Genomic DNA, 57,671 nt, shown 5'->3' with positions numbered 1-57,671 from the left:
TCACTGAAAAACTATTATGGTTCGGTGGTGCGATTCAAGTGGCAGGGGAAGTACGTGGTCGCAAAGCTTCGCGCCATGCGACATCGGACTGGATGGAACTTGAGAAACAACGTGGTATTTCAGTGACTTCATCGGTCATGCAGTTCCCTTACCGCGAACACATGGTGAACTTGCTGGATACACCAGGCCATGATGACTTCTCAGAAGATACTTATAGAACGCTCACAGCGGTAGACTCTGCGGTCATGGTGATTGATGCAGTCAACGGCGTGGAAGCGCAAACCATCAAGCTGCTGAATGTTTGTCGCATGCGCGATACGCCAATCATTACTTTCATTAACAAGCTAGACCGCGAAAGCCGCGAGCCAATTGAGTTGTTAGATGAAATTGAAACCACGCTAGGCATGGAATGTGCGCCTATGACCTGGCCAATTGGCATGGGGAAAGGCTTTAGAGGCGTTTACAACTTATATACTGACACCATTTCATTCTTTGATCCACGTGCAGATAAAGGTACATCTGAAATTATTCAAGGGCTTGATAACCCACGTTTAGATGAAGTGCTAGGCCACGTCGCTGGTGAATTACGTATCGACGTCGAGCTAGTGCGCGGCGCATCGCATACCTTTAATGCAGACCGCTACTTAAGCGGCAAGCAAACACCTGTGTATTTTGGTTCGGCGATTAACAACTTTGGCGTGCAATCATTGCTGGACGCGGTGGTTGACCTTTCCCCGGCTCCACTTGCACGCAATACTGCAACTCGCCCAGTACCGCCAGATGAGAACAAATTCTCAGGCTTTGTATTCAAAATTCAAGCGAATATGGACCCCAAACACCGGGATCGCATCGCCTTTTTGCGCGTCTGCTCAGGTCGTTTTGAACGTGGCATGAAAATCAAGCAAGTGAGCACCAATAAACAAATTGCCGTCAATAATGCCATCACCTTTATGGCGCAAGATCGCACTACGATGGACGAAGCTTATTCGGGCGATATTATTGGCATACCAAATCACGGTACGATTAAAGTGGGCGATACTTTTAGTGAAGGCGAAAACTTAAAATACACGGGTATTCCATCATTTGCACCGGAATTTTTCCGCCGTGCCCGCATTAAAAACCCGATGAAAATGAAGCAACTGCAAATCGGCCTAAAACAACTGGCAGAGGAAGGCGCAGCGCAGTTATTCCGCCCGCTTTTAAGTAACGATTTAATTTTAGGCGCAGTCGGTATGCTGCAGTTTGAAGTCGTTTCGCACCGTTTGGAACATGAATACAGTGTAGATATGGTGTTTGAACCATACGATTGCTACACTGCACGCTGGTTACGCGGCAAAGATGCAGACTTAAAAGCCATTGCCGATAAATACGGCTTTAACGTGGCGTTAGATGGCGCAGACGAATACGTGTACCTAGCGCCTAACCGTGTGAACCTGCAAATGGCACAAGAGCGTTACCCTGATATTGAGTTTTTAGAAACACGTGAGCTTAATTAACTCTAAAATTAATCTAAGCGAGTTCAACTAACTCAAAGTTCCAACCCCTAAACCGTCATTCCCGCGAAAGCGGGAATCCATTTTTAAGTCAATTTGGATTCCCGCTTTCGCGGGAATGACGAAGTTGATGAGTTTCTTGGTATAAAAATTATTCTTGAAAAATACTCAAACAGAATCTAACTCTCGCAACCCCTGCCCATGCGAAAGCGGCAAGCCTTACAAAGCATGTTGCGAACCATTCCACAAAGGCTCACCCGCACCCACCGCAGAAGCACTGATGCGTTCGCGCTATACGGCTTTTGTATTGCAGTTAGAAGATTACCTACTTAGTACTTGGCACCCTGAAACTCGCCCTACCTCACTTGGTTTGGCCGAAGACCCTCCAACTAAGTGGCTTGGCTTACAAATAAAGCATGCTGAAAATACTAGCGAAATAACGGCAATTGTAGAGTTTGTTGCGCGCTATAAAATAGCAAGCAAAGCAACAAGACTGCATGAAACAAGCCAGTTTGAGCGAATTGATGGGCGTTGGTATTATTTAAACGGTGAATTTAACGCCTAATACCTATTCAAGTAAACATTCCAAGTGCATGTCATTCCGTGCTTTCGCGTGTGAATAATGTGCTTTAGCACATATATTCCACGGTGAAGACCTTTACGGTCTGACACGGAATCCAGTGACTTAAAGCCGCTAGATACCGACTTCCGTCGGTATGACGATTGTGAGTGCAGAGTGGAGTCGTGGGATTGTTTAGTAGAATAGCTATAACAACTAAAGTTATTACAGATACCGTCATTCTGAGCATCGCGAAGAATCCAGCTTTTGAAGTAAGCGACTAAACTTCTGGATTCTTCGCGACGCTCAGAATGACAGATTGATAATTTTAAGCATTAAAGTCACTTTCACTCAAAACTGCCTGCACATCAACATACAAACAATCAGCCTACAAAACATCTAGCGGACTACTCACCCCACGCCCACCTTTATTCAGCACATGGGTGTAAATCATCGTCGTGGCAACATCCGAATGACCCAATAACTCTTGCACAGTACGAATATCATAGCCGCCTTCAAGCAAGTGCGTAGCAAAGCTATGTCGCAAAGTATGTGGCGTTGCAGGTTTAGTAATGGCTGAGTCCACCACCGCTTGACGCATTGCGCGCTGCACAGATTGATCTTGCAAATGATGGCGGCGCATCACAGGCTCAACCTCATTTTTTGAGCGAGGATCTTGCGATAAATTACCGCTTGGAAACACATACTGCCAAATCCAATCTCGCGCAGCATAAGGATACTTAAGCCCTAACGCCTGCGGCATATAAACCGCGCCTAAACCATCATTTAAATCATTTTGATGCAACTGCTTAACGCGCTCTAAATGTGTTTTTAGTGGAGTAACTAAAGTGAGCGGCAACATGGTCACGCGGTCTTTAAAGCCTTTAGCATCACGAATTAAAATCTCTTTACGCTCAAAATCAATATCTTTCACCCGCAAACGCAACACTTCTAAAATTCGCATGCCTGTGCCATACAACAAACTCGCCACCAACCAATGCGTACCGCTCAACCGACCAAGCACCGCTTGCACCTCCGTCTTGGTTAACACTACAGGCAAACGCTTAGGCGTTTTTGCCTGCTCAACATTATCTAGCCAAGGCAGCGCAACACCCAACACCTCTTTATACAAAAACAACAAAGCACTTTTAGCCTGATTTTGTGTACTAGCTGAAACATTACGCTCCACCGCTAAATACGTTAGAAACACCTCAACCTCTACCGCACCCATCTCACTTGGGTGGCGCTTGTCAAAATGCAAAATAAAGCGTTTAATCCAATCTAAATAGGCTTGCTCAGTACGAATGCTGTAATGTTTAAGTCGAATCTTCCCACGTACTTGCTCTAAAAGCTTAGGTGGCTCAACACTTTTAACAACATTGATTACTGAATTGGTTTCTGAGTTTTGCATATTTTACGCCGTATAAAAATATTAATTTTAGGCAATACTAAAAATAGTTAATACTATGATTTTATTATATACTTTATTTAAAAAAATTAAATGGCTTTCATATTTGACGCTTTTAAAAGCATTAAATAGGATGCCTACTTTACGTTAGAGTTCGCAACGTGTCCGTAACCAAATATCAGTGATTTTTGTGACTTTTGAGGAAGTTTTACACCGTTGATTTTCTTCTCTCGTTTCAGATGTGTCCGTAATATAAATTAAGGGACACTCCGTCAGCCAAACCGCTTGAGTCGCTGACGCGCCTCTGCGGTTTGTCTTACGGTAGCCCATAACCATGAGTTTTCTAGCAATGATGTCGCTTACGAAACGCCTTGAGCGCACGACTGGGCGTAGAAATAGCCGCCATGAGGTGCAGTGAGCTTTAAGTAATATCTGTGAGTGGTTCGCTACGCGAAGGGGTGCATGTCCATTTAAGAAGGCCATACCCCCGTGACGGGACGACCGTCACGCCTAGGTTTCAGCGAGGGGCGAACCCATAGTTTTTAAGACCAAACCAAAGCGCGCGCAAAGGACTCTAACCCGACGATGAAGCGGGCTTGCTTAATCAGGGTACTCAACAGCATTGAAAATCGACCCTAGACGCACTAGAATACGTTTAGGCAAGCCCCTTATCTCAACGTTAGGCAGATTTATGTCTCTTGCTGATGCAATAGTTGGTGCGGTTGCGGATTTAATAAATATCGCTGTAAATGTAATCGCAAAAAAACTTGGTTACTCTGAGGTAAAAGTCCAGAAAATTGAAGTATTCTTAGGTTGGGTTATATTGTTAATTCCGCTGTCGCTTTTACTTTTTATCACCTTTAAATACAGTTAGCTCATATGGTCAGTTTTACTAAAAGTGACAGTTTGCACATTCAGCTCAGCCTAATCCATCATTCAAGCGGGACTGGCTAAAGCGTGTCCCTTAATTCAAAAGTTAGACCAAAAAGATTTTTGCATATGAAAAGATTAGTATTCTTGTTTTTATTAGCGCTGTTCCACCAAAGCTCGTTTGGCGCTATCTATAAATGCGAACAAAATGGAAAAGTCGAGTATCAAGCTACTCAATGCGCAAAAGGAAACGACATTTCAAACAAAATAAAACAGCCATCTACAGCCGCCTCTCCCATCACAGAAGCCACGTCATCTGGCACTAAAAAATGTAAGGGCAAAGAAATGAGTATCAACTTTTCAGATATGCCGTTACAAACCACACTAAATGTAATTGCAGATTTCTCAGGTAATAAATTAGTGGCTGACCCATCGATCAGCGGTTCTGATGCTTTCAATTATCAATGCACTCCATGGGACGCTGTACTAAAAGATATAGCTAGTAAATATAATTTAAACGTCAAGGTCGAAAATGGAACTATATTTGCCCGTAATCGCTAGGCTAAACAGCCCAACCCATCTTCAAGCGGGACGCTGGACTTGCCTTAAAAAAGGTAGACAAATCGACCTAACTTTTAGATGATGTGACATGGCTAGAACGATCAAACGAGTATACGTATGAAAAAACCATATTTCCTCCCTATTTTTTCAGCGCTGGTGTTGCTGCACGTTACCCTTATTTTGCTAATGAGCACTAAATGGGCGGTTCATGCTGTGTGGTTTACTAATTTAGTTAGCGCCACACTTTTTCTGCCTTTACTGGTTTTTAAATCAGTCGGTCTGCCCGTGTTTGGGCACAGCGAAGGTTTTGGCTGGGCAACATTTACTATGCTAGGGTGGTTATTATTATGCGTATTTTGGATGATGGTTTATTGGGGTATTGCTACTTTTGCTAATCGTCTTCTCTTTAAGCCCGAGCCACCACTCAAGCAGAACACTTAACGACGACCGTTAACTCAAGCGTTAGGGCATCTACAAATGATAGTGACAGCCACTCAAATAAAATTTAACAGCATACTTTCCTTATTTTATTTTCTGCCTATGGTCAAAAAATTAATCAAGCAGTTAAATGAAGCTGATGGTTTAATATTTTATAAGTTGCGAGGGGTTTATACATTAACAGGCTGGAAGGATCATGAGGCAATGAGGCAGTTTCGAAATAACGGAGCTCATCTTGATGCTATGAAAAACATTAAGAAAATTGGCCTAGCGAAGAGCGTCACATGGGAAACAAAAGAAGAGCCTAGCTGGGATGAAGCAAAGAAAAGACTGATTGAAGTTAAATTTTAATGCCTCATCCACCCATCAAGCGTAACGCACTAAAGCCTGCTGATTTTGCATTTACTCCGTCTGAAAACCAACTCTGTTATAAAGAGCTGGCTAATATGACCGTGCTAAGAACCATGTTTGTAGTCGTAGGCCTTGCGGCAATTGCATGGTCGTATGTTTTTGTTGATATTATCTATAGTATGGGTCAGATTGTGGGGGCAGCAAAGATCGGCGGGCTTATTGCCTCGATTTTGTCAATCATCGCATTCTGGATGTTCGGCGGATATTGCTTGAAGCAGGGGTTACTACTTCCCAGACAAACAGTGGTTTTTGACAAGGGGAATAGACAGATTGTCTATATTTCGCACACGCCGCTACTTGGCATAAAAGAGAGAAAATACGAGTTCAGTGCGATTACTAATATAAAAATATTGGAGAATTTGTCTGAAGATGAGGCTACTACATACAGCTTGGTAATGTCCGTATTACCAGCCAAATCGATTGTGATGGGTGTTTTTCACGATCATGCTCAAGCGGAAAACAGCCTGCAGGACGTGCGTCAGGCAGTCGGATATTTGGCCTAAACCATTAAAAAAATGACTTCTACTGAATCTAAAAAAATTACACCTTTAGCCAAATGGATTATTGTTGGCATGAGTGTATTTATGTGTGCTTATGGCATTTTCATTATTGTGACTCAGCATTATTATGGCTATACAAGTAAGTATGGCGGCGCAGAGGTTAGCACTGGCGGTTTGGAAGCTATGATGAATGGGGTTGCTATTATTGCATTTGGGCAAACGCCGATGTCACTGTTGGCAAAATCTGCCAAAGCTGCAGGGCTGTGGGCTGGCTGCTGCATGGTTTTAGGTATCATATTATTTTTAGCACCCGCTTATTTGCACTAATGGTTAACCTACCTATCAAGTCGATACATTAAACAAAACCTAGCCTGAATACTTAAGTAATAGGCAGTTTAATAGCTACACTTAATCCACCAGTGTTGATATTACTTGCGGTGATTGTGCCGCCATGCGCCTCTATAATCTGTTTGGCAATCGCAAGCCCAACACCATGTCCATCAGTTTGGTTTGTGTTACTGCCTCTAAAGAACGCTTGGAATATAATGTCCAGCTCGTCTTCTGCAACGCCTGCGCCTTGATCATTCACTTGAATTTTGATGAGGGCGTTTTCTACACTGGTTTTAATTGAAACGTGTGATTGGCTTGGGCTGTATTTAAGTGCGTTACGGACAACATTATCAATGGCGCGGTGCAATAGATCTTGCTGTCCGAGCATGCTGAGTGAGTTATCAGGTGTTTCAACTTGCGGCACATAGTCGATGGTGATTTTTCTTGCTTCACCTTCAAAACGTGCATCTTCTAAAACGGTAGTAAGCAACTCGTTTAAATTGACGCGTTCTTTTTCTAGCTTAATCACGCCTGATTCTAAGCGGGAAAGCGCTAACAACTCACCCACTAAATCATCCATTCTTGCAGATTCACGCTCTATACGCATGAGTGAGGATTCCAGTTTATCTGGTTGTTGGCGCGCCAAACCTACGGCTATTTGCAAACGCGCCAAAGGTGAGCGTAACTCATGCGACACTTGGTGCAGCAAACGCGTTTGGCTTTGCAGTAACGCGCCGAGTCGAACTGCCATCACGTCGAAGGCATTACCCAAGTCAATCAGTTCATCTCGGCGCTTACCCATAGATTCGCCAATTCTCACATCAAGATTGCCATTCGCTGCGCTGGCAAATGCTTGCCGCAATTGTTTAATAGGTTTTGAAAAATACCAAGCCAAAATTGCTGCAAAAATAAAACTGGCCAGTGCGCCAACCAATATGGGCATCAGCGGAAACCAACGTTTATGTTTGGGTTTAAATGGTTTATAAAGCACCGGCGGCGCCATAGCTTTATTCTGAGATTGCATTTGAACTTCATGCTCACGTTGCAGTTCTTCTCGCTCATGCACAATAGAAACGGCTATACCAACGCCAATGACTGAAGTTAACTGTGCTAAAAAGAAGAAAATAAAAAACTTCCAATACAAACGACCCATCTGATGTCCTTAATTTGTGTGCGTTTGTAGCATTAGCTTTTAAGCAATTGATAGCCAGAGCGAAATACGGTTTGTATGCAATGTCGCCCATCAGGTAATAGCCCTAGTTTGTGGCGTATGCTACTTAAATGCACGTCTATGCTGCGGTCGAATCTAGCTAGCGGGCGTCCTAGTGCTTGTTGCGACAAGTCTTGCTTAGAAACGATTTGTCCTGCATTTTTAGCTAAAATTTCTAATAAGCTGTATTCAGTACTAGTGAGCATCACGGGTTGACTATCCCATTCAACAAGGCGCTGAGCAGGCCAGATGCAGAGCGCACCGACTGTGATTTTAGTACTTGCATTGATTGTTTCAAGCGGTTGCACTCGCCTCAAAATAGCACGAATACGCGCGACCAACTCACGTGGGCTGCTTGGTTTGGGTACATAATCATCCGCACCAAGCTCTAAACCTACAATACGATCGGTATTATCGCCTTTAGCTGTAAGCATAATCACAGGTACATTGCTATGCTGGCGGATGGCTTTTAGCGTTTCTATGCCGTTTAACCGTGGCATCATCACATCTAGCACCACAATATCGAATGGCTGCTCTAAGAGCATTTGCGCACCTGCCAACCCATCATGTGCGACTTGCACGTTAAAGTTCTCTTGCTCAATATACTCTTTGAGCATTTCAACCAGTTCAACATCGTCATCTATCAGCAATACTGTTTGCATGTGTCGCTTCTACCTAATCAATCTAATCAATTCAATTTTATCTATTTAAAATCAATTTATTCTTAATCATTATTGATGGTCATCATAACCAGCCATTGCGCTTGCCACAATCCTAGATTGTAGACTTTACTCAGATTTACATGCAATTAACGCCCTTTAACATTGCCAGAATGCAGAATGGCATCGTCTTAAACACGTATGAAAAGTGACCATCACGGCTTGTACAACTTAAGCAGCTTTTAATTAAAGTTAATCATACAAAGGATTTATCATGAGCACCCCATTCAGATTTAAACAAACGTTTTCATTTAAACAAATCCTGCTTGCGTCATTTTTAGCAGTGTCGTTACCTGCTGCAAGCCTTGCTCACGCAGAACATGATGGTGATAAAGGGCCGCGTTGTGAGCGTGGAGACAAGTCACGTCATGACGTGCATGAAGGCAAACCACCCTATTTACGCGGCTTGGATTTAAGCAGTGTACAAAAAGACCAATTATTTAACTTAAACTATGCACAGATTCCAGTGATACGTGATCAGCATAAACAACATCAACAATTGATGGAAGAGTTGCGTGCAACGGCACAAGCTGAAAAATTTGATGATGCAAAAGTACAGCAACTTTCAGACAAAGCAGCTAAATTGGAGAAAGAAAAAGTACTTGCATGGGCGCGCCATGATGCACAAGTATTTGCACTATTAACGCCAGAACAACGTAAGAAAGCGCGTGAATTTAAAATGGAAGAGCATGGTTTTGGCCACAATGATGAGCGTAGGGATAATGACGACAAACGCCCTACTCGCTTTAAACAACAAAGCCGTCCGTTAGAAAATCGTAGTATGTAATTGCAATATTGAGTGTTTGCTCATAAAAAACCGCCTACTGAGATTCTCAATAGGCGGTTTTTTATTTTACCAACTTAATAGCATTAAACGTTCTCAAAAGCCTCACATAGTTGGCTTAACAACTGACCGAATAATGGAATCACATCCTCTTTATCATGCGGACTTTCATCATCGGTGCCAGCAATAACAAAGGCTACAGTTAATTTATCTAAGTTCTCTCTAAACTCAAACCAATGGTCAACCTCAGCATCACCTATCAATTTAAACTTTTGCAAACCTGACTCTATGATTTCAATCAACTCTGCGTCTGGCAAGCCTGCGAACAGCGTTTTAGCGATAGTGATTTGCGCAGTTTGAAAGTTTGGTGAAATATCTTCTCGCGCTAATGGGGTCGTAAAAAACGCATAAGCCAGCAACGCATAAGCTTGATAGACACTCAACATATCAAAGTTATCAGTGCGCTCAGCCAGCGGAGAACGCTCTGCTGCTTGAATCGCCTTAAAGGTAACGTAACAGCTTAAATAATCGGCAGAAGCCAGCGCATCGTAGTCGTTCAAATCTATATTGGGCTTAGCCTCATCGTCACGTAATGTTTCAGTCAGGCACAAAGCGTGCATGAGTTTGATGCGTTTTGAGTATTGCATTTCCATTGCGGATCCTATTTTTGATGTAATTAACTCGTTTTAAAATTTATTCACTGCGGATAGACCATGGATTAAGCAGTGAGTAGAAATATATTATCTATTGGGCCGTAGGTCGGGTTTTAACCCGACTTCTCGGACTAAAGTCCGACCTACAGTCCATGGGGTATCCACCATTAAATCCTTCGCAACCCTCTAATCTAATGCAGGCATTGCCTCTAAAAGCTCATGCAATTCCAGCCAACGTTCTTCAGCCACTTCAATTTGATTTGCTAGCTCGGCTTGTTTCTTTAACAATTGTTGTAATTCAGTTTTATCTACAGCGCTATAAAGTTCGCTATCGTTCAAGCGGTCATCGCATGTTTTTTTCTCAGTTTGCCATTTGGCAATATTCAGCTCTAGTTGTTCAACCTCTTTCACTAACGGTCTGCGTTCAGCGATTCTCGCTTGACGCTCGGCTTTATTGGCAGCGCGGTCATTCTTGCTAGGCTTATCTGTCAAAGTTTGACTTTCCGTGACTGCTTGCGTTGCTTGTTTGTCTTTTAAGCGCTGCTCATTTAGCCACTGACTATAGCCCTCTAAATCACTATCAAACGGCTCGGCTTTACCATCTGCTACTAAGATAAATTCATCGCAAGTGGCGCGCAGTAAGGCTCTATCATGCGAAACCAAGATGACGCCACCTTGGTAATCTTGTAACGCCAGCGTTAAAGCATGGCGCATTTCAAGGTCTAAATGGTTGGTTGGCTCATCTAGCAACAGCAAATTAGGTCGCGTCCAAATCAGCAAAGCCAGCGCCAAACGTGATTTCTCCCCGCCTGAAAAATTTGTACATGGCGAACGCGCCATATCACCTTTAAAATCAAAGCCGCCAAGATAATTCATATGTTCTTGCTCACGCGTGAGCGGGTCTAGCTTCATCATGTGTTGCAGTGGCGATTCATCCGGGCGCAATTGCTCTAACTGATGTTGCGCAAAGTAGCCTATATTTAAATCCTTGCCTTCAACACGCTTGCCGCTTAAAGGCTGTAATTCATTGGCGAGCAATTTAATCAGCGTAGTTTTACCAGCACCATTGCGCCCTAATAAGCCCAAGCGCTCGCCTGGTCTAATGGCTAAAACAATATTCTTAATAAGGGCAACATTGTTATAGCCGACCGACATTTCATCCAGCACCAATAATGGGTCTGGTGCGGCAACTGGCGCTCTAAACTCAAAGTTAAATTGTGAGTCTACATGCGCAGCGGAAATCATTTCCATACGCTCTAGCGCTTTAATGCGGCTTTGCGCCTGACGGGCTTTAGTGGCTTGCGCCCGAAAGCGGTCAATATAACTGTGCAAATGTGACACTTTACGTTGCTGCTTTTCAAACATCGCCTGTTGCAGCGCCAGTTTTTCTGCGCGTTGACGCTCAAAGTCTGAATAACCACCGCGATACAAAGTCAGCGTTTGCTGCTCAATGTGCGCAATGTGATTCACAATCGCGTCCAAGAAATCTCTATCGTGCGAAATCAATAACAACGTACCACGATAGCTTTGCAGCCAGCCTTCTAACCAAATCACTGCATCTAAGTCTAAGTGATTGGTCGGTTCATCTAATAACAATAAGTCAGAACGACACATCAGCGCCCGCGCTAAGTTTAAACGCACACGCCAGCCGCCAGAGAAGGTAGAAACCGCTTGCTGTAAATTTGCTTGGCTAAAACCTAAACCGCCTAGCAACTCGGCCGCGCGTGCCTTTGCGCTGTAACCATCAATATCCATCAAGCGATGATGCAGTTCGGCAATCAGCTCACCTTTATGATTAGCTTCCGCATCCGCTAGCGCTGCTTCAATATTGCGCAATTCAGCATCGCCATCCAATACAAACTCAATGGCTGGTATCGCTAAAGCTGGTGTTTCTTGTGCCACATGCGCGACCACCCAACTAGCGGGCATTTCAAAATCGCCAGATTCGAGTTGCATTTCACCGCGCAACAAAGCAAAAAGTGACGACTTTCCAGCGCCGTTTGCACCTGTTAAGCCAACTTTATGACCCGGGTGAAGCTGCAAAGAAGCGGCTTGAATGAGGACTTTTAAGCCGCGAACTAGCGTAAGTTGTTTGAATTGAATCAAGTGAGGACCAATATTAATTCGATGTTAAGTGAAGTATTGGTCAACTAGACTTGACCAAAAACGCTATTCTAAATTATTACTACGAGAGTCTTAAGAAATCTTTAAGAAAATATCTTAAATCTTTACGCTATTTTACTTATATTTGCCTATATGAGTTGGTATCTAATCATCTGTGGATGTCGATATTGAAGTAAAATGATGTCAATTAAAACGATTTCAAATTTGCAAGATTTAAATGAATTACCACCCCTTCTAAAAATAATAAAAAGATAAAGTAAACTCACTAAAAATGGTCAAAAAATCTCTACTCAGGCTCTATCGCATTGCGCTTTTGCTTGCTACTATCATCATTGTCATTTTTTTGATTGCAGCGCTCGTTATTCAATTTTATGTATTCCCAAGTATTAATCAATACAAAGACAAAATCGCCAATTACGCAACGCAGGCGGCGCATCAGAAAGTCGTGATCGGCAATATTGAAGCAGGCTGGCAAGGCATTAACCCGCATTTATCATTATCGAATATTGACCTTTATGATGCCGAGAATCGCCCGGCCTTAGCCCTTAAAGATACGGAAATATCGTTCTCATGGTTAAGTATTCCATTGCTAGAGCTGCATTTAGCCAACTTCACTATTCGCTCACCTGAGTTAACTATACGCCGCAACTTAAATGGTGACATTTTTGTTGCCGGCATTAGCATGCAAGGGCAATCAAAACCTGATTTACCAAATTGGCTATTAAGGCAATCTCAGTTTGATGTACTAAATGCCAAAATCATTTGGCTAGATGAAATGCGTGGCGCACCTGCTCTGAGTTTAGAAAAACTTAATCTACAAGTGGTCAGTCCGCCGTGGAAAAGCTTTATCAAGAACCATCGCGTTACACTAAGCACCCTCGTTTCTGCAGGCACTAGTGAGCCTATTATGATTAATGCCAATGTGTATGGTAACGACATTAGTCGCTTATCTGAATGGCACGGCAGTGTAGAAACAAAGTTAAAAAATGCCAACGTGATTGCCTTTAAACCGTGGTTTGATTATTCAACGATAACGCATCCTATTAATTTGCAGTCTGGTGTTGGTAGCACAGACACTACCATTGAGTTTGCTAAAAATCAGGTGCAATCTGTGACTAGCAATGTCGCTTTAAACAATGTTCAGTTACTACTCAAGGCCAACACTGAGCCACTGATATTAAACAAGTTAGTGGGCGAACTTGACTGGAAAAGTTCGGCGACAGAGCAATCATTTAACGTAAGCCACTTAACGCTCAATACTAGCAATGGTTTGACCTTGAAAGATGCTGCTGGTGGTTATGCTAAAACGCAGCAAGGTAATGAAAAGTTTAATCTCAAACTTACACATATAGACTTGGCATTTATCAAAGCCTACCTAGTGCAACTACCTTTGCCTGCAGACATAGCGCAAAAAATTAATAGCTTATCGCCCACTGGCAAGCTCGATAATTTGCTGCTTAGCTGGGAAGGCAAACAATCCCTTACTAAAAAATACCAATTCAACGCGAAGTTTAACGATCTAGGCATGCTTGCTTATGAACAAATCCCTGGTTTTAACAATCTGACAGGGGAAATTAAGGCTAATCAAAACTCTGGAAAAGTGTCACTTAACACACAAAATGCCAAGTTAGATTTTAAAGACGTTTTACGCTGGCCTATTCCTGTAGACAAGCTAACGGGAGACATTAGCTGGAGTATTAGCGATAAAGAAACCACCATCAAAGCGAGTCAGCTCAATGTCAGCAGCCAACACTTGGTAGGCACACTCAACGCCGAATATTTAATGGATGGCAATAAGGGTGGCTATCTTGATTTGACTGGTAGATTTGGTAAAGGTGACGCTAAATTTGCTTCATTTTACTACCCAACTATTCTCGGCAAAGATACCTTACATTGGTTAGATACTTCTATTTTGTCTGGGCGTGCCGATGACATCAACCTGACGGTAAAAGGTCGATTGGCTGACTTCCCATTTGTAGACAGCAAGAATAATTTGAATGCTAAATTAGGCTTATTTAGAGTGACCGCCAAAGTCAGCAATAGTACGCTGGAATATGGCACTGATTGGCCTGTGATAGAGGGCTTAGGCCTTAATTTGCTGTTTGAAGGTAAGCGCATGGAGCTGAATGCAAATGCTGGCCATATATTTGGTAATCAAATCGTTAAAAGCAAAACCGTGATTGCACAATTAGATGCTGACTCGCCAATACTCAGCATTGAAAGTGAGCTTAAAGGACCAACGGCTGAAGCCATTAAATTTGTCAATAAAAGCCCAGTTTCAACAGTGACACTAGGGTTTACTGACGATTTAAAAACCAGCGGTCAAGGCAAGCTCAATTTAGGCTTAAAAATTCCTTTGCAAGACTTAGACTCAGCACAATACAAAGGTTTGTACCAAATTACCAATGGCAGCATGGATAGCGAAAGCATCCCTGCCCTTACTAACATTAATGGTGCGTTGGCATTTACAGAAAGCAGTCTATCAGCCAAAAATATCAATGCGAATGCCTTCGGCTCGCCAGTGGTGGTAAATATTGACTCTGGTAAAGATAAAGTCGTGCATGTCACAGCCAAAGGCAGATTGAATGATGAAGCCATCAAACAAGCGCTGCTGGATCAGGATCCTGTTAATCGCTCTTGGGTAAAAGGTGCGAATTATATTTCTGGCAGTACCGATTGGGTAAGTGATATCACGATTCAAAAACCAGTGGTCACTATCAGCGTACGTTCAGATTTAGTCGGTATCACATCGCGCTTACCTGCACCCTTTAACAAGACTGCAAACGAGCGTTGGAATATGCGCCTTGATAAAAAGCAGGATGCCACCACAGATACCATTACGATGAATCTAGCTAATAAACTGGCTGCAAAAATTGTCCGTACGGGTAGCAGTGACAACCTACAGATTGATCGTGGCAGCATTAGGCTCAATGCTAATGCTACAACTAGCGCTATCAATAACAATGAGTTCACAAGCAACGTAGATCTAGGTAATGTTAAAGGACTGCAAGTTTACGGTAACCTCGATTATCTTGATGCTGATGCATGGCGTAAGGTCATGCAAGATTTCTCTGGTTCATCAAAACAAAGCCCAGCATTACCAATACAAAAACTAGCCATTAAAATAAATACATTAGATATATTCGATAGGCGTATAAACCAATTGAGAGTATCCAACAACTCAGATAAAGATGGCCTGCATGCCAATATACAAAGTAAAGAGATATCTGGTGACTTACAATGGATTAGCCAAAACAACGGAAAGCTTATTGCTCGCCTGAGTAATTTAACCATACCAGAACCTGCGCCCAATCGCATCAAAACAAAAGAAGTCGCTGCAAAAGAGTTCTTTAAACTGGAACAAGACTACCCTTCGCTAGATATCACCGCGGACAACTTTGAGTTTAATAAGAAAAATTTTGGTGCTTTAGAGTTATTTGCTTATCCGCAAAAAGATAATTGGAATATTCAAAAACTCAAACTCAGTACACCAGATGGCCAAATCAGTGCCGAAGGTCAGTGGAATAACTGGGTGAGAAGTCCTAACACTTTTCTTTCTATCTCATGGGATATTAAGAACTTAGGTAAAACGCTTAGAAATATGGGTTACCCAGATACCATTAAAGGCGGCGATGGGACGCTCACAGGACAGCTACATTGGCCTGGCAGCCCACATGAGTTCAATCCAGCGGGTATGAACGGTAACTTTCAACTCAGCCTCAATAAAGGGCAGATTTTAAAAGTACAACCTGGTGTTGGTCGATTGCTAGGCCTGCTCAGCCTACAAAGCTTGCCCCGCCGTTTAACCTTGGACTTTAGAGACTTATTTAGTAATGGCTTTGCTTTTGATAAAATAGAAGCCACAGTTAAAGTCAGCAAAGGCGTAATGCATAGTGACAATTTCGTCATGTCTGGTCCAGCGGCAGATGTCAACATTAAAGGTGAAACTAACTTGCAAAAAGAGACTCAACACTTAACAGTAAAAGTTTTACCGCATGTGAGTGATAGCCTCTCTCTTGCAGCGCTAGCAGGAGGTCCTTTAGCTGGCGCCGTTGCTTTTTTAGCGCAAAAAATATTAAAAGATCCACTGAATAAAATTGCTTCTAGTGAGTATGAGATTATTGGTACGTGGGATAACCCACAAGAATTGAAGTCAGGTGAAACGAAAGAAGCTAAACCAGACTCGGGCACCAATTCACCTCTCAATCAATCTAACTAATTAGAAATCATATCAACTTAACAATCGCATTAATAACAAAACTTTTGGATTAATTATGGCTATTACCTCGCGCTTAAGAACCACCAAGGCAAAACCAAGCAGCTTGAATGCTGACAGCAACATCATCAAGATTGCCGCCATTCAAATGGCATCAGGCCCGCAAGTTTCGGCTAACCTAAATGAAGCAGAGCGTTTGATTGAAGTTGCGGCTAATCAGGGTGCAAAGCTGGTTGCGTTGCCAGAATATTTCGCCATTATGGGACTGAAAGAAACTGACAAAGTCGCAGTGCGAGAAGAAGAAGGCAAAGGTCCAATTCAAGCATTTTTAAGCAAAATGGCTAAAAAGCATAAAATTTGGTTAGTTGGCGGTTCAGTCCCACTCTCCAGCAATTTTCCTAATAAAGTTCGCAATAGCTGCTTGGTATATGACGATAAAGGTAAGCAGGTTGCACGCTACGATAAAATTCATTTGTTTGGCTTAGACTTAGGTAACGAGCATTATCACGAAGAAAAAACCATAGAATCTGGTAATGAGATTCAAGTCGTTGATACACCATTTGGTAAAATTGGCCTATCAATATGCTATGACTTGCGCTTTCCTGAACTTTACCGTGCCATGGGTGAAGTCAGTATGATTATTGTGCCAGCGGCGTTTACTGATACTACTGGCAGAGCGCATTGGGAAACCTTGATTCGTGCGCGCGCTATCGAAAACCTCTGTTATGTAGTAGCGCCAGCGCAAGGTGGTTATCATTTATCAGGGCGCGAAACACATGGTAACAGTATGATTGTTGACCCATGGGGCGTTATTTTAGACAGACTACCTCGTGGCTCTGGCGTTGTAATTGCTACGATGAACCCACAATACCAGGCCAGCTTGAGAAAAAGTTTACCTGCACTTAAACACCGTACTATTAAGTAAATCTTGTAAGTAAATAGAACGTAACCTATACAATCGGAATCACCATTGATGACCACTAAAGTCGACACATCAGCAAATTCACCTAAAATATTAGGCACGCATTTTGACCTAGCTACCGAGTCTTTACTTGCACCAGCTAGCTTAGATATTGCGAAGCTGCAAAATGTTTTAGGCGATATGATGTCGCACAAAATTGACTACGCTGACCTGTATTTTCAATACAGCCGCGCTGAGAGTTGGGGACTAGAAGAAGGCCAAGTTAAATCCGGCAACTTTTCTATCGACCAAGGTGTAGGCGTGCGCGCAGTCAGTGGTGAAAAAACCGCTTTTGCTTACTCTGACGACATTACTTTAAGCGCGCTTCAAGAAGCCGCCAAAGTGACCAAGGCAATTGCTAGCCTTGGTGGTGAGCAAACGGCCAACTCGGTAATAAAACGTCAAGCATCGCAACTCTACCTTCCACAAGATCCGATTGCATCGCTTTCAGCCGACGCTAAAGTAAAATTACTCGAGCGCTTAGAGACTATCGCAAGAAGTTTAGATTCTCGTATTTCACAAGTGACAGCCTCCATTGCTGGCGAATATGAAGTGGTCATGGTCGCACGCCACGATGGCGTGATGGCAGCTGATGTACGCCCTCTTGTGCGCCTTTCCATCAATGTAATTGCTGAGAGCAATGGTCGCCGTGAGCAAGGCTCTAGCGGTGGTGGCGGTCGCTTTGACTATAGTTATTTTACTGATGCCATTCTACAAGAATATGCGCAAAAAGCCGTGCATCAAGCCATTGTAAACTTGGATGCACGCCCTGCCCCAGCCGGCAGCATGACGGTAGTGTTAGGCGCAGGTTGGCCTGGCATTTTGCTACACGAAGCCATCGGTCACGGTTTAGAAGGCGACTTCAACCGCAAAGGCAGCTCGGCTTTTTCAAACATGATAGGTCAGCAAGTCGCGGCTAAAGGCATTACTATTGTGGATGATGGTACGATTGAAAATAGACGTGGCTCACTGAGCATGGATGATGAAGGTAACCAAACCAATAGAACGGTACTGATTGAAGATGGCATTTTGCGCGGTTATATACAAGATACACTCAATGCACGCCTCATGAATATGCCTGTGACAGGCAATGCACGCCGTGAGAGTTACGCACATATCCCCATGCCCCGCATGACTAACACCTATATGTTAAACGGTACATTACCACCAGAAGAAATCATCAAATCAGTCAAAAAAGGCTTGTACGCTGCAAACTTTGGCGGTGGTCAGGTAGACATCACCAGCGGTAAATTTGTATTCAGCGCAGCTGAAGCCTATATGATTGAAGACGGTAAAATCACTTACCCTGTAAAAGGGGCCACTTTGATTGGCAATGGCCCAGAAGTGTTAAAACGTGTCTCTATGATAGGTAACGATATGTCTTTAGACAGTGGCGTCGGCACTTGTGGCAAAGAAGGTCAAAGCGTGCCTGTTGGTGTAGGTCAACCTACCCTTAAAATTGATGCACTGACAGTAGGTGGAACGGCATAAACGCTAGGATTGAAGTAATGAATATCATCAAAACATTTGATTTTAATCAGTGGGACATCACGGTAAATTCCTCTGTGAGCGATGAAGTGATTGATGCCTTAGAGCATGGGCATGTGGTTGCGCTACCGCAACTCGAATTCAAGTTATTACCCGAAGAGCAGAAATTCCTCTCCACAGATTGGGCAGATAAAAAATCTAAGAATATCTCATTAAGGCCTCGCGCAGGAGTTTGTAGTGGGCTAAAAGGCGCAATAGGCAGCGAGGCCGACTTAGCGGCAATACAAGCGATGATACAGCGCTATGCAGATCAGTCACTACAGCTTATCTCGGCAATATTACCGAGTTATGTGCCAAACCTCACCGTTGCCAATACAAGCTTTAGACCACTTGAAGTGGAAACTCGTGCGAGTTCATACCGTAAAGATGATACTCGCTTACATTCAGATGCGTTTCCATCTAACCCTACACAAGGCACACGACTGCTCAGGGTGTTTAATAATGTCAATCCTAATGGCAAACCACGTGTTTGGCGGGTAGGCGAACCGTTTGATAAAATGGCAGAAGCCTATTTACCTAAAACCAAAGCATTGCTGCCTATGCAAGCTTGGTTAATGAAGCAGCTTCATATTACCAAAAGAACGCGTACCGAATACGACCATCGTATGCTGCAGTTGCACGACCAACTCAAAGCTGACATGCATTACCAACAGCATGCACCTCAGCAATCCGTCAACTTCATGCCAGGAACCACTTGGATTGTCTATTCTGACCAAGTGCTGCACGCTGCCATGGCTGGTCAATACATGATGGAACAAACATTCTCCCTACCCGTTAACGCACTTAAATGGCCAGAAACAGCACCGTTAAAAGTGTTAGAGAAAATGTTAAATAAACCTTTGGTTAGTTAAAATGTTTGTACAAAAAGTAAATGGTTCAATTTCAAACAAAAATGCTAAAAACAGTCATTCTGAGCTTAGCGAAGAATCCATCGACATAACAGGTTCCATGGATTCTTCGCTAAGCTCAGAATGACGAATTGAGTGTTTTTAGTATATAAGGTTACTTCGTGCAAAAGTCTCTAATTCAATATAAATCAACAAAAATACACCATTATTTAAGTGATTAACTGTAAGAAAAAACAGCTCACTATTGCCTGTGCCGTTATAATCTAGCCTTTCAAAACTTCATTAAATTTATTCATGTCGCAGACTTCACTGCTAGTTCCAAAATCAGGTCAATCTAACCGTGTTGAGCTTTCAACCAATGGCGAAGATGGACTAGCTTTAGCTGAGTTAGCGCTTAAAATTAAAAGTGCCACGCCCACAAAACCATTAGTGATTATTACTGCAAATGCGTTTGATGCGCAGCGGCTGCTTGAAGAAATTCCGTACTTTGCACCCTCCCTCACGGTTAATTTATTGCCTGATTGGGAAACGCTCCCCTACGATCAATTTTCACCACATCCTGATTTAATTTCTGATCGACTCACAACGCTTTACCAGATTAGCCAAAATTCATGTGACGTGATTATTGTGCCGTTATCAACCGCCTTAATTCGCCTGAGCCCCAAGGCTTACTTAAGTGCGAATACCTTTATGCTTAAAAAAGGTCAGATACTTGATACCGAAGCATTACGACGCCAATGTGCTGAAGCGGGCTACCATCATGTGAGCCAAGTGATTTCGCATGGTGAGTTTAGTGTACGTGGCGGTTTAGTCGATTTATTTCCTATGGGTTCAGCGCTACCTTATCGTATTGATTTATTTGATAACGAAATTGAAACCATACGCACGTTTGATGTAGACACACAGCGCAGCCTTTATCCAGTGCCAGAAATTCGACTATTACCTGCACGTGAGTTTCCACTAGATGAAGCGGGTGTCGCGCTATTTCGTGGCCAGTTTAGAGAAGCCTTTGAAGGCGACCCACAACGCGCCAAGATTTATAAAGATGTCAGCAAAGGCATAGCTTCTGGCGGTATTGAATGGTATTTACCGCTATTTTTTGAACAAACAGCGACCCTCCTCGACTACCTGCCAACGGATTGCGTGCTTTGTTTGCATGGCGATTTAGACCATAGCGCGCAACAGTTTTGGCGCGAGGCGCAATCTCGTTACCGCACATTGGCACATGACGCAGAACGTCCGTTATTAACACCTGAAACGTTGCTGATTAAAACAGAAGACTTCTTCAGCGCCACACACCAATTTACACGTATTTTATTAAACACTAATAGCAAATCAACTGGCTTGCCTGCACTGGATATTGAACGCCGTGCTGAGGCGCCTTTGCATAAGCTACAAAGTTACATCAGTGATTTTTCTGGTCGTATTTTAATTGCTGCAGAAAGCCTAGGCCGCAGAGAAACCATTTCGCAGTTATTTGCTGAACATGGTTTACAACCAGCCTTAATTGAAACATGGGCGGAGTTCGTCGATTCTAAAGAAAAAGTAATGCTAGGCGTTTCACCGCTGCATCATGGTTTTTGCTTAGAAAATAAAACAGTCAACGAATCAATCGCAGTGATTACTGAAGCTGAACTGTATGCCGCCACAGTTCGCCAACAACGTCGTAGAGAAAAAGAAAAAGCCCGTAGCACTGAAGGCATGCTCAAAGATTTATCTGAGCTACGCATGGACGACCCGGTGGTGCATGAGCAGCATGGCGTTGGCCGTTACAAAGGCTTGGTAAATATTGATTTTGGTGAAGGTGAAACTGAGCTTTTGCTATTGGAATATTTTGGTGACGATAAACTGTATGTACCAGTTTCACAGCTTTTCTTAATTTCACGTTATTCTGGTGGACCACCTGAATCTGCACCCTTGCATCGTTTAGGTAGCGGCAATTGGGAAAAAGCCAAGAAAAAAGCACTTAAACAAATTCGTGATACTGCTGCTGAATTACTCAATTTATACGCTCAGCGTGCATCACGTCGTGGTCATGCATTCACCTTAAGCTTGCACGATTATGAAACCTTCTGTGAAGGTTTTCCATTTGAAGAAACGCCAGACCAATTAGAAGCCATAGAAAACGTTATCAAAGACATGCAATCTGGTCGCCCGATGGATAGACTGGTCTGTGGCGATGTAGGCTTTGGTAAAACTGAAGTTGCGCTACGTGCGGCTTTTGTAGCGGTGATGGGCGGCCGTCAAGTCGCCGTGCTAGTACCAACCACGCTATTAGCCGAGCAACATTTCAATAACTTTAAAGATCGCTTTGCTGAATGGCCGATTAAAATTGCTGAAATCTCGCGCTTTAGAACTGCCAAAGAACAAAAAGAAGCTTTGGCTGGCTTAGAAGCTGGGCAAATTGACATTATTATCGGTACGCATCGCTTGATTCAAAAAGATGTGAAGTTTAAGAATTTAGGTCTAGTGGTGTTAGATGAAGAGCACCGTTTCGGAGTGCGCCAAAAAGAGCAGTTAAAAGCCTTACGTGCTGAAGTCGATATACTCACGCTAACAGCCACACCGATTCCACGTACCTTAAGCATGGCAATGGAAGGCTTGCGCGAGTTTTCAATTATCACCACGCCACCGCAAAAACGTTTGAGCATTAAAACATTCCATACCGATTATTCTGAAGGCATCATTCGCGAAGCCGTCATGCGTGAATTTAAGCGTGGTGGTCAGGTTTATTTCTTACATAATGAAGTGGATACCATCCACTCCATGCGCGAAAAGCTTGAACGCATTGTGCCCGATGCTCGCATCGCTGTCGCACATGGCCAGCTACGTGAGCGCGAGCTAGAACATGTCATGCGTGACTTTTATAATCAACGTTACAACCTATTGCTTTGTACGACCATTATTGAAACTGGTATTGATGTGCCAACGGCCAATACTATTATTCTAAATAAAGCCGATATGTTTGGCTTAGCGCAAATGCACCAGCTACGTGGCCGCGTAGGTCGCTCGCATCACCAAGCTTATGCTTACTTGCTCACAGATCCAGATCGTAAAATCACCGTGCAAGCGCAAAAACGCTTAGATGCGATTCAACTGATGGAAGATCTAGGTGCTGGATTCCACCTTGCCATGCACGACTTAGAAATTCGCGGCGCAGGGGAATTATTAGGTGACAGCCAAAGTGGTGAAATGCAGGAAATTGGCTTTCATTTGTATTCTGATATGCTCAACTATGCAGTGAAGCAACTCAAAGCGGGCAAAGAGCCTGATTTAAATGCACCGCTAGGTGTCACGACTGAAATCAATTTACATACGCCCGCGCTGCTACCCACCAAATATTGCCCAGATGTGCATGAGCGCTTGGTCATTTATAAACGCCTAGCTAACTGCATAAATGACGATGATTTAGACAATATGCAAGAAGAGCTGATCGACCGCTTTGGCTTACTGCCAGAGCAAGGCGAAGCACTCATCGCCTGCCATAGATTACGAATAGCAGCTAAAGCGATTGGCATCATTAAAATTGACGCCAGTTCTGAAGCTATTCAGCTACAATTTAACCCCAAAGCAGATATTGACCCAACCAAGTTGATTGCCTTATTACAGCGTGACCGCCGCTGTCGCATGAATGGCCCTGATAAGTTAAGAGTGACGATAGGGTTAGAAGACCTGAACCTAAGAACTGATTTTGTGAAAACGTTACTCAAAGAATTTATATAAGAAAGTAGTTAATACCATGCTAGAAAAACTAATCGCGTTTATTGCCACATGGATTATGAGTGTCATCTCTACGATGGGCTACGGCGGCATCGTACTGCTCATGGCGATTGAATCTGCCTGTATTCCACTACCGTCAGAAATCATCATGCCATTTGCTGGTTTTTTGGTTTACAAAGGTGAAATGGTATTGTGGCTAGTAGCATTAGCTGGCGCAATTGGCTGTGTAGTAGGTTCAATTCCAGCCTACTACGTAGGTATGTTTGGTGGTCGCCCACTCGCGGAGAGATACGGAAAGTATATTTTACTGTCTAAACAAGATTTGGATTTGGCCGATCGTTTATTTGCGAAGCACGGTGAAATTATTATTCTCATTGCCCGCATGTTGCCTGCGATACGCACATTCATTGCCTTCCCCGCTGGTGTAGTGCGTATGAATATGTCTAAATTCATTATTTACACTTTTGTAGGCTCGTTCATTTGGTGCTGGCTATTAGCCTACGCAGGCATGAAATTTGGTCAAAACTGGGAAAGTCTAAAAGTATACTTTCATGAGTTTCATTATGTGATTGCTGCCGCTGGCTTATTGTTCGTGGTTTGGTATGTGCGACGTCATTTTAAGCAAAACTGATAGAATCAAACCTTACGTCCATACATACTTCATCGCCCTTTTATCCCCTGCTACCGCGCCTGTTCTGCTCAGTTTCATGGGAGTTTTCGGCAAGCGACTGTTTGAACCCAATTGATTTTATTAGGTGAGTTTCCGATTGCCACCCATGAAATTGAGCAGAATAGGAAACAAGCGGGAGGGGGTGCTTTTCGCAACCGACTTAGTGCTTTAGCACTTAGCGAGGTTGGGGATGCCACCTGCCGGTATTCTTTGGTTACTTACTTTTGAGCAAGCAAAAGTAAGTAACTCGCCTAGAGGCGAAATAAACTGTGTACTAATCAGATAGGTGTGTTCTTGATCCTGAGCTAGCAGCTAGCAGATGGCATCATTTACCACGTGGGGTTTAAACCCCACCCTACAAACTTATAACTCCACCAATTTACCCACATTCAAAAACAGCACCGCCTTTTTAATAGGCAAATTTTCATGACTAAACAAGCCTGCATAACGCTCTAATTGCGGACGATGCTGCTCAGCCAGCAGACTTAAGTCATCTGCTGTATTTTTCACCTCATTCAAAGTCGTCAATTTATAATCCACAATCCATCGTACGCCGTTCTCAACAAAAGTACGATCTAACACATGGTTCTTAACACCATCCTCTTGTGTCTGTAACAAACTTAACTCACTGACAGCATACGTATGGTTTTGCAAAACCCATTGTCCGGCTTCACTTGCTAAGGTGGTTTGCAAAGCTGCTAACACTTGCACTGCACCCTGATCAGCTAATTGCTTAGCATGCCCTTGTTGCGCCAGCCACTTTTGCATAGCTGGCTGGCATTGTTGTAAGCGTTGGGTTGTCCAAGTTTGCAAATCTGTTTTTGCGAACAGTTCCATGTATAGATGCGCGAGTGTGCCACAGTGTTTTTGGAAATCAATTTCACGAGAACGCTCACTTGAGAAATCACCTAAAACGTCAGGTTGTTCATTCATTTGTAGGTCGGGCTTTAGCCCGTCATGTCGGGCTAAGCCAGTACTTGGCTTCCCCACAGAATATAGTCGTTCAAAATCAAACTCCTTATTCTGAGTGAAACCCCGACCTACAATATCATCACCAGTAAGAGTTGAGTTGGAAATCTGTATAAAATGTTCACTAGGCAAGCGTTGTAATTGCGGTTTGAATTGATTTATATCTAGCGTTGCAGATGCATTAACATTTTGCGTAATAGGTATCGCTTGGGCAAAATCTGCCTCTACCGCAGGCCATAATGCTTGTAGCAAGGAATTTGCTGTAGGTTTAACTTCACCTTCTTTATTGGCTTGTAAGCTAGCAATCAAATGTAGCTGCCTATGCGCACGCGTTGCAGCTACATACAGCAAGCGTACCAGCTCATTATCTGCGCGCGTTTTTTCTAGATTTTTAAGAAAATCATATACGTCAGCGCCTGTATTATTTTTAGTATTACTTTTAGCAACAGCTTTACTTTTTAATGGCGCAACAATTAAGTGTAAATGGTTATCCACCATCACTTCTTGCCATAGCACCAACTCATTATCGCCGTTTCTAGGTTGACGATTTAACGCTGGCAATATCACAGCATCAAACTCCAAACCTTTTGATTTATGAATCGTTAAAAACTGCACACTGCCATCAGCTTCAATATCTGGCTTTGCGTAAAGCTTTTGCATTCCTAATTCTAGTGAGGCAATATCTAAATGCCCGCTACGACCGGTTTTTTCGACCAAATCAAAGAACACCTGCACATCACGGTTATCACCCGCATCGACCAAGCATTTGCCGCCGCCTAATTGCAGCCAGGTACTTTCTAACCAACGACGTAACGGCATGCGACCTTGCCCATTAAATGCAGCGGTTAACACGGCATTAACGTGCGCTAAGCGTAATTGACCATCTTCACTCAAGCGGCTTAATCTCGCCTTATCCTGCATTAATTGCCAGATAGTCGCACGATGGTTATCCCCTGCCAGCGCATGCAAATCCGCTAACGTTAATCCACACCAAGGCGCGCGTAACACATTGAGCCAGTGCGTTCTATCGGCACGATGATGCAGTGCGCAGACTAAGGACAATGCATCTTGCACGGTTTGCCGTTCATTCAGGTGTTCAATCTCAACTGCTTGAAATTTCAGTGCTGGGTGATTACGTCTAATTTCAGAAACAAGCTCTTTTAAATGGCTGCGACTTCTGACTAAAACGGCAATATTATGATTAGCGCTATTCTCAGAACGAAGTTTGACGATTAAATCCGCCACATAGCTCGCTTCAATCTGCTTAAGGTCAGCTTTTGGGCTATCCTCTTGACCTGCCTCCTCTAAAATCAACGGATGTAAAGTCACGCCCTCGCCCACTATAGTGGGTCGCGTAGCTGTAAACTTTCTGTAGCTAATGGCACCTTGGTTGATATTATCGTTCGCAGGAAAAATCTGCTTAAATGCATTATTAATCCAATCAACTACGGCAGGGTGCGAGCGATTATTACGGCTTAGTTGCAATCGTGTCAGCGGCAAATGACCGATACCAAACTCGCTAGCTTGCAGAAACAAGCTCACATCTGCCTTACGAAAACGGTAGATGGACTGCATAGGGTCGCCTACGCAAAATAGCGTGCGCCCATCACCAGATTCTGAATCTTGGCTCTGCCAGCCCTCGATAAGTTTTTCGATTAAACGCGTTTGTACTGGGCTGGTATCTTGAAACTCATCGATTAACAAATGTGAGATTTTATAGTCAAGTTTAAGCGCTAAATCAGTCGCGCCCTGCTCGTTTTCTAGCGCCAGTTGTGCACTTTGCGCAATGGCAACGAAATCCACTTCGCCAGCCGCCTGAAAGGCTATCCATAAATGCCGCTCAGCCAATATCAGTAATCTTGTGAGCGCTTTAATAATCTCTTGATTCTCAGCAATATTGACTAAAGCAGGCAAATCGAGCACGCTTGCAATAACTAGGCTACTTTCTAAACTATTCACTATTTCAGAGTAAGCCTCTTTGTAAGTCTTACCTTCAGGCGTCGCTGGAAAACCCATGTTTTTATTCAGGCTCTTGCGAAACGTTCGCTCAGACTTGGTGACAAGAAAATTCGCCAGTGCTTGCCATTCTGGTAAGCATTCAGCCTCTGCGGTGAGTGGTTGCTGCCAATCTCGCAAAGGTGCAATTTCAGCATCTGGCTCTAAATTACTCGCAGCGTATCTGGCAATCGGCATGAATAACCTTTGCACTCTAGATGTTAAGGTATTGAGCACCGCTTGTAAGTTCTCAGCAATTAAATGTTGCAGCGCAACTGTTGTATTCTGAGAAACTTCTTCAATGTCTTTGCTATGCAAATCAACCGCATGTGGCAGCCATTGATCGCGTCTTGCCAACATTTTTGCCAGCAACTCAGCGAGCTTTTCACTATTGTTATCTAAGTAGCTTAAAGCAATGGTGACCGTATCATCTGGCTTAGTTTCATGCACGATATGGGCTATCGCACGTCGTGACGCTTCTATGTAGTGGCTATCAATATCGTCACTCACGGCAGGTTGACCGCCAAACTTACTGAGCAACGGCATTTGCCGCGTTAAGCTGCTGCACAAAGCGTCTATGGTTAAAATGCGCAGCCTGCTTGGCTGGTTAATAATATCCCATGACTTTGCATTGGATTGTAATAACGCAGCATTGGCTAATTCACGTGTTTTTAATTTGTGGGCTGCGGCTTCAACCGTTTGATTTTGCGCATTTTCTAGGCTGAGCAAAATACGGTTACGCATTTCAGCCGCCGCTTTATTGGTAAAGGTCAGCGCGATGATTTCTTCTGGCTCGTTAACGGTAGCCAGTAATTTCAAATAACGCTGCGTGAGCAACTCAGTTTTGCCTGCACCAGCAGGTGCTTCGACAATAAAAGAAGCGAGTTCTAATGCACGAACACGGTTTAAAGTGTCCATTTCATTTAAATCTAAAGCGCTTAAATCTGGAGCTTTTACAGCTAGCATCATGCATCACCGCCATTTCTTAACGCTACTTGCATGTGCTCAAATTGCAATAAACGTTCAGGTAAGCGCAACAGCGGCTTCACATCGCAATAAACCAAATCTGCTTCATTGCTCATGGTCACCTCTGCAATCCCTGCTTTGATTTCTTGTGCGATATTAGTCAAACTTGTGTACCAATGCTCTAACAAAGCATCCCAATCACCAAAGCCATAAAATGCTGAATTCTCTCGCACTTTACCTAAGGCAGTCACTTTGGGCAGCACATCTTGTTCAGCAGACAAGCCTATAAACTTGGTTTCATCACTACGTACTTTGGCAAAACTTACTGCAACAACCTGCTCATACTTGAGCGCCAGCACGACATAAATAGGCAACTGCGGTTCAGCGATGCGGTCTTCAGCCCAGCTTGAATTGCTAACTGCTGCACTAGTTTTGTAGTCAATGACCACTAATCCGCCTTCTGCGAGCTTATCAATACGGTCTATGCTTAAATTAAGCTTTAAACCTTCTACATCTAACTCAAACTTTTTCTCACATGCATCGACTACAAAATCTGCGCGTTCTAACTCTAATGCCAGCCACGCTTGCATGAGCTGGTGAAGTCTATTTCTTTCAATTTGTAAGACTTGTGGTGGAATGTGGTAACTAATCTCATCACTCAAAGCTTGTATGCTTTTTTCAATTGCCGTATCGATTTTTTCGCTTAATAAGGGCTGAGATAAGGCTTTTAGATTGCTTAGTGTTTCGCAATCCAGCCAAAAAAGTTGTAGTACTTTATGCAGTAAACTACCGCGTGACATTGTATCTAAGCCATCCACTGGTGTTTCCAGCTTTGCTGCACCAAGCCGATATTGATAAAAAGCCCATGCTGGACATTTGGCTTGGGCGGCAAATAAATTTACGCCGCCTCGCACACTTTCATCTGGCAAAACTGCGGGGGCGATAAAATCACCAAGCAGCTCTAAGCTTGCAGGCTGCGCTAAGCGCTCTGCAAGGGTTTGAATGGGTATCATATTTTGTAGGTCGGGCTTTAGCCCGACATGACGGGCTAAAGCCCGACCTACAATGTCTGCTGATTCTGCTTGAATTTCCAACAATGGCGATGGGCGCAACTCTCGCTCATCTTCTTTTGTTGCATATGAAAAAATCACCTCTGGTGCGCATGTCATCAAACGTTGATGTACCAATGACGCAAATTGGCTTTGTACTGCAGCGCTGGCATTCGGTGTGCCGCGATTTCTTTGCAAATCGGCAGGTAGCAGCGGATTGAGTTTTACCGCTGGCGGCCAATGCTGGTCATTCATATTCAGCGCCCAAACGGCATCTAATTGCACAGCAGGTGTTTCTAAAAGCCCAAGAATTTGAATACTAATATCACCTTTAGCTTCGGCCTGAAACATAGTGGCGTTACAAAGCTCAGTGATTTTTTGCACGGCAACGCTTGCAGAAATATTGCCAAATATCGCATCTAAGCTACTTAACTCTTTTAAACACTTCAAAAAAGCTTGCTGTGTTTGAAACTCATGGCTAGAAAGCGAACGCGTTTTTGCCCAATGCAACTCGTCTAATAATTGTACAAAAGCCGCCACCCAAGCTGATAGTACTTGGCGTTGCTTGCTTTGCTGATTTTGAAATCTTGAAATTTGCGTTAAGTTTTCTAGCAGCTCAGTTAATGGCGTGCCATTGGTTAGCAGTTTACTTGCCTGCTTGATGAGTGATTCTAAGTGATAACTAGCATTCATATTTCTGCGCAGGTGCGCATCCAACTGCGCTCTGGCATCTAACTCTTGCTGACTACCCCAATACACATCTTGCAAAAGTGGTGTGACTTCATCAAAAATCAAATCTGCTTTGCTCGCAGCTAGCCTCAAAAGCTGCAATGCACTTTGCACGATAGCGTATTCTGTGAGCGCTAAACCCAATGAAAAGTCGTAGCAGCGTGGAGTTTCATATAAGCTGGAATGTAAAGTTTCGGGGTGAAATGTATCATCGAGTAAATCAGCCAATTCACGGCGAATACTGCCCAATGCGGGACTAATAATCGCTAGTTGCGCCTTAGGATTTTCTGCTAGTTTTTGCTGTGCCCACGCCACGGCAGCGCGACATTCACTATTCGCATCAACCGCTGCAAAGTGTTTAATCTCAGTATGGCTGTGCGTATTCACTGCCATCATTTCAACTTGTACACCACAGTTTTTTAGCAGATCAAATAACCGTGCCTCTAATGGTGTAACGCGGTCAAAACCGGCTAGCTGAATGCGCTTTGGCAATGCTAACTCACGGATAATTTGTTGTTGAAACTGTGCAAATAACGCTATCTGTAATGAAGTTAATCGTGCAGATTCGACAGCATTTTGCTTGGCACAAAAATCCTCAAACGTATGTCGCCAGCGCAAAAATTGGCGGGTTTCTTGCGTGATAAAATCATGATTAATATCAGCCTCAAGTAGTTGCCAATTGAGCATTAGATTATTCGCTTCAATCGCAGATTTTGCCATCGAGCGTATATCAAACAATGCGGCCGCTTCATGCTTAGCAAGACAAGTTTCAATGGCTTGCTCCCACAAATAGGTTTCTGCAATGGTGCTCAATGTCAGCGCGGGTAAGGCGTCGCTAGGTAGAAAACCCAGTAAACTTGCATGGTTTATCAATTCATCTAACCACTGCTGTAGCGTATAAGCTTGTGCTGACTGCCACTGCGTAGCACCACTTTTAAGCTGTTGTTGCTGGTGCTGAGCAAGCACACCGCGAACAAGACGCGCAGTCGCACAGATGGTAATGGTATGAGGTGTTAAAGGCATGCCATGATTGTAGCGTTTAGTCGAGATTCATAGCGGCAAATCTTGATAAATTTCATAAAAAAAGGTCGCATTTGCGACCTTTTTTACTTAGTTATCAATATAAAACTCTTATTTAAAACTCTTCCCACTCGCTGTCATGCGTACCCGTTTTGACGGCTCTTACTGTAGATTCTTTTTTATCAGACCTTGTTTGAATACTACTGATGTGTCTTTTGGGTGATGCAGAACCTTTATGTACTGTTTTTTGAGTACCGCTATCTAACTGGAACACACTCACTACCGCGGTCATTTCTTCAGACTGCTCCATGAGAGATTCAGCTGCTGCTGCTGCCTCCTCCACCAAGGCGGTATTTTGCTGTGTCACATCGTCCATCTTCATAATCGCTTCATTAATCTGTGCAATGCCTGTGCTTTGCTCGGTTGAAGCAGCGGCAATCTCACCGATAATATCGGTCACGCGTTTAACTGAGCTAACAATCTCTTGCATGGTTTCGCCAGCCATTTCAACTTGTCTCGTACCTTCTGCCGTTTTGCTCACAGAATCTGAAATAAGCTCTTTAATCTCTTTTGCAGCACTGGCAGAACGTTGTGCCAAGTTGCGTACTTCTGCTGCCACTACCGCAAAGCCGCGACCTTGCTCACCTGCCCTAGCCGCTTCAACTGCGGCATTAAGTGCAAGAATATTGGTTTGGAAAGCGATACCGTCAATCACAGAAATAATATCTTCAATCTTTTTAGCGCTGGAGTTAATCGCACTCATCGTACTCACCACGTCGCCCACGGCATCGCCACCTTTAACGGCCACGCCAGAGGCTGCAATGGCCAACTGATTCGCTTGTTTGGCGTTATCCGCATTCTGTTTAACGGTAGATGAAAGTTGATCCATACTTGATGCAGTGCGCTCTAAACTAGCGGCTTGGTCTTCCGTACGACGTGATAAATCTGCGTTACCTTGTGCAATTTCTTTAGCCGCGGTATTAATCGCTTCTGCAGATTGTTTAACCGTGACGATTGGTTTAACAATCATCTCTAATGTTTCGTTCATGCCTTCTACAATTTTACGATAATCGCCAGAGTGTTTTTCAAGGTCAGCACGTACCATCACGCGACCTTCACGTGCGGCATCTGCTAGCATTTGCGCATCCTCATTCAAGGCTTTCAGATTAGTACGTACTTGCTCAATTGCCTCGTTAACAAAGACTTTTTTACCTGGGAAAGTTTCTAGCGGTGCATCAAAATTCCCTTCACCAAACTCTTTAACGCAAGCTAATGCTTTTTCAGTCAACTCTAATTGACCACCTACAATTTTATTTACAGAAGAGGCGATTTCACTAAAGCCTCCTTTAAACATATGTGCGTGCAAGCTCATGTCGATATTGCCTTGTTCATGCTCAGCAGTCACCCATTTCACTGAATCTACAATGCCTTTAAGCTTGGCATTTAACCTGTCTAAGTTTTTATTGATTTCGGCTTTTTTACCAGGGAATTGTTGCAATTTAACTTCAAAATCACCATCGCCAAGTGCGCGTATCAGTTGAATCATTTGGTCTTTTTCTTGCACATGACCACCCACCATCGCGTTTACACCATTGGCCATCTCATGATAGGTGCCGATGAATTTTTCTTCTTCCATCCTCACATCAATATCACCTGCATCATGCGCAACAGCCATGACATTCATGTCAGCCACAAAATTCTTAATGTTGCTGCGCACTTGCTCAACAGTCTCGTTTATATAAGACTGTTTGCCTGAAAACTGCGCTAATGGCGCATCGAAATTACCTTCACCAAAAGCTTTGACTACCGACATTGCTTGACGATTTAAATCAATATGCCCAGCCACCATTGCATTTACGCCCTGAGCAACCTCTTTAAAAGAGCCACTAAATGCGCTGGTATTAACCACTTCATCAATATGACCTTTGTCGTGCTCAGCACTCATATGTTGCATGTTATTCACTAAAGCACTTAAATTATTCACCATCTCTTTTAACGCGACGTTGACGCTACCAGTATCGCCAGCTTGAGTTTGTATTTGTACTGTTAGATCACCATTCGCCACTCTGCGCGCCATTTCCATCACCACTTTTGGCTCACCACCTATCATATTGGCTTCATTACGAAGGTTAATCGCCATTAGAATCAACAATGCAGCTTCAAAAACAACAGATAGCGCATGAATAATCAACACGTTAAGATTAGGGCCCAACGCAAAAATATAGAAGCCTGTATTACCCGCCTGCAGAAAATTGAATGCGACATGGTGAACGGCGATGACTACCGCAGCCGCTAGAATTGGCTTCCAATCACGATAATAGAGCAAGAATGCTAGCAAAATAAATATCGCAAAGTGCGCCTCTAGCATGCCATGCGTCTGCTGAATAGCTAATGCAGAGAACACCATGAATGCAATACCTACACTGATGCGCGTTTGAACGCTACCCGGCATTATTCGAATTAACAGCCAAGGCAAAATGGCCGCGGGTAGCCCGACAGCCAGTGCCTCAAACCACGTACCATTGGCGGCGGCAATTCCCATGCTCACCAAAAGCAGTAATGCCAGAGTTAATCCCATCAAACGATCAGCCTTTACAGCCTGAGGATCTATTAGTGCTAGCGTATTATTTTTCATGTTCATTCCAATGTCTTAAGCTAAAAATTATCAAATCAAAGTGCTACTTGGCACACTGATGCGTTTTTACTTACCTGTTCGTGAAAGTGCCAAAGCATCAACGTGCTGTATACCAACCATGTGCCGAGTAATATCCACGCGAGTTGCGAAGCATTAAAAGCACTCACATTTTTTTCTATCAAGCTTTCTTTAGGATTTTTTTTCATTTAACCCACCTATTACTTATGCTGAAAATTTAGTATTACTACTCAAAACCACTTACCAGCTTTTGTAGTCTTGGGTTTTAACCCCACGTGCTTCAATATTTCAAGGTAGGTGACGCGTGGGTTCAAGAACCCACGCTACTTTTCTAACGAACTCACTGGCATTGCGAACTAATTCACAATGCCAGCGTGCATCTTAAAACTCTTCCCACTCGTTATCATCAGTGCCTGTTTTAGTCGCTGCTTTAGGGGCTGGTCTGCTTGCTACAGCGTGAATCTTTTTGACAGGCGCTCTCATCGTGGTATTCGCTGCACGTCGGTTATCTCTTGAGCTACTGCCATTATTCAGTTTGAACACACTGACCACATCGGCAAGTTGTATTGCTTGTTCTACTAGGCTTTCAGCTGCAGCTGCCGCTTGTTCTACTAAGGCGGCATTTTGCTGGGTGGTTTCGTCCATGCTGGTGACCGCGGCGTTGACTTGGTCGATACCTGCGCTTTGCTCGCTTGAGGCGGCTGTAATTTCACCCATTATGTCTGTCACTCGTTGTACAGAGGCGACTATCTCTTGCATGGTTTTACCGGCTTGTTCTACTTGTGCTGTGCCTTCAGCGGTTTTGCTGACTGAGTCTGAAATCAATTCTTTAATTTCTTTGGCTGCACTGGCTGAGCGTTGCGCTAGGTTGCGTACTTCGCCTGCGACTACGGCAAAGCCTCGGCCTTGTTCGCCTGCTCTGGCGGCTTCTACAGCGGCATTGAGTGCAAGGATGTTGGTTTGGAAGGCGATACCGTCAATGACGGAGATGATGTCTTCAATCTTTTTGGCACTGCTGTTGATGGCGCTCATGGTGCTGACGACTTGACCTACGACTTCACCACCTTTTACAGCGACGCCTGATGCGGCGACGGCTAGCTGATTGGCTTGTTTGGCATTTTCTGCATTGTTTTTAACGGTTGAGGCGAGTTGTTCCATACTAGCCGCGGTTTCTTCTAGGCTAGAGGCTTGTTGTTCGGTACGTTGTGAGAGGTCATTGTTACCAGTGGCAATTTCATTGGCTGCAGTGGTAATGGTTTCTATGGCTTCTTTGACCGCGATAATTGGGGTGACGATGGTTTCTAAAGTAGCGTTAAAACCTTCAATCACTTTGCGGAAGTCACCCTGATGTTGCGTTGCATCAGCACGTTCAGTTATTCGACCATCTGCTGAAGCTTCAGACAACATATTCACATCTCGACTTAACGCTAGTAGATTGCTACGCACTTGCTCAATCGCCTTGTTAATGAATGCTTTTTTGCCTGGTAATTGCGCTAATTGCAACTCAAAATTGCCATGACCAAATCCTTCTACAACTTCGATTGCTTTCTTATTCATATCAATATGACCAGCAACCATGCTGTTTAAGCCATGCGCCATGGCTTTATAAGTACCTTTGAATTTAGCCTCGTCCATTTGAATATCAGTATCACCAGCATCATGTGCTGACGACATAGCATTCATATCAGTCACAAACGTTTTAATATTGCTGCGCGTACTTTCAATAGCATCATTAATAAATGCTTTTTTACCGGCTAATTTTTCTAATGAAACTTCAAAGTTACCTTCACCAAAACCTTGTACAACCGCAATCGCTTTGGTGTTCATGTCTACATGACCATTGACCATGGCGTTTAAGCCCTGTGCCATTTCGCGATAAGTACCAATGAATTTCTCTTCTTGCATTCTTACATCAATATCACCCGCATCATGTGCAGCTGACATGCTATTCATTTCAGCCACAAAGTTTTTAATGTTGCTACGAACCTGCTCGACCGTTTCATTAATAAAAGCTTTCTTACCTGTAAATTTTTCTAATGGCGCATCAAAATTACCCTCACCAAAAGCTTTCACAACCGCCATTGCTTTTTTATTTAAATCAATGTGACCTGCCACCATCTTGTTCACACCAGCCGCCATATCTGCGTAACCACCTTTAAAGCGACTGACGTCTACATCAACATCAATATCGCCAGCATCATGCTGCGCGCTAACATATTGCAATGATTGCACAATGCCATCTAATGTCTTTTGTAATGTCTTGATTGAGTAAGCAACGCTCGATTTATCATCTTCAGCCACAATGATTTTTTGAGTTAAATTACCATCCGCAAAATTCTTGGCTAAAAAAGCCAAATCCGCGGGGTCATTACCCAACTGCTTCATTAAACTTCTTGTAATGTACAAGCCAAGTACAACAACTATTAACAAAACTAAGCTTGACATGATTAAAGACTCAAACACTGTCGCGTTTTTAATTGAAGCGGCTTTTTCAGCACTATCAGTGCCTAATTTAACGTTGTATTGACGGTGATTGCTAATGGCTTTTTGTACACCAGAAATAGCATCTCCACCTGCTAACAAAGTGGTACGCGCATCATTTTTCTTATTAGCTAAAGACGTTGTTAGTACTTGGCCACCCATCTCATCAAACGCAGTCAGCGCAGCGCGATCTGCCGCTACTAAGTTAGCATCGGTTTTATCGCTAACCATAGTCTTTTCATACTTGTCTAGATTGTCGGTGAGCGCTTTATGCGCAGCTGCTACCTTACCTTCAATATCTACCATTTTGGCATTATCTGTACTAGCCATATGCTGCCAAATTAAGCCGTTCATTTTTTCAAAATCCGCTAATGCTTCATCTAACAATTGCACGCTAGGTACAGAGTTAGTATTGGCAAAGTTGGTGATTTCATACACCTTGTTAACTTTATATAAGCCAATAACAGCCAACGACACTAATCCTAAAGCCGCAGCTAGAATCAACAGGTACATTTTTTTTGCCATACTCATTTTATTACTCCAATTTATTTAGCTGTTTATAACGTGGATTCACCAGTGTTTTTCAAAACTAACCTCAGCATTTAAAAACCACTTAAACGCCTACCTAATGCCATTACCTTAATATTTACGTCAGCTTTACCTAAAGCTTGAATACAATTTCCATATAGTGATTTTGCTCTGCAGTAGTCATATTTGAATTGTCAAATAAAGCAATAAATGCACATCATTTTTAAGGTTTAGCCTGTTTGGTTTAGTCATAGCTGATGCGTTAAAAGTAGCCACTGAAACGACAAAGCCCTCGGGAAGTGATTCAGAGGGCTTTGTGTTGATGATGCTAAATAAACTTAGCCTGGTTTGGTTTGGTTTACGTTGATGTTACTTTGTAGCCACTTTTTTAGCTGAAGCATCATCTTTTTCATTTGCAGCTTCTTTACGCTTAGTAGAATCTGCTACCGCATCACCTTTCATATGTGCTGCTGTTGCTTCTGGGCTGCCTTCTTCAAAACAAATACGTCCCATCATTGAAACTTTACATACCTCTGCTGCGTATAAATTAAGTGAAGCTACTGTTAATAAAGTGGTTGCTAAGGTTGTAATTACTAGTTTTTTCATATGTTAATCCATTTCTATAAATTTCATTTTTGCCGTTCATAACACCTCAACACGGCAAAGAGGCGGGAGGTTATGCTAGGAACAATAATCGCAAAGCCTCATGTGTGTTATTACGGCGTTTCTTTTTAAAACTTTAGAAAATATTGAAAATAATTTGTAAAAATTTATAGATATTCATACATAACTTTAAACATAACTTTTTTATCAAAAAATTCAATTTTTGTAGCGTGAGGTTTAACCCCACGCGTTGAATACTTCAAGGTTGGTGACGCGTGGTTTCAAGAGCTCACCCTACCTTAGCTTTTTAAATTTCGAGTAAATATTGAAAATAACTATTTAATGAATAGTCACAAAAAATAGCAACGAAAGGTGCTGTTTTTTTACTACATTGCTATGTCAGCACTAAAACTCTGCCCACTCGTTATCATCTGTGCCAGTTTTAGCTAATACCTTATTAGATGCTGTCCTTGCGGCAGGCTTAGGTTTAGTATGGTTTGAAGCTAAACGTAACGGTGCTCGGCTTTTATTCATACCAGAAGATGATGGAGAGCCGCCCATTAATTTGAACGCACTCACCACATCAATTAAACTTTCGGCTTGCTCAACAAGGGATTCAGCAGCAGCAGCAGCTTCTTCAACTAATGCCGCATTCTGTTGTGTGACTTCATCCATGCTGGTTACAGCGGTATTCACTTGGTCGATGCCTGCGCTTTGTTCTACTGAAGCAGCAGTAATTTCCCCCATGATGCCAGTCACGCGTTGCACTGATGACACAATTTCCTGCATGGTTTTACCAGCTTGTTCAACTTGACTTGTACCTTCTGCTGTTTTGCTCACTGAGTCAGAAATTAACTCTTTAATCTCTTTAGCTGCGGTGGCAGAGCGTTGCGCTAGGTTACGCACTTCACCTGCAACAACTGCAAAACCACGGCCTTGTTCGCCTGCTCTGGCTGCTTCTACCGCGGCATTCAATGCAAGTATGTTGGTTTGGAAGGCAATACCGTCAATGACTGAAATAATGTCTTCAATCTTTTTTGCACTGCTGTTAATGGCACTCATGGTATTAACCACTTGAGAAACTACTTCACCTCCTTTTACTGCAACACCTGAGGCTGCAACTGCAAGCTGATTGGCTTGTTTAGCATTTTCAGCATTATTTTTAACGGCTGATGCTAGCTGTTCCATACTTGCAGCAGTTTCTTCTAGGCTAGAGGCTTGTTGTTCGGTACGTTGTGATAAGTCATTATTACCAGAGGAGATTTCACCTGCTGCGGTGTTAATGGTTTCGCCTGCTTCACGCACTTGTACAATCACTTCGGTCATTTTGTCCATGAGGGCATTCACGCCGTCACATAGGCTGGCAATAGCGCCAGTTTTGCCTTCTAGCGACACGCGGCTACTTAAATCACCTACTTTCGCGCCTTCAATGATGACTTGAGTTTCTTCCACGGCTTCATCCAAAATCGTCGCGCTGTTACGTTGCTCGGTAATATCTGTGGCATATTTCACCACTTTGAATGGCTTCCCATTCATATCTGCAATTGGGTTGTAAATGGCTTGCAACCAAACTGTAGCACCCCCTTTACCAATACGTTTGAATTGGCCAACTTGCTCCTCACCACGACCTAAGGCATCCCAAAAAGCTTTATATTCATGGCTGTTACGGTAAGCAGGTTCTACAAACATGCTGTGATGTTTGCCTACGATTTCTTTTTCGGAATATCCAGATACACCTGCAAATATGTCATTCACTGACAGCACTTTACCTGTTAAATCAAACTCAATCACACCTTGTGTTTTATGTATGCCTCCGATTTGGCCAGCATTATCAGCCGTTTGTAATTTAGCTGCGGTAATATCCATGGTGTAATTCACGATTTTGAAAGGCTTACCTTTTAAATCTAAAACTGGGTTGTAAGAAGCTTGAATCCATACTTCACGACCATCTTTGGTAATACGTTTGTGTTCGCCAGAATCAGTTTCTCCATTTACCAACTTACCCCACAAGGTTTTATAAGCCTCACTCTTAGCAAAAGTTGGGTCTAACACCATGCTGGCATGATTACCAAGCAGTTCTTTTTCTGTATAGCCGAGCATATCTAAATACACTTGGTTAACCTTAAGCACAATGCCATCTAAACTTACCTCAATCACGCCTTGAGATTTACCAATCGCGGCCATTTGACCTTCAAAGTCAGCATTTTTAAGTTTTTGCTCGGTAATGTCGGCTGCATATTTCACCACTTTATAGAGTTTGCCAGCAGCACATAAAATTGGGTTGTAGGTAGCTTCTAACCAGATTTCTTTACCCCCTTTACCTAGGCGTAGAAACTGAGATGTAATAGACTCGCCGCTATTAAGTTTGTCCCAAAATGCCTTGTATTCAGCGCTTGTTTTGTATGCTGGTTCAACAAAAGTACTGTGATGTTGGCCAATAACCTCTTCACGACTATAACCCAATACTTTCAAGAAAATATCATTGGCAGCAATCACATTCCCATCCATACTAAATTCAATCACACCGGTTGATTTATTAATCGCCGCGAGTTGATTTTCATATTGCGTAGATTGCTCTAAAGTATGTCTAGCTGACTCTTTTAGCATATGCTCATTCACACTTAGCATGGTTTGCATAGTTTTTAATGCCTGCAGCACTTTACCCAACTCATTATCACCGTCTACGTCAATCGCAGTAAGGTAGTTTCCTGAAACAATTTGACTAAAAGCACCTACAGACTTGTCTAAAGGCTTGGTGATTGAACGTGACACATACCATCCAATTAACATTAAAAGTGCTGTAATAAGGCCTAAGCCTGCAAATGTGAGTAACTGGATATTTTTATAATGTGCTTGTGCTGAGTCAAACTCTTTTTTAGCTACATCATTTTGCAATCTAAGTAACAGATCAACTACTGGAGCCGTGTTGTTAAATAAGCCTTGGGCAATATCCGCATATTTTGTTGCTTCGTCATAATTATTTGCTCGGAGCGCTAGTATGGCTGGCTTTAAGCCTTGTTTAACAAACTTGCCACGGCTTTCAGAAAAATTAGTTGCCAGTACTTTTTCTTCTGGCGTCAAATACGTCGCCATGTAAGCTTTCCATATGCCAGTAATAGTTTCAATATTTTTATCAATCGCATCGGCGGCTTTTATTGCCTCTTCAGGTTTTAATACCAATACGGATTTTTTAGCAACCGTACTAATTTCTACGTTACTAAGCGCAGTTCTCAACGAGGTGTTATTTTCCAGCATCAATTTAACGATTTGGCTTAAATCTCTGGTGGGGATTAAACGGTCTTCTTGTACTGTTTTAATGGCTTTATTTGATACGCTTATTTCATACAGACCAATTGCAGCTTGCACTACTAAAGCGGCTACTCCCAACAAGATGATGCCAGCCAATCGCTGACCTACTTGAATGTTCTGTATCTTATTTTTGAGTGGACTGAGTATGGATTTTTTAACGACTCTGCCATGCACAATACTTAAACCTGCAGCGTTACCATCTTTAAATAAGCGATATGCAGCTGCTGCCTCTTCCACTTGTTGGCGGCTAGGTTTCCTGCGCACAGATAGAAAGGCAGTCACAATTCCGCTTTCAAAAACAGGTGTTTCGTTAGCTTCTACCCAATAAAAATCACCCGCTTTGGTACGGTTTTTCACCATGCCTGTCCAAGGCTTACCCGCTTTAAGGTCATTCCACATGTCCTCAAATGCCTCTACTGGCATATCAGGATGGCGCACCATATTATGGTTGCTGCCTACAAGCTCAGCCTCACTAAAACCGCTGACATTGATAAAGTCTTTATTAGCGTAAGTAATTACGCCTTTTAGGTCTGTTTTAGTCAACATAAACTGTGAATCATCAAAAGTGATTTCGTTATTTGTGACTGGCATATTGATTTTCATGATGGGCTTCCCTCTAACTTCTTAAATATGATGAATATTTATTTTTGTTATTCTTTCAATTCAGCAACATGTAAATTAATGTACTGCTATTGAATCCATGAGCGCCATTTCTTGGCTGCTCATCAACTGTTCAATATCCACTAAAATAAACATTTGCTCTTCTACAGAAGCTAAACCCACAATGTATTTGGTATCAATGTTTGATACCAAAGATGGCACATCACGAATCTGCTCCTCTTTAAGCGCCATCACATCTGAAACGCCATCTACCACAATACCAACAACGCGGCCGCTTAAATTAAGAATAATCACTACGGTGAACTCATCGTATTCAACTTTTCCTAAGTGAAACTTGATACGCAAGTCGACAATAGGCACGATTTTTCCTCGCAGATTTACCACGCCTTTAATAAATTCTGGTGTATTAGAGATTTGCGTAACTGCATCGTAACCACGAATTTCTTGTACTTTTAAAATCTCTAAGCCGTATTGCTCTTCACCCAATACAAAGGTTAAATATTCACCTGCAGCATTCTTTGATTTACCAGAAGAGGTTGTTGAATTTGTTGCGCTACTAACGTTTTCTGTACTCATTTTGTAAGCTCCTTATGGATTACTATTTTTTTCAATTGATTGGGCATTTTGGTAATGTGCAAATGGTGGTGCACCAGTGAGATAGTTGCTGGTTTGTCCCATTTGAATAATGGCTGAAACATCTAGAATCAATGCCACGCCGCCATCACCCATGATAGTGGCGCCTGATACGCCAGGCACTTTTCTGTAGTTAGTTTCCAAGCTCTTAATCACGACTTGTTGCTGTCCGACTAATCTATCAACAAACAAGGCTGACTTCTTACCGTCTGACTCCAGCAACACTAATACCCCCTGCGTTGGATCAGTGATATCAGTGTGGTGATTAAACAGACTATGTAATGCAATAATCGGTAAATACTCACCTCGCACGTGCACCATGCGACCTTCACCAGTCACCGTTTTAATATCTTCAGCACGTGGCTGTAACGTTTCTACAATGAGGTTGAGCGGAATAACGTAAATACTATTGCCTAGTGACACAGACATACCATCTAAGATTGCAAGTGTCAGTGGTAATGCAATGGAAATAGTGGTGCCGTAACCTAGCGCAGAACGAATCTCTACTACACCATTCATGGCGGTAATGTTTCGTTTTACTACATCCATCCCCACGCCACGACCTGAAACATCGGTGACAACTTCTGCGGTTGAAAAACCCGGTGCAAATATCAGATTAAACACATCCGTATCGCTCATACTCTCGCTAACGGGCAAGCCATTTTTTGCGGCTTTTGCCAATAATTTATTGCGGTCTAAACCTGCACCATCGTCTGTCACTTCAATCACAATACTGCCGCCTTTGTGTGCAGCTGAGAGTGTTAGCGTGCCGGTTTCAGGCTTACCAGAAGCTTTACGTCCTGCGGGGGTTTCAATACCATGGTCCACACTGTTACGCACTAAATGTGTGAGTGGGTCGACAATACGCTCAATTAACCCTTTGTCTAATTCAGTAGCTGCACCAACCGTTACAAAGTCTAATTTTTTGCCTAACTTAGCCGCTAAATCTCGCACCATGCGAGGGAACCGTGAGAACACGAAGTCCATAGGCATCATACGAATTGACATCACGGACTCTTGTAAATCGCGCGTATTACGTGTGAGTTGCCCTACACTATTAATGAGTGGCTCATGCAGCACTGGATCTAAATTACTAATGCGCTGTTCTATCATCGCCTGCGTAATCACCAACTCACCCACTAAGTTAATGAGTTGATCTACTTTTTCGATACCTACACGAATCGAAGTAGTTTCTGCAGTAGCTGCAGATTTATCAGTTTCACGGCGGCCTGGGCTTCTTCTTTCAATACCATCTGGCGCACCTGCAATAACAGCTACAGAGGCGGTAACTTCATCTTTAGCAACGTCTATAGCTCCTGAATTAGCTTCAGTGACTACCGTCTCGTCACCGATTAATTCAGCAACCTCAGCATCTTTGTGTGGCCTGAATGGTGCAAAGAAGCCGTAACCTTCTTCCACATTCTCTTTACCTTCTGTAGCAAATAAACCATAACCAACTTCTTCATGTATTTTCACACCAGACTTACTGTCTTTATCTTCTTCGGTCGACGCACTGGTTGTAACAACCTTCACATCATCGTCATCTTCAAATAAACCAAAACCAGCATCTTCAACGATGGCTGGCTTAGCCTCAACTGGCGCACTAGCTGTTGCAATACTTGCACTAATAGTAATGACTAAATCATCAGGGTCTAATACAAATGAGCAGATTGAAATAATATCGGCTTGCGTTGAGTCAGTTGCTAATTTAAAGACATAACGACCTTTATCATTTTTGCTCGATACCACATCCCCCAATAAGCCTAATTCATCTTTTAGGTTGGACATGTCTTTTTCTGAAACTTCAGGCAATTCAATATTAAAATGAGTTAAGCCGTCATCGGGCACTGCTGTTTGCGCTACAACAGGTTCGGCTTGCTTAGGAGCTTCAACCACTGGAGCAGTTGCAACAGTTTCTGGCACATGCGCAACCGGGACTGCAGAAATAACTATACTGCCTGCCTCTGATAGTGATTTGAGTACCATTTTTACGTCAGCCACTTGCTCTTGGTCTACCGCTGTGGCTAATCTATGTCCGTCAACTTCCATCTTCAACACGTCTTTAGCCGCTAAAAAAGCATCCACATGTTCGGCAGTGAGCGCCATTTCATGTTTACGAATTTTATCAAGTAAGTTTTCTAGCACATGAGTAATTTCGGTCATGTCCATAAAACCAAAAGTGGCAGCGCCACCTTTTATTGAGTGGGCTGCGCGGAAAATCGCATTGAGCTCTTCGTCATCGGGGCTATCTATGTCTATGCCAAGAAGTAAACGCTCAGCCTCAGCCAATAACTCTTCTGCCTCATCAAAGAAGACCTCGTAAAACTGACTCATATCAATTGTCATTGCTGTACTCCAATTATGTATTTACTGCTTTATTACTTAATTACCATCAATACTTACTTAAGCCCTTCCCTGCATTGAGGAAAGAGTTAACGAAAAACTTAAGAACCAATCACTTTTTGTACCACTTCAATTAGGCGTTTTGGGTCAAAAGGTTTTACTAACCAACCATTGGCGCCAGCGGCTTTGCCTTTAGCTTTCATTTCATCGCTTGATTCGGTAGTGAGCATTAAAATTGGCACTTTTTGATATGAACCTAACTCACGCAAGTTTTTTATCAGCGTCAAGCCATCCATAATTGGCATATTTTGGTCAGTCAGTACCAGATCTACTGTCTTCTCTTTTGCTTTATCTAGGCCATCTTGGCCGTCAACCGCCTGCACCACATCATAGCCAGCGGCTTTAAGACTAAATGCCACCATCTGGCGAAGAGAACCTGAGTCATCTACTGCTAGAATTGTTTTTGCCATTTCATTTACTCACTTTTTCGTTGTTAATCTTGCTCATTGTTAAACTTGCTTATTGTTAATTAAGCACCAAAACTCACGTATCATTTTTAAAGCGTTTTAAGGGTTAACTCACATTAATTACTGGCCGATAATGCTTAATATTTAGCCGCATTTATTAAAATAACTCTATGTCGCCTGTCGCCATATCCTTTGACTTAACTGAAGGCCGCGAACCTGCGGCCAAGTTATGACTGCTAGCATGCAATTTACGGTCGACCTCTTCAAGGAAGCTAATCAACTGCTCTTGCTCATTGCCTGGCACTATTGCATCGTCATGCGTGACTAGCTCTTGCAACAAATCTTTTAACCCATTCACATGATTGACAGTTCTAGTCAGCAACTGACTCGTTAGATCTTGAAATTGCAAGCCAGTAATGACAGCATTCACTTCATTGACTATGTTTTGCTTAAATACTTCGAGCTGCTTAGTTTCCTCATGATTAAAATGATGCTGCTCAACTAATGAATCTAATATTTGCTGCTGCTTAGTGACTGAGTCATGTACCGAAATGAAGCTTGCACTTAGGTCTTCAATCGCTTTATTGAGTAAATAGGTAGTCTGCAACAAATCAGCTTCAACTCGCATCAGATGCTGCTTACCGTGATCTGAAACGTCAGTAAGCAGGTGTCTTAACTTTAAAATTGGTGGAGTATTCATATGCATAATCATGTTCCAATGTGTTTAATTTCAATTGTGTGAATACAACTAGTAAAACTAATCTATTCAATTTTTTATTTTTTATGTTTAAACATCTATTACGGCACTTTTATCGCTGCACTTAAATCCGCGCCCTTAGACTCAGAAGACACATTCACGGCAGCCCCATCTTTTAAAGCATTTTCTTCAGCATGTTTGTTCATAATGATGATGCTGATACGTCGATTGGTCGCATCAAATGGGTTTTCTTTATTAAACAAACTCGCAGAAGAAAGCCCAACCACCCTTAACAACTTGGTTTCATCCATACCACCGGCTACCAACTCTCGACGAGATGCATTAGCCCGGTCAGATGACAACTCCCAATTGCTATAAGACTTTTCACCGTTAGGATATGGGGTTGCGTCGGTGTGTCCTGATAAGCTAATTTTGTTAGGCACATCATTTAAAGTCTTACCCAACTCCTGCAATATCTGTTTGGCGTAAGGCTGCATATCAGCTTTAGATGAGTTAAACATGGCACGATTCTGCTCATCCACAATCTGCACACGCAAGCCGTCGGAGGTAATATCCAGTAACAATTGGTTTTTAAACTTGCTTAAAGTTGGACTTTCATCAATCGCTTTTTCGATTTTCTTTTTAAGCTCTTCTAACTTCACTTTTTCAACTTGCTCTAAAGCTTTTTTAGCATCTTCCGCATCAACTGCTGTTTTCTTACCATCAGGCCCCTCCACTTTTTTAACTTGCCCTGACTTTTTCGTAAAATCTTTACCACCACCACCTTTAATAATGGTGTCACTTGCACCCATTGACGGTCCCATTAAGACTTGCTTTAGCGGTGTTTTAAAATATTCTGATATACCTTCTTTTTGCGCTTTTGAGGTTGACCCTAGCAGCCACATCAGTAAAAAGAACGCCATCATGGCGGTAACAAAGTCGGCGTAAGCAATTTTCCATGCACCACCGTGGTGGCCGCCACCACCTTTTTTAATTTTTTTTACAATAATCGGTCTTACGCGTTCTTCAGCCATTGCATGCTCCGTATTCAGTAATTGTTGTTTAACAATTAGTTATTTGCCTTTAGCTTGTTTAACGTGCGTTTCAAGCTCGGCAAAACCTGGGCGCTCTGTTGAGTAAAGAATTTTTCGACCAAACTCAACGGCAATCGCAGGTGCGTAGCCATTTAAGCTAGAAATCAACGTGACTTTTACGGTGTTATACATTTTGGTGCTTTCTTCTAACTTCTGTTCTAACAAGCCAGAAAGCGGACCAACGAAGCCATAAGCTAGCAAGATACCTAAGAACGTACCCACCAATGCGTGACCAATCAAAATACCTAATTCAGTAGGTGGCAAACTCAAACTTTCCATGGTATGCACTACACCCATCACGGCTGCCACAATACCGAATGCCGGCAAGGCATCGCCAAGTTTGGCAATACAATGCGCTGGCACATGGCCTTCCATGTGGTGCGTTTCAATCTCGCTTTCCATTAATGTTTCAATCTGAAAAGCGTCCATGTTTCCAGAACCCATTAAACGCAAATAATCGGTAATAAACTCTGTTAGGTGGTGATCGTGTAATAGTTTTGGATACTTGCTGAATAACGGACTGGCTTCAGGATTTTCAACATCATTTTCAATCGACATCATGCCGTCTTTGCGGATTTTGGCGAGAATCTCAAATAGCATCGCCAGTAAATCTAAGTAAAGTGTTTTGTTATATTTAGAACCTTTAAACAAAGTCGGCAAAGCCTTGAGTGTCGCCTTAAGTGCTTTAGTGTCATTACCCACTACAAAAGACCCTAGCGCCCCGCCAAAAATCATCAGTAATTCTAACGGTTGCCACAAGCCACCCAAGTGGCCGCCAGCCATAGCGTAGCCACCAAAAATCGTTCCGCATATAACAACGTATCCGATAATGACAAACATGTTTGATTACTCCAGACTTGATCAATAAATTTGTAGGGCTAGATAATTACGGTTATCTAATTGAGTTAAGAATATCAAGCTACTAGGCAAATCAATCTGTGGAATAAAGGGCTATTTTTAGGCTTATATTGTGATTAGTACTTAGCAAGAAGACTAAGCAATAAGTGTAGAAATGCAGAGAAAGGCGCTTAGCAATGAAGCTGGAAGATAAAAACTAGCGTAAATTAAAACTGAGTAAATCTGCTAGAAAATAAACACTAAGGCTGGCTAAGCAATTTTCCAAACATAAATTTCTGGTGTATTCTTGTTACCGAGAATACGCATACTTTCTGGCACATCTGGAATCTCAAATTCAAGACTGATTAATAAGCTACCAGGACGCATTTCTTGGCTGGCTTTATCCCACAACATGCGCATTGCTGCAGGTGATAGATAAGCAAAAATGACATCATAATTTGCAAAATCCAAGGCCTGATAATTGCCCAAGATAAATGTAGCTGAAGACCTGCGGAATTTAGCGCGAATAAAGCTAATTATCCACGGCAATGGTGCTATTTCGATACCTTCAATTTGGCTATCTGGCCTTGTTTTAGCCATATACATAGACATATCACCTAAGCCACTGCCAATATCGATAAGACGCACAGGACTATCTTGCGGAATGATGTTGGCTACTTGCTGCCAAACCACGGGGCGAGATGGAAAAAATGGAACTTGAGTGCGAAATGTCGTCCAAAATAGACTCAAGCTGATAACGAAACCGACAAGATAAACCGCATTAGGGATATGCCATTGGAACATAACCCATGCGGCGAGCGGAAAGCATAAGTGTATCCAACGCCACCAACTTGCCATGCCTGCAACATAAGAAAATGTCGCGGCTGTCAGTGCCTGCATCAATACTAACGTAAAAATTGAAATATTTAAGTTCACGCCAAAATAGGATGTGGCAGCAAAATTCACCGCCCACGTGATTGCAGCTACTATCAGCAACGCGGCACATTGAATCAACACCGCAAGTGTTGCTGGTACTAAGCGCATATTTGGCCTAACTATCGTTCGTAACTTATTTTTATCATTCTTTAACAATGATTTTTTGTCTAAATACTTCTGACCTACTGGCTTTCGTAGCTGAGATTTCGGCTCTAACTGCGATTGCGCCAGACTAGATTTAACCTCATATTTCAAACCATATTTATTAAGCACTTTTTGCATAATTTATATTGATAACCAATAGCGTTATAACAAGTCGCTTACTCGATATTTATGCTGGTATAGCGACTAATTTATAAGTCAATTCTTTAGCCTTTTTAGTTTTACCTGCGCGTGAAGGCACGTGGCATAAATTGCATACATACTTGTGATTTAAGTCATAGGTATTCACAATAAAACTACCACCACAGCAATTGCAACTTTGCATTTTCAACATTTTGCTTTCAACAAAACGTACCAATGTCCAAGCACGTGTCATTGACAATACTGGTTCTTCTTCGCCCTCTTGTTCAACTTGTTGCAAGTAAAGACTGTAAGCTTTAATGATGGCATGTATGCCTTTTTCATCGGTGTAATCCACCATGAATTTATAAATATTAAAGAAAATAGATGAGTGAATATTTGGTTGCCAAGTTAAGAACCAATCAGTAGAAAATGGCAACATCCCTTTTGGTGGCGATACGCCTTTTAGCTCTTTGTATAGTTTGATTAAGCGTTCACGAGATAAGGTTGTTTGAGATTCCAGCAGTTGTAATCTAGCACCTAGTTTAATCATTTTAATCGCTAGTTGGATTTGTTCTGCTTCGTTCACTACACTTTTCTTTTCCATTATATTCCCCTTAACTTATAGTCAAATACTACTCGCTAACTCATGTTGATTAATGTGCCATTGCTTCGGCGTTTTGGCCTGCCATTAAAACGGCAGTATGCAAGTGAGCTTGTGCACGATCTTTTGTGTAGTTTGTTAACATGCCCAAAATTGCGCTATCATCAAAACGGAAGCGTGCTAGCATCATGTTGGCATTGCTGAGTTTAAGTAACTGTAAGTTACTTAAACCTTCAAGCAAATCTGCGATGTCTTTGCTGATACCTAAGCGGAAAATTGCAGTGGCTTTATCTGAACGAATTAACTGTTGAGCTAACATTAAGTAATTTAAGTTTGCATCTTTAATTTCTGCCATCATTTCAAATTCGTTCATTTTATTTCCCCATTCATTTTTACTTCGGTTGTAAATAATGTGTTGCGCGTATGAGTTGTACTTTGAGCTTGTTAACACTTCTTAACAATTAGGGTTTGTCGGTTAATTCGGTAGGATAAGCGGACGCACCCTTGTAGGTGTTTGTCTTACAAACACCTACAAGGGGCTAATGGAATCTATATATATCAATCACTTAAGAAATATAAAATAACTTAAGTGTGTGTAAGAGTGTGTTAAATATGTAATTTCATTCTAAAAAATATCCTAAAATTTTTCTAAAGTTTTACAAAGCTTTACCGTTACTACTGTTTACGTATTAATTTCTGTGCTAAAACTCAATACCTTAAGAGTTGTAACGGCATTCATTTCAATTTCTTTAATCCGATTACAAAATAATGTGTAAAAACACTTTCGGTTTCATCTAATAAATATTTATCGGCAACACTTTAGAAAACTTTAGGAAAATTTCAAATAAATATTAAATATTTTTAAAGATAACTCTAAGTAAATGAATTTAATTATAAATATTTATAAAAATATTTTCAAAAAGAGCTGTATAAGTCATCAAATCTAGCTAAATTTAACGCTAGGCACTCAAGAAAGGGCTGGTTTCACCCTTTTATTCCAAAGATGCAATCGCATCAATTCGCCTGATAATTCATTCCATGTAGTCAACAAAGTAACAAAAAATATTTTTTACTTGAATGTTGATTTGAACAAACTTTAGGAATCGTCATGGCAGAAGACAGCGATTTAGAAAAAACAGAACAGGCCTCCTCCAAGCGCTTAGAAGAAGCTCGGAAAGAAGGCGATGTGCCACGCTCTCGCGAGTTGGCCACTGTCACTGTGCTTTTCACCGCTGGCTTAACCATACTGATGATGAGCGAACATCTTAATCAAGCATTGAAAACCACCATGAGCTCAGGTTTACAATTTGATCGCACTGCAGCTTTTGAACCTACGGTGTTACTAATGAGAACCGCAGATTCAATCTCTTCACTCTTAACGGCATTTGCGCCGCTAGCTTTAATTTTAGTAGCAGTTGCGATTGCTGCGCCAATATTGGTTGGTGGATGGATATTTAGTGGTAAAGCATTCGTACCTCAATTTAACCGCCTAAACCCTATTAAAGGGTTAAGCAATATCATCTCTAAAAATTCACTGGTTGAGTTAGTTAAATCCATTGCCAAAGTATTGCTCGTTGGAATAGTGGCATATGTTGTCATATCACATGATATGGAACCTATCCTTACACTTTCTACGTTGCCATTAAAATCCAGCATCTCTCAAGTAGGTAGTTTGATGTTGACTGGCTTCTTAACCATCGTCAGCACCTTAGTATTTATTGCTGCGATTGATGTGCCATATCAACTTTATCACTACGCTAACAAGCTAAAAATGACTAAAGAAGAGGTTCGACAAGAATCTAAAGAGTCTGACGGTAACCCAGAAATTAAAGCCAAAATTCGCCAACAACAACGTGAGATGGCTAAACGCAGAATGATGTCTGAAATTCCAAATGCAGACGTAGTGATTACCAACCCTACCCACTATGCAGTTGCGATTAAATATCAAGATGAGGGCATGCGCGCACCTGTTGTGGTGGCTAAAGGTGCAGATGAGGTTGCACTAAAAATTCGTGAAATTGCTGGTGAGCATAAAGTATTAATCATGGAGTCACCAAAATTGGCACGTGCTTTGTATGCACACACAGAACTTGGTAACGAAATTCCTGAAGCTTTATATTCGGCAGTGGCTGAAATATTGGCTTATGTATTCCAAATGCGCATCTTTAAAAAGGATGGTGGTTTCTACCCAGAAATTCCAACAACACTTGCTGTACCTGATGCGCTTGATCCACATAGCCTATTACCAGCGCCTAGTGTGAATGATATTGAAGATGCAGGAGTATTCATCTAATGAACGGGCTTAATCTACCACCTTGGATGAACAAGTTCGCAAGCCGTAATATTGCGGCACCAGCTATTATCGTCTTGCTTTTAGCAATGATGATATTGCCACTACCCGCTGTTATTCTAGATGTGTTGTTTAGTTTCAATATCGCTATCTCGATCATGGTATTGCTCATTGGTCTACAAACCAAAAAAGCACTCGACTTCATTGCGTTCCCTACCGTATTACTCATGACAACTATGTTGCGCTTATCACTTAACGTAGCCTCAACTCGCGTAGTGTTAGCTGAAGGTCACAATGGTCCTGACGCTGCGGGTAAAGTGATTGAAGCTTTTGGTCACTTCTTAATCGGTGGTAACTACACAGTTGGTATCGTAGTTTTCGTGATTTTAACTATCATCAACTTTACAGTTGTGACTAAAGGTGCTGGACGTATTGCTGAAGTTGGCGCACGTTTTACCTTAGACGCAATGCCTGGCAAACAAATGGCAATTGATGCTGACTTAAACGCAGGTTTGATTGGCGAAGATGAGGCACGCCGTCGCCGTGCTGAAGTTGGTCAAGAGTCAGAATTCTACGGCGCGATGGATGGTGCAAGTAAATATGTACGTGGTGACGCAGTTGCCGGCATCATGGTCATCATCATTAATATTGTAGGCGGATTAGTGGTAGGTATCGTGCAGCATGATCTAGCGTTTGCTGATGCAGTTAAAAACTACACCATGTTAGCCATTGGTGATGGTTTAGTGGCACAAATCCCGTCACTCATTATTTCAGTGGCAGCCGGTGTGGTGGTATCACGCGTGGCTAATAATGAAGATATTGGTGGTCAGTTAGTTACACAGTTATTCTCAAACTCAAAAGTGGTGTATGTCACCGCCGGCATCATCGGCGGCATGGGTGCCATTCCAGGTATGCCTCACTTTGCATTCTTGTTGTTGGCTGCAATATTGGCTGGCATGGCTTACTTTATCGCTGAACAGAAAAAAATTGAAGATGCTGAGCCTGTAGTAGAAGAAAAAGTTGAAGTGGTTTCAACGTTAGAAGAAGCCACTTGGGACGATGTAACGCCTGTTGACTTAATCGGCCTTGAAGTTGGCTACCGTTTGATTCCATTGGTAGACAAAGCGCAAGGCGGTGATTTGCTTAAACGCATCAAAGGTTTACGTAAGAAATTTGCACAAGAAGTTGGTTTCTTAGCACCGACTGTGCATATTCGTGACAACTTAGAACTCAAACCTTCTAGCTATAAAATCACACTTAAAGGTGTGGAAATTGCTAGCGGTGAATCTAATTATGCTCAGTTTTTAGCCATTGACCCAGGCATGGTATCTGGCTCATTGCCTGGCACCATGACGACAGACCCAGCGTTTGGCTTACCTGCAGTATGGATAGAGAGCAACATTAAAGATGAAGCGCAAAACATGGGTTACACCGTAGTTGATGCTGGCACTGTGATTGCAACTCATTTGAATCACATTATTTCACTTCACGCTGCTGAATTGCTTGGTCGCCAAGAAGTACAACAATTACTAGACCATATCAGCAAAGATTCACCAAAATTGGTTGAAGACTTAACACCAAAACTATTGTCACTTTCAGTGATTCAAAAAGTACTGCAAAACTTATTGTCTGAAGGTGTACATATTCGCGATATGCGCACTATTGTAGAAACACTTTCTGAATACGCAACGCAAACGCAAGATACTAGCGAGTTAACCGCTGTAGTGCGTGTTCAACTTGGCCGCGCCATCGTGCAACAACTATTCCCTACTGGTAATGAAGTCACTGTGATGACGCTTGATAGCAACCTTGAACGCTTATTAACCCAAGCAATGCAAGGTAATGGCACAGCAGGCTCAGCAATTGAGCCAGGCATGGCAGAAACATTGTCCAGACAAGCAGAAACTGCTGCTAAACAACAGGAACAAATGGGTATGACGCCAGTATTACTGGTTTCAGCTCCACTTCGCGCTGCGTTATCTAAATTTTTACGCCGCGCTGTACCGCATCTTCGTGTGTTGTCACACGACGAATTACCTGATTCAAAAACCATACGTGTCACTAGTCTTATTGGAGGTTCAGCATGAACATTAAACGATTTTTCGGAAAAAACTCACGGGAAGCACTAAGCATGGTGCGTAAAGAACTGGGAGAAAATGCGGTCATTTTATCTAACCGCGCGATGAACGGTGGCAATGAGATCATGGCTTTCAAAGAAGAAGACATGAATGCGATGGTTGCCAGAGATGAGAATCAACAGCGTTCATTTAGTGAAGAGAGTAATGATGCCCCTACTCTGCTGTCTTTACTCAGCAAAAACAATCGCAATAAAGCGGCTGATACACATATGGATAACAGCGAATCATTGCCAGCTGAAATCGAAGATTACGACGAGATTGTAAGGCGTGCTGAATTAAAAAATAACGTTGCCATAAATAGGCAAGCTGAAGTTCAAAAACAGGCTGCGCAACCAAGACCGACTGCACCAATAAGACCAGCTGCGCAACAAAAGCCAGCTATGCAACAAGCTAGCCGTCCAGCAGCGCCTGTTCGTCAGCCTGCTAGCCCTAACGCATTGCCTAGCATACAGTCTAGCCAACAAATGACTGACATGCTGAATGAAATGCGCAATATGCGTAGCGTGATTGAATCGCAGCTCACTGCCATTTCATGGGGCAACATACAACAGCGCGACCCTATCAAATCAAAAATGTTAAGCACGCTATTATCTGCTGGCTTTAGCGCGGCGCTATCTAGACAACTCACAGAGAAAATGCCTGAAAATCTAAGTGAAGAAAAAGCTATGGCATGGATTAAAGCCATTCTCAGCATCAATTTAAACACGATAGAAAATGAAACTGAAGTATTAGACCAAGGTGGTATTTTTGCTCTTATTGGCCCAACTGGCGTTGGTAAAACTACGACTACGGCCAAACTTGCAGCGCGTTATGTGATGAAACATGGCACAGAAAACTTGGGCATTATCACCACAGATGCTTATCGTATCGGCGGTCATGAACAATTAAGAATCTACGGCAAAATCTTAGGTGTGATGGTGCATGCAGTGAAAGATGAAGCTGATTTAAAAATTGCGCTTAACGAACTAAAAAACAAACATACAGTGCTAATTGATACAGTAGGTGTAAGTCAACGCGACCGTATGGTGGCAGAGCAAATCGCCATGCTTTCTAGCACCAATATGCCAGTAAAAAAACTGCTATGTCTGAATGCAACTAGCACTGGCGAAACACTTACCGATGTCATTAAAGCCTACAAACGCAAAGGCTTAGAAGGCTGCATCATCACTAAACTAGATGAAGCGGCAACAATAGGTAACGCTTTGGATGTAGTGATTAGAGAGAAATTAAAACTGTACTATGTAGCAAATGGCCAACGTGTGCCAGAAGATATCCATCTCGCCAATAAAGCTTATTTGATTCAGCATGCATTAAAACTTAAGTCTATTAACAATCAACCATTCCAATTCTTGAGTGATGAACTACCCTTTGTCATGGGTAATACTGTTGGCAGCACGATCCAATCTCAATTAGCGGGGTTAAGCCATGTCTAACTTTCATCATGATCAAGCCGCTGGATTACGCCGCATTATGGCTGCACCAAAGCCAAGAGTGGTGTCGATTATCTCTGCTGCTAGCACACAAGATCAACCACGCATGATGACTAACTTAGCCGCTTCCATATTCGGCCAAGGTAGCAATGTGCTGGTGGTGCATGCCTCTCAGGATTCACGTGAAGTTAAATATGGCGTAGATAAATCACCCTCATTATTTGATGTAATTATTGAAATGAATAGCGAAGTACTTTCGCTATCTGACGCTATTAGCAGCACTAGCTATGGCTTTAATGTTGGGAAGCTTATGCAAAAAAATCAATTTAATCTTGCGATGGATAGTGATGAATGCGAGCTGACTAATCAGCTTTTGGGTGAGTTAGCCCATCAATATGAAATCGTGCTGGTGGACGCCACACTGAATAAAAATCAGCTATTGCCGCTTAAAATTCTAAATAATGGCGAAATCATCATTCAGTTAACGCGTCAGCCCGAATCGATTACTAATGCATACGCGCTTATCAAACAAATTTGCAGCCAACTAGGCAGACGCTCTTTTGGCATTATTGTAGACAACGCGACTGACGCTCAGGCGCAAATCGTATTCCGCAATATATCGCAAGTTGCACGACGCTTTATGCAAATCGAGCTTGAGTTCTTTGGCTCGATTCCATGCGATGACCACCTAAGCCGTGCCGCCAAACTTGGTCGCTCAGTGATTGATGCATTTCCATTAGCAAGCGCCTCAACCGCTTTCAAGCAGATTGCGCAACGATTAAATTACAAACAGGATAGCGCCGCCATCAACCACATGGCATCTATCAATTAGGCTAAAGGTTCACTATGTATACCATTCATGGAAAAAAAGACCAGAAAGACGAGCTGCTAAACAAGCATGCCGTTTTGGTTAAAAAGCTCGCCTATCAGCTTAAAGCCAAACTGCCACCTAGTGTTGAACTAGATGACTTAATCCAGGCTGGCATGATGGGCTTACTCGATGCGATTAATCGTTATGAAGACACACATGGCGCACAGTTTGAGACTTATGCTGCACAAAGAATTCGCGGCTCTATGCTAGACGAGCTGCGCAGCGCAGACTGGTTGCCGCGCAGCGTGCGCAAGAGCATGCGAGATGTAGAGATAGCAATTAGTCAGCTAGAGCAACAGTTAGGCAAGCCGCCCACAGAAAATGAAGTGGCTAAAAAACTACAACTTTCATTGAATGACTACTACGACATGCTGGGTGATTGCAGTGGACACCAACTGATTTACTATGAAGATTTTCATGAGTCAGAGAACGGTGAGCATTTTCTTGATCGATTTAATGCTGATAATAGGGGCGACCCCATTAAAAGCTTGTTGGAAGGCGACTTCCGCGATGCATTGGTAGGTGCAATTACCGCCTTGCCTGAGCGTGAAAAAATACTGATGGGGCTATATTACGAGCAAGAGCTAAACTTAAAAGAAATAGGTGCGGTGATGAACGTTTCTGAATCACGCGTTTGCCAACTACATAGCCAAGCAGTTGCTAGGCTGCGTTCTAATCTAAAAGAGAAATCATGGACTGGAGCAGTTTAGGCGGCTTAGCACTTGCCTTAATAGGCATACTGCTCGGACAAGCCATCGAAGGTGGGCAAATAAGCTCACTCATACAGCCTGCCGCATTCTTGATTGTGATGTGCGGCACGTTCGGTGCCGTATTACTACAAACAAATTTAAACAGCTTTATCGCTGGCTTGAAGATGGTACGCCAAGTATTTTCTCCACCATTAGATGACAGGAAAGCCCTTGCCAATCGCATCATTCTTTGGAGCAACTTTGCCCGCAAAGAAGGCATTTTCATGCTGGAAACTTACTTAAAAAAAGAAACTGATCCTTTTATTCAAAAAGGCCTAAAACTAATGATAGATGGCACGCCACCAGAGAAAATTCGGCAGGTGATTGCTATTGATATGCACTTTTTCGAGATTCAAGAGCGTAACTCCGCCAAAATTTGGAGTGCCGCTGGCGGCTATGCGCCGACTGTCGGTATTTTGGGTGCAGTGCTTGGCTTGATTCATGTAATGGAGAATTTATCTGACCCAAGCAGGCTAGGAAGCGGTATTGCCGTGGCGTTTGTTGCCACTATTTACGGTGTTGGCTTAGCCAATTTGGTATTCTTGCCTATTTCAAACAAGCTTAAAGGATTGATTCAGCACGAAATGATGCGCAGAGAAATGCTGCTAAACGCATGGGTTTCTATTGCCAGTGGTGATCATCCTAGAGTCGTTGAAGAACGATTACTGGCTTATCTTCGTTAGTCTATTTAGATCAATGCCAACATTATGTTAGTAAGAAGAAAACCCCTAGACGATGATGATGAGAACCCAGAGCGCTGGCTGGTTTCCTATGCTGACTTCATCACGTTACTTTTTGCATTCTTTGTGGTGATGTATTCAATCTCATCGGTCAATCAAGGTAAATATAATGAGTTGATGTCTTCAATGGGAACCGCATTTACGGGTGAAGGTGGCACTGGGCACTTAAAAACCAATGGAAACATTAACCCAAATATTAAGAACAAAACTCAAAATCAGGCAGGATCACTGATTAAACCACTACCGCTGACGTACCTTTACAATGAAAAAATACGCAGAGAACGAGAGTCATTGACAAAGATGGGCATAGACTTATCCAACAAACTCTCACCTCTTATTAACGAAGGTAAGGTTCGCGTGATGCAAAACAACCGCGGCATTCGTATCGACATTAATGACAGCTTATTATTCACACCAGGTTCAGCGGAGCTGGCTGCCGCAGCTTCAACCGTATTAAGTGAAATAGCACCGATGATTAAAGATAATGACCGCATGATTCAGGTAGAAGGTCATACGGATAATATTGCCATTCACAATGACTTATTTTACTCAAACTGGGAGCTTTCAGCCGTACGTGCAAGCAGCGTAGTGAGAATGTTGAGCGATACTGGCGT

Annotated in this window: 43 protein-coding genes (2 of these 43 cut by a window edge); 22 read left to right on the top strand and 21 right to left on the bottom strand. The window is 42.6% G+C overall.

Annotation, left to right across the window (positions count from 1 at the left end):
- Both PSU72_RS09425 and PSU72_RS09420 read left to right on the top strand, forming a co-directional pair.
- Positions 1-1,496, top strand: the 3' portion of a protein-coding gene (locus PSU72_RS09425) for a peptide chain release factor 3 (RefSeq protein ID WP_300432116.1). 91 nt of this gene lie to the left of the window's left edge; the window shows 1,496 of its 1,587 coding nt (coding positions 92-1,587); its start codon lies beyond the left edge, outside the window; the stop codon is at positions 1,494-1,496.
- A gap of 154 nt (positions 1,497-1,650) precedes the next feature.
- Positions 1,651-2,058: a YchJ family metal-binding protein gene (locus PSU72_RS09420; RefSeq protein WP_300432115.1), complete on the top strand. Its 408-nt coding sequence runs from the start codon at positions 1,651-1,653 to the stop codon at positions 2,056-2,058.
- Between the two features lie 382 nt (positions 2,059-2,440).
- Here the strand turns inward: PSU72_RS09420 and PSU72_RS09415 are convergent, their stop codons facing one another.
- Positions 2,441-3,463 carry an integron integrase gene (locus PSU72_RS09415; RefSeq protein WP_300432114.1) on the bottom strand — a complete coding sequence of 341 codons (1,023 nt, stop codon included), beginning with the start codon at positions 3,461-3,463 and terminating at the stop codon, positions 2,441-2,443.
- A gap of 688 nt (positions 3,464-4,151) precedes the next feature.
- Between PSU72_RS09415 and PSU72_RS09410 the strand changes: the two genes are divergently transcribed.
- The 6 genes from PSU72_RS09410 (at position 4,152) to PSU72_RS09385 (ending at position 6,567) form a co-directional block, all read left to right on the top strand.
- Positions 4,152-4,334: a hypothetical protein gene (locus tag PSU72_RS09410; protein WP_300432112.1), complete on the top strand. Its 183-nt coding sequence runs from the start codon at positions 4,152-4,154 to the stop codon at positions 4,332-4,334.
- Positions 4,335-4,459: 125 nt separating this feature from the next.
- Complete coding sequence (locus PSU72_RS09405; protein WP_300432110.1) at positions 4,460-4,891, top strand: hypothetical protein; 432 nt, start codon at positions 4,460-4,462, stop codon at positions 4,889-4,891.
- Between the two features lie 117 nt (positions 4,892-5,008).
- The gene (locus PSU72_RS09400; RefSeq protein ID WP_300432109.1) at positions 5,009-5,332 is read left to right on the top strand and encodes a hypothetical protein; all 324 of its coding nucleotides are present in this window, start codon (positions 5,009-5,011) and stop codon (positions 5,330-5,332) included.
- Positions 5,333-5,368: 36 nt separating this feature from the next.
- The gene (locus PSU72_RS09395; RefSeq protein ID WP_300432108.1) at positions 5,369-5,680 is read left to right on the top strand and encodes a hypothetical protein; all 312 of its coding nucleotides are present in this window, start codon (positions 5,369-5,371) and stop codon (positions 5,678-5,680) included.
- Entirely contained in the window at positions 5,680-6,243 is a 564-nt protein-coding gene (locus PSU72_RS09390) for a hypothetical protein (protein ID WP_300432107.1), read from the top strand. Before PSU72_RS09395 ends, PSU72_RS09390 begins: the two co-directional genes overlap by 1 nt.
- 12 nt (positions 6,244-6,255) lie before the next feature.
- The gene (locus PSU72_RS09385; RefSeq protein WP_300432106.1) at positions 6,256-6,567 is read left to right on the top strand and encodes a hypothetical protein; all 312 of its coding nucleotides are present in this window, start codon (positions 6,256-6,258) and stop codon (positions 6,565-6,567) included.
- Between the two features lie 52 nt (positions 6,568-6,619).
- Here the strand turns inward: PSU72_RS09385 and PSU72_RS09380 are convergent, their stop codons facing one another.
- On the bottom strand, positions 6,620-7,723 hold the full coding sequence (locus PSU72_RS09380; RefSeq protein ID WP_300432105.1) for an ATP-binding protein: 1,104 nt from the start codon (positions 7,721-7,723) through the stop codon (positions 6,620-6,622).
- Positions 7,724-7,755: 32 nt separating this feature from the next.
- Positions 7,756-8,442 carry a response regulator transcription factor gene (locus PSU72_RS09375; RefSeq protein ID WP_300432104.1) on the bottom strand — a complete coding sequence of 229 codons (687 nt, stop codon included), beginning with the start codon at positions 8,440-8,442 and terminating at the stop codon, positions 7,756-7,758.
- Positions 8,443-8,713: 271 nt separating this feature from the next.
- On the opposite strand from PSU72_RS09375, the gene PSU72_RS09370 reads away from it, so the two are divergent.
- A complete protein-coding gene (locus PSU72_RS09370; protein ID WP_300432103.1) occupies positions 8,714-9,286 on the top strand; it encodes a Spy/CpxP family protein refolding chaperone in 573 nt (190 codons plus the stop codon).
- Positions 9,287-9,369: 83 nt separating this feature from the next.
- On the opposite strand, the gene PSU72_RS09365 is transcribed toward PSU72_RS09370, so the two are convergent.
- Together PSU72_RS09365 and PSU72_RS09360 are read right to left on the bottom strand one after the other, a co-directional pair.
- Positions 9,370-9,936, bottom strand: coding sequence for a hypothetical protein (locus tag PSU72_RS09365; protein WP_300432101.1), 567 nt, complete (start codon positions 9,934-9,936; stop codon positions 9,370-9,372).
- A 186-nt stretch (positions 9,937-10,122) separates the two neighbouring features.
- Complete coding sequence (locus PSU72_RS09360; protein ID WP_300432100.1) at positions 10,123-12,042, bottom strand: ATP-binding cassette domain-containing protein; 1,920 nt, start codon at positions 12,040-12,042, stop codon at positions 10,123-10,125.
- A 289-nt stretch (positions 12,043-12,331) separates the two neighbouring features.
- On the opposite strand from PSU72_RS09360, the gene PSU72_RS09355 reads away from it, so the two are divergent.
- The 6 genes from PSU72_RS09355 to PSU72_RS09330 all read left to right on the top strand — a co-directional run bounded on the left by PSU72_RS09355 (position 12,332) and on the right by PSU72_RS09330 (position 23,984).
- On the top strand, positions 12,332-16,279 hold the full coding sequence (locus PSU72_RS09355; protein ID WP_300432099.1) for a YhdP family protein: 3,948 nt from the start codon (positions 12,332-12,334) through the stop codon (positions 16,277-16,279).
- 55 nt (positions 16,280-16,334) lie between these two features.
- Positions 16,335-17,201 (top strand): carbon-nitrogen hydrolase family protein, encoded by an 867-nt coding sequence (locus PSU72_RS09350; protein WP_300432098.1) that lies wholly within the window; start codon positions 16,335-16,337, stop codon positions 17,199-17,201.
- Positions 17,202-17,249: 48 nt separating this feature from the next.
- Positions 17,250-18,728 (top strand): metalloprotease TldD, encoded by a 1,479-nt coding sequence (gene tldD, locus PSU72_RS09345; protein WP_300432097.1) that lies wholly within the window; start codon positions 17,250-17,252, stop codon positions 18,726-18,728.
- Positions 18,729-18,745: 17 nt separating this feature from the next.
- Positions 18,746-19,636, top strand: coding sequence for a Kdo hydroxylase family protein (locus tag PSU72_RS09340; protein WP_300432096.1), 891 nt, complete (start codon positions 18,746-18,748; stop codon positions 19,634-19,636).
- Positions 19,637-19,927: 291 nt separating this feature from the next.
- On the top strand, positions 19,928-23,356 hold the full coding sequence (gene mfd / locus PSU72_RS09335; RefSeq protein WP_300432095.1) for a transcription-repair coupling factor: 3,429 nt from the start codon (positions 19,928-19,930) through the stop codon (positions 23,354-23,356).
- A 16-nt stretch (positions 23,357-23,372) separates the two neighbouring features.
- Positions 23,373-23,984 carry a DedA family protein gene (locus PSU72_RS09330; protein ID WP_300432093.1) on the top strand — a complete coding sequence of 204 codons (612 nt, stop codon included), beginning with the start codon at positions 23,373-23,375 and terminating at the stop codon, positions 23,982-23,984.
- A 402-nt stretch (positions 23,985-24,386) separates the two neighbouring features.
- On the opposite strand, the gene PSU72_RS09325 is transcribed toward PSU72_RS09330, so the two are convergent.
- The 16 genes from PSU72_RS09325 to flhD form a co-directional block, all read right to left on the bottom strand.
- The gene (locus PSU72_RS09325) at positions 24,387-27,956 is read right to left on the bottom strand and encodes an exodeoxyribonuclease V subunit beta (protein WP_300432092.1); all 3,570 of its coding nucleotides are present in this window, start codon (positions 27,954-27,956) and stop codon (positions 24,387-24,389) included.
- Entirely contained in the window at positions 27,953-30,754 is a 2,802-nt protein-coding gene (locus tag PSU72_RS09320; protein ID WP_300432091.1) for a PD-(D/E)XK nuclease family protein, read from the bottom strand. The genes PSU72_RS09325 and PSU72_RS09320 overlap by 4 nt, the downstream gene beginning before the upstream one ends.
- 112 nt (positions 30,755-30,866) lie before the next feature.
- Entirely contained in the window at positions 30,867-33,386 is a 2,520-nt protein-coding gene (locus PSU72_RS09315; protein ID WP_300432090.1) for a methyl-accepting chemotaxis protein, read from the bottom strand.
- A 35-nt stretch (positions 33,387-33,421) separates the two neighbouring features.
- Positions 33,422-33,592, bottom strand: a complete 171-nt coding sequence (locus PSU72_RS09310) for a hypothetical protein (protein ID WP_300432088.1) — start codon at positions 33,590-33,592, stop codon at positions 33,422-33,424.
- A gap of 193 nt (positions 33,593-33,785) precedes the next feature.
- A complete protein-coding gene (locus tag PSU72_RS09305; RefSeq protein ID WP_300432087.1) occupies positions 33,786-36,416 on the bottom strand; it encodes a methyl-accepting chemotaxis protein in 2,631 nt (876 codons plus the stop codon).
- A gap of 366 nt (positions 36,417-36,782) precedes the next feature.
- Positions 36,783-37,019 carry a hypothetical protein gene (locus PSU72_RS09300; RefSeq protein ID WP_300432085.1) on the bottom strand — a complete coding sequence of 79 codons (237 nt, stop codon included), beginning with the start codon at positions 37,017-37,019 and terminating at the stop codon, positions 36,783-36,785.
- Between the two features lie 402 nt (positions 37,020-37,421).
- The gene (locus PSU72_RS09295) at positions 37,422-40,928 is read right to left on the bottom strand and encodes a PAS domain S-box protein (RefSeq protein WP_300432084.1); all 3,507 of its coding nucleotides are present in this window, start codon (positions 40,926-40,928) and stop codon (positions 37,422-37,424) included.
- Positions 40,929-41,003: 75 nt separating this feature from the next.
- On the bottom strand, positions 41,004-41,522 hold the full coding sequence (locus tag PSU72_RS09290) for a chemotaxis protein CheW (protein WP_300432083.1): 519 nt from the start codon (positions 41,520-41,522) through the stop codon (positions 41,004-41,006).
- A 12-nt stretch (positions 41,523-41,534) separates the two neighbouring features.
- Positions 41,535-43,925 (bottom strand): chemotaxis protein CheA, encoded by a 2,391-nt coding sequence (gene cheA / locus PSU72_RS09285; protein WP_300432082.1) that lies wholly within the window; start codon positions 43,923-43,925, stop codon positions 41,535-41,537.
- Between the two features lie 98 nt (positions 43,926-44,023).
- Positions 44,024-44,392 carry a response regulator gene (locus tag PSU72_RS09280; protein ID WP_300387995.1) on the bottom strand — a complete coding sequence of 123 codons (369 nt, stop codon included), beginning with the start codon at positions 44,390-44,392 and terminating at the stop codon, positions 44,024-44,026.
- Between the two features lie 154 nt (positions 44,393-44,546).
- The gene (locus tag PSU72_RS09275; protein ID WP_300432080.1) at positions 44,547-45,095 is read right to left on the bottom strand and encodes a chemotaxis protein; all 549 of its coding nucleotides are present in this window, start codon (positions 45,093-45,095) and stop codon (positions 44,547-44,549) included.
- Between the two features lie 92 nt (positions 45,096-45,187).
- Positions 45,188-46,120, bottom strand: a complete 933-nt coding sequence (gene motB, locus PSU72_RS09270) for a flagellar motor protein MotB (protein WP_300432079.1) — start codon at positions 46,118-46,120, stop codon at positions 45,188-45,190.
- Between the two features lie 39 nt (positions 46,121-46,159).
- On the bottom strand, positions 46,160-47,020 hold the full coding sequence (gene motA, locus PSU72_RS09265; RefSeq protein ID WP_300432078.1) for a flagellar motor stator protein MotA: 861 nt from the start codon (positions 47,018-47,020) through the stop codon (positions 46,160-46,162).
- Positions 47,021-47,287: 267 nt separating this feature from the next.
- Entirely contained in the window at positions 47,288-48,235 is a 948-nt protein-coding gene (locus PSU72_RS09260; RefSeq protein WP_300432077.1) for a class I SAM-dependent methyltransferase, read from the bottom strand.
- Positions 48,236-48,284: 49 nt separating this feature from the next.
- Positions 48,285-48,842 carry a flagellar transcriptional regulator FlhC gene (gene flhC, locus PSU72_RS09255; RefSeq protein ID WP_300432076.1) on the bottom strand — a complete coding sequence of 186 codons (558 nt, stop codon included), beginning with the start codon at positions 48,840-48,842 and terminating at the stop codon, positions 48,285-48,287.
- Between the two features lie 49 nt (positions 48,843-48,891).
- Positions 48,892-49,212 (bottom strand): flagellar transcriptional regulator FlhD, encoded by a 321-nt coding sequence (gene flhD / locus PSU72_RS09250; RefSeq protein ID WP_013148385.1) that lies wholly within the window; start codon positions 49,210-49,212, stop codon positions 48,892-48,894.
- Between the two features lie 735 nt (positions 49,213-49,947).
- On the opposite strand from flhD, the gene flhB reads away from it, so the two are divergent.
- The 7 genes in view from flhB to motD are tightly spaced (at most 24 nt apart) and all read left to right on the top strand, a layout consistent with a single transcriptional unit that may run on beyond the window.
- On the top strand, positions 49,948-51,132 hold the full coding sequence (flhB, locus tag PSU72_RS09245; protein ID WP_300432075.1) for a flagellar biosynthesis protein FlhB: 1,185 nt from the start codon (positions 49,948-49,950) through the stop codon (positions 51,130-51,132).
- A complete protein-coding gene (flhA, locus tag PSU72_RS09240; RefSeq protein WP_300432074.1) occupies positions 51,132-53,216 on the top strand; it encodes a flagellar biosynthesis protein FlhA in 2,085 nt (694 codons plus the stop codon). Before flhB ends, flhA begins: the two co-directional genes overlap by 1 nt.
- Complete coding sequence (gene flhF, locus PSU72_RS09235; protein ID WP_300432073.1) at positions 53,213-54,700, top strand: flagellar biosynthesis protein FlhF; 1,488 nt, start codon at positions 53,213-53,215, stop codon at positions 54,698-54,700. The genes flhA and flhF overlap by 4 nt, the downstream gene beginning before the upstream one ends.
- Positions 54,693-55,529 carry a MotR gene (locus PSU72_RS09230; protein ID WP_300432072.1) on the top strand — a complete coding sequence of 279 codons (837 nt, stop codon included), beginning with the start codon at positions 54,693-54,695 and terminating at the stop codon, positions 55,527-55,529. Before flhF ends, PSU72_RS09230 begins: the two co-directional genes overlap by 8 nt.
- 14 nt (positions 55,530-55,543) lie before the next feature.
- Positions 55,544-56,278, top strand: coding sequence for an RNA polymerase sigma factor FliA (locus PSU72_RS09225; RefSeq protein WP_300432071.1), 735 nt, complete (start codon positions 55,544-55,546; stop codon positions 56,276-56,278).
- Complete coding sequence (locus PSU72_RS09220; protein WP_300432070.1) at positions 56,260-57,000, top strand: flagellar motor protein; 741 nt, start codon at positions 56,260-56,262, stop codon at positions 56,998-57,000. The genes PSU72_RS09225 and PSU72_RS09220 overlap by 19 nt, the downstream gene beginning before the upstream one ends.
- Before the next feature lie 24 nt (positions 57,001-57,024).
- Positions 57,025-57,671: the 5' portion of a flagellar motor protein MotD gene (motD, locus tag PSU72_RS09215; protein ID WP_300432068.1), read on the top strand. 172 nt of this gene lie beyond the right edge of the window; the window shows 647 of its 819 coding nt (coding positions 1-647); the start codon lies at positions 57,025-57,027; its stop codon lies off the right edge, out of view.

The organism is Methylotenera sp., assembly GCF_029945535.1.
In the GTDB taxonomy this organism is placed as follows: domain Bacteria; phylum Pseudomonadota; class Gammaproteobacteria; order Burkholderiales; family Methylophilaceae; genus Methylotenera.
This window is presented reverse-complemented; position numbering and strand designations above follow the sequence as displayed.

What these genes read in the sequence shown, in the direction of transcription:
- PSU72_RS09395 (WP_300432108.1), top strand. Translation starts at nt 5,369, where the DNA reads ATGATAGTGACAGCCACTCAAATAAAATTTAACAGCATACTTTCCTTA.
- PSU72_RS09260 (WP_300432077.1), bottom strand. Translation starts at nt 48,235, where the DNA reads ATGCAAAAAGTGCTTAATAAATATGGTTTGAAATATGAGGTTAAATCT.
- PSU72_RS09410 (WP_300432112.1), top strand. Translation starts at nt 4,152, where the DNA reads ATGTCTCTTGCTGATGCAATAGTTGGTGCGGTTGCGGATTTAATAAAT.
- PSU72_RS09290 (WP_300432083.1), bottom strand. Translation starts at nt 41,522, where the DNA reads ATGAGTACAGAAAACGTTAGTAGCGCAACAAATTCAACAACCTCTTCT.
- PSU72_RS09355 (WP_300432099.1), top strand. Translation starts at nt 12,332, where the DNA reads ATGGTCAAAAAATCTCTACTCAGGCTCTATCGCATTGCGCTTTTGCTT.
- motB (WP_300432079.1), bottom strand. Translation starts at nt 46,120, where the DNA reads ATGGCTGAAGAACGCGTAAGACCGATTATTGTAAAAAAAATTAAAAAA.
- PSU72_RS09225 (WP_300432071.1), top strand. Translation starts at nt 55,544, where the DNA reads ATGTATACCATTCATGGAAAAAAAGACCAGAAAGACGAGCTGCTAAAC.
- PSU72_RS09370 (WP_300432103.1), top strand. Translation starts at nt 8,714, where the DNA reads ATGAGCACCCCATTCAGATTTAAACAAACGTTTTCATTTAAACAAATC.
- PSU72_RS09280 (WP_300387995.1), bottom strand. Translation starts at nt 44,392, where the DNA reads ATGGCAAAAACAATTCTAGCAGTAGATGACTCAGGTTCTCTTCGCCAG.
- PSU72_RS09365 (WP_300432101.1), bottom strand. Translation starts at nt 9,936, where the DNA reads ATGGAAATGCAATACTCAAAACGCATCAAACTCATGCACGCTTTGTGC.
- PSU72_RS09340 (WP_300432096.1), top strand. Translation starts at nt 18,746, where the DNA reads ATGAATATCATCAAAACATTTGATTTTAATCAGTGGGACATCACGGTA.
- PSU72_RS09385 (WP_300432106.1), top strand. Translation starts at nt 6,256, where the DNA reads ATGACTTCTACTGAATCTAAAAAAATTACACCTTTAGCCAAATGGATT.
- PSU72_RS09330 (WP_300432093.1), top strand. Translation starts at nt 23,373, where the DNA reads ATGCTAGAAAAACTAATCGCGTTTATTGCCACATGGATTATGAGTGTC.
- PSU72_RS09220 (WP_300432070.1), top strand. Translation starts at nt 56,260, where the DNA reads ATGGACTGGAGCAGTTTAGGCGGCTTAGCACTTGCCTTAATAGGCATA.
- PSU72_RS09320 (WP_300432091.1), bottom strand. Translation starts at nt 30,754, where the DNA reads ATGCCTTTAACACCTCATACCATTACCATCTGTGCGACTGCGCGTCTT.
- flhA (WP_300432074.1), top strand. Translation starts at nt 51,132, where the DNA reads ATGAACGGGCTTAATCTACCACCTTGGATGAACAAGTTCGCAAGCCGT.
- PSU72_RS09415 (WP_300432114.1), bottom strand. Translation starts at nt 3,463, where the DNA reads ATGCAAAACTCAGAAACCAATTCAGTAATCAATGTTGTTAAAAGTGTT.
- flhF (WP_300432073.1), top strand. Translation starts at nt 53,213, where the DNA reads ATGAACATTAAACGATTTTTCGGAAAAAACTCACGGGAAGCACTAAGC.
- flhB (WP_300432075.1), top strand. Translation starts at nt 49,948, where the DNA reads ATGGCAGAAGACAGCGATTTAGAAAAAACAGAACAGGCCTCCTCCAAG.
- PSU72_RS09300 (WP_300432085.1), bottom strand. Translation starts at nt 37,019, where the DNA reads ATGAAAAAACTAGTAATTACAACCTTAGCAACCACTTTATTAACAGTA.
- PSU72_RS09350 (WP_300432098.1), top strand. Translation starts at nt 16,335, where the DNA reads ATGGCTATTACCTCGCGCTTAAGAACCACCAAGGCAAAACCAAGCAGC.
- PSU72_RS09310 (WP_300432088.1), bottom strand. Translation starts at nt 33,592, where the DNA reads ATGAAAAAAAATCCTAAAGAAAGCTTGATAGAAAAAAATGTGAGTGCT.
- PSU72_RS09295 (WP_300432084.1), bottom strand. Translation starts at nt 40,928, where the DNA reads ATGAAAATCAATATGCCAGTCACAAATAACGAAATCACTTTTGATGAT.
- flhD (WP_013148385.1), bottom strand. Translation starts at nt 49,212, where the DNA reads ATGAACGAATTTGAAATGATGGCAGAAATTAAAGATGCAAACTTAAAT.
- PSU72_RS09230 (WP_300432072.1), top strand. Translation starts at nt 54,693, where the DNA reads ATGTCTAACTTTCATCATGATCAAGCCGCTGGATTACGCCGCATTATG.
- PSU72_RS09325 (WP_300432092.1), bottom strand. Translation starts at nt 27,956, where the DNA reads ATGATGCTAGCTGTAAAAGCTCCAGATTTAAGCGCTTTAGATTTAAAT.
- PSU72_RS09275 (WP_300432080.1), bottom strand. Translation starts at nt 45,095, where the DNA reads ATGCATATGAATACTCCACCAATTTTAAAGTTAAGACACCTGCTTACT.
- PSU72_RS09400 (WP_300432109.1), top strand. Translation starts at nt 5,009, where the DNA reads ATGAAAAAACCATATTTCCTCCCTATTTTTTCAGCGCTGGTGTTGCTG.
- cheA (WP_300432082.1), bottom strand. Translation starts at nt 43,925, where the DNA reads ATGACAATTGATATGAGTCAGTTTTACGAGGTCTTCTTTGATGAGGCA.
- motA (WP_300432078.1), bottom strand. Translation starts at nt 47,020, where the DNA reads ATGTTTGTCATTATCGGATACGTTGTTATATGCGGAACGATTTTTGGT.
- PSU72_RS09375 (WP_300432104.1), bottom strand. Translation starts at nt 8,442, where the DNA reads ATGCAAACAGTATTGCTGATAGATGACGATGTTGAACTGGTTGAAATG.
- PSU72_RS09390 (WP_300432107.1), top strand. Translation starts at nt 5,680, where the DNA reads ATGCCTCATCCACCCATCAAGCGTAACGCACTAAAGCCTGCTGATTTT.
- PSU72_RS09405 (WP_300432110.1), top strand. Translation starts at nt 4,460, where the DNA reads ATGAAAAGATTAGTATTCTTGTTTTTATTAGCGCTGTTCCACCAAAGC.
- PSU72_RS09305 (WP_300432087.1), bottom strand. Translation starts at nt 36,416, where the DNA reads ATGAGTATGGCAAAAAAAATGTACCTGTTGATTCTAGCTGCGGCTTTA.
- PSU72_RS09315 (WP_300432090.1), bottom strand. Translation starts at nt 33,386, where the DNA reads ATGAAAAATAATACGCTAGCACTAATAGATCCTCAGGCTGTAAAGGCT.
- flhC (WP_300432076.1), bottom strand. Translation starts at nt 48,842, where the DNA reads ATGGAAAAGAAAAGTGTAGTGAACGAAGCAGAACAAATCCAACTAGCG.
- tldD (WP_300432097.1), top strand. Translation starts at nt 17,250, where the DNA reads ATGACCACTAAAGTCGACACATCAGCAAATTCACCTAAAATATTAGGC.
- mfd (WP_300432095.1), top strand. Translation starts at nt 19,928, where the DNA reads ATGTCGCAGACTTCACTGCTAGTTCCAAAATCAGGTCAATCTAACCGT.
- PSU72_RS09380 (WP_300432105.1), bottom strand. Translation starts at nt 7,723, where the DNA reads ATGGGTCGTTTGTATTGGAAGTTTTTTATTTTCTTCTTTTTAGCACAG.